Raw genomic sequence first — 57,671 nt, 5'->3', positions numbered from 1 at the left:
TCCGCCGATGACCGCGTGGCGCGACGACCAGACAAAGCGCACTGAGCCACTTAGGCTACCGGCTGACCAACAACGCTTTTTGTTCGACTTCCTTCCATTCGAAATGCGCCGGGTTCGGCGCGACGGCATCAAGCTCTTCCATCTGGTCTACTGGCATGGCGCTTTGACCACATTGGTGGCGAACAGCGTCCATAAATTCCCCATCAAATACAATCCGCTCAACCTTTCGACGGTTTATCTCGAACTGCCCGGCGGCGAGCATGTGATTGTCCCCCTCCGCGATAAGCGCCGCCCAGCGATCACGAAGTTCGAACACGACTATGCCCTGAGAGCGCTTCGAGAGCGCGGGCGCGGCGCGGTCGACGAGCAGATGCTGTTCGAGATGGTGAGCACACAGCGTAGTATCGTACTCGCCGCCGTGACGAAAACCCGAGGGGCTCGACGAACGACCCAACGCCTCGTCGATGCGCTCATCCGCGGCGAGCCGCCTACGGTTCACCTCGAGGCTCGAGAAGCTAACGAACAACTCGCAGCACCAAATCTCGACGGGCCAGTCGTCCCGCTCGCCATCGAGGAACGGTCATGAGCACGCTCTACGGTCATCTCTTCCCGGCTTACCGCGAGTATGCCGAACTGACTGATGAGGCCCGGGTGGACTGGCTTCGGCGCGACCGTTGGATTTCGTTGCCACAGGCTGAAGCCGCGCTCTGTCACCTCGAGGACCTGGTGATCTATCCACCTCGAGGGCGAATGCCCTGCCTGTTATTGTTTGGTTCCACCGGGATGGGCAAGACCGAGATCGTCAGCCGCTTCTCCAAACTGCATGCGCCCCAGTTCGATATAAGGACGGGGCTTAGCAGGATGCCAGTGCTGCTGGTGCAGATGCCGCCGGAGCCGACGGAGGATCAATTTTACACCGAACTGCTGACCGCGCTCAATTGCGTCGAGCTTAGCTCCCTGTCCGTGCGATCGATGCGGGCGGAAGCGAGACACTTGCTTGCCGAAGTCGAAACCAAGGTGCTTGTCCTGGACGAAATCGACAAGATGCTCGCAGGCACGCCGCGCCAGCAGCGGGTGTTCCTCAATACAATTCGCTTTCTGACGAATGACCTCAAAATTCCGATTGTCTGCGCAGGCACCGAGGAGGCGCGCATGGCCGTCCTGACCGATCCGAACCTTGCTGATCGGTTCGGAGCGTTCGAGTTGATGCCATGGTGTAACGATCACGCCCTGCGCCAGCTCCTTGCGAGCTTTTCTGGTCTGCTGCCCCTCAGACGACCTTCGCGGCTCGACACCGTCGAAGCGCGGCAACGTTTACTAGCCCTCACCCAAGGTGTGACCGGCCGAATATTCAGGCTCATTGAGGCGGCTGCCGTCGCGGCGATCCGCGATGGCCAGGAAATGCTCGACGCAGCAAGCTTCGACGCCAAGGACGTAACACTGCCTCTCGTCTCCATGTATGCCTCGGCGGGCAAGCGAAAGACAATCGGCCGAGCGATCCTATGACTTTCGTGGAGCCATTCCCGGATGAGCTTCTCAGTTCGTGGCTGACGCGCATGCGACCCAATCGGAATGCTATGAACGAGCCTTCTCTTCGCGCCTCTCGAAATAGCGCCGGCCACTGGCGTCATCCGGACGTCCACCCGACCAAATCGATGATCACTGAACTTGCCTCAAACACCGGCATTGCGCCGACCCAGATTGCCAAACTCGGCCTCTGCTATCGGTATCCCAGGATCAACCCAGACTTTGTGGCCTGGCGCTACGTTCCATCCGATTATCTTGGTCGGGACTGCGAGCCCGCTCTTTCCCTGCGGATTACCTGGTGCAGCCGTTGCCTCGCCGAGGACTATGCTGGGGGCCGCGCCGCCTATGTCCGCGCCGACTGGGCTATGGCTGCGGGAGGCTTTTGTTCCCGACACAACTGGCCGCTCGTCGACCGATGCGTCACTTGCGGGAGTGTCGATTGGGCGATGAAGCGGTCACCGCAAGGGCCGCCGAGGATGTGCTGCGCCCGCTGCCGTCGGGGTCTCGAACGGGCAAATCCTGGGGCGCTTGAACTGGAGCCAGCGGCGCATTCGCTTTGGAAAATGATCGCAGGTTTCGAAGCCGCGCTGCGCGATGCCCTCACAGGAAAAGTGCCGGACCAATTCCGCTTCAACGACACCTCAGCCTCTCAGCTGCTCGACGAAACCTCCACAATCTGCCTTCTCCTAGCGAGGGCTCGCAGGCGCGCAGGGCTACGTGATGAACTTTTCGATCGCTTTGCCACGCCCGCGCTCACACTCGAAGACGGTTGCCCAGACGAACCGTCCTGTGAAATGCCACTCGCACTTGCTAGCCCGTCCCTGCGCCGTTGTCTGATTGCAATATGCGCCGCAATGCTCGATGCAGATTATGGCGCAACGGGACTCTGTCAGGGCAAGTTGGTTGTCGACATATGGTCGCGGACGATCGGTAGCATGGCGCTCAAGCACTTTATTCAAGATCGCCTCACTTGCTCGTCAACACTAAAAAGAAAGTTGGAAGCAGCCCTCCATCGGAATGAACAATTTGAACGGATGTCTTATTTACGAGACGCCTCGCACACCTATGAAACTCTTTTTCAAGACTCCGCCTAAGTTTATTTCGTGTGATACATACTTTTTGGGAGACGGATTTAAATCAGGAAGGCGAGTGCGGCCAACTCAAGGCATTCCGGTGCGGGCGCTGGAATGACGGCTTGCGCTGAAACCGGTCCCTCGGAATTTTGACAGGTGCCGGTCGGTGACGCGCCCATTGTGGCCATTCGACAGCGATTTTCCAGTACCTGAAACCGGAGGTTCGAATACCGCTGAGTTCTCACCGAAATAACCATCGAGAGTGCCGAATATGAGGCCACTGCGACGCAGGAGACCATTCAACACGAAGGTGCACTCTGCCGAGTACCATCTCGGGGCAGCTGCAAGACCGAGACCGGCGTGATCTTTGCAGTGATCAAGTCTCAACGTGACACGACAATTCGCACTGGTGCAGGGGCGTGGGTCATGGTTTGCGACCTGTGAGTAAATTTTCGCCAAGCCCTAATCTCTTCCCGAGATAGTCGACACTATCTGCCGTCAGGAAGGGCAAGGTGGAAAGATAATCTGTACTGTAAGGCCGGAAGGATGCTCCGGTATGGTCCAGGCCGCGTCGTGCAGGGCCGCGATCGCTGCGACCAGCGCCAGGCCAAGGCCCGAGCCCTCGGTATGGCGGCTGGCATCGAGGCGATAGAACCGCCGGAAGACATTGGCGCGCTCCGATGCCGGGATGCCCTGCCCGGTATCGGACACCTCGGCCACTATGCCGCCATCGTCCACGAAAATCCGCGACGTGATCGTCGTTCCCGCAGGCGTGTGGACGATGGCGTTCTCCACAAGGTTGGTGAAGAGCTGCGCCAGCAGTTCGCCGTCGCCGTTTACGACGATGCCGGGTTCATGGTCAGCAAGGTAGTTATGCGCCGCATCCTCGGCCACGGGGGCGTAAGCCTGCTGGACGCGGTCCATCAGTTCGCTGAGATCGACCCGCGTGAAGCGCCTGCGTCCGACTCCGCCTTCCAGGGCGCCGATCCTCAGCAGCGCTTGGAAGGTCTCGAGGATGCCCGAGGTCTGCTCAAGGGCGTCGTCGATCATCGCCGGTTCGACCTCGGCACTTTCCTGCATCTGTTCCAGCCGCTGGTGAAGGCGACTGAGCGGCGTGCGCAAGTCGTGCGCGATGTCGGTTGAAACCTGCCGCAGCGCCTCCATCGCTGCGGCATTGCGATCGAGCATCCGGTTCAGGTTCTGCGCCAGATCGTCGAACTCCGGGCCTAGGCCGATCATCGGCAGCCGCTCCGCTCGGTCCCCCTCGACGATGCGATCGACCGCGCCGTTTACCCGGTCGAGACGACGCACGAAGAGCCTCCCGGTGAGATATCCGCCCAGCAGTGCGAAGAGCGTGATGCCGATCCCGCTGAGCAGGGTGAAGCGGCCGAGCCGGTGGCGCAGCATCTGCACGTCGTAGTTGTCGCTGGCCACGACCAGCCGCAACCCGTCCGGCAGACGCGCGCCGAGCGTAGTCATGCTTTCCCGGCGCGTGCCTTGCTGGCCCGGCTCGGGCTCTATCACGTTCACCGTGCTCCAGCCCTCCGTCATCGCCGTCGCCGGAAGATCGCCGAACAGGCGGCGGCCTGCGACATCGAGCAGCAGGTAGCGATAGGGTGCCTCGGGACGAACGCCTGCGTGACGGGCCATCGCGTCGGTCAGACCGGATTGCCCGAGTTGCGCGTATTCGCCCTGAAGCACGCTCATCTCCGCCTGCAGGCCGCCGTTCGTCGCTTCGGTGGCATAGCGCCCGATCTGCTCTTCGACGACGATCAGCAGCGCGGCCGCACCGATGGCGAAGACCCCGGCGAGAAGCAGCGCGAAACGGAAGGCCGCGCTGCGGATCGGCCCGGAAGCCCGGCGCTTAGGCCGGTGCTCAGGCGGCATCGATTCGATACCCCGCGCCGCGCAAGGTCTGGATCAGTTCCTTGCCGAAGCCGCGATCCACTTTCGCGCGCAACCGGCTCATGTGGCTCTCGATCACGTTGGTCTTGGGGTCGAAGTGGAACGACCAGACGTTTTCCAGCAGCATGGCCCGCGTGACCACTTCGCCCGCGTGGAGCATCAGGTATTCCAGCAACTTCAGTTCCTGCTGCTGCAGGTCGATACGCTGGCCACCGCGCATCACCGTCCGCTTCACCCGGTCAAGTTCAAGATCGTCTATCCGCAGCAAGGTCTGCAGTTCGACGATCGGCGGCCGCCGCGCGAGCGCATTCACCCGGGCGAGCAGTTCGCTGGCCGCGAAAGGCTTGGCAAGGTAATCGTCGGCCCCGGCTTCCAGGCCCTCGACCCGGTCCTCCACCCCGTTCATCGCGGTCAGGAAAAGCGCCGGACTTCGTACGCCCATCGCCCGCAAGGCCTTGAGCGCCCCTAGCCCGTCGAGCCCCGGCACCATGCGGTCGAGGATCAGCACGGCATGATCGCCGGTCGAACCCAGGAAGATCGCGTCCTGTCCGGTGGAGCAGACATCCACGACATGTCCGGCCGCGCTCAACACGCGCTCGAGGTGCGCCTTGGTCGCGTCGTCGTCCTCGAGAAGCAGGATTTTCATGCCGTGTCCTTTTTCGCTCGCATCGGATGCATCTGCAAGTTGGCAAAAAACAATGTTTCAATCATCTTGGGCAAAGGTTCAGTTGTTTATGTTCGCGTCATAGAGCAGTCCCGCTCTTAAGGATGCCATGATGAAAACTTCCAGCATCATCGTCGCACTTGCCCTGGTGGGTGCCGGATCTTCGGTTGCGTCGGCCAAGCCCGCCGCGCTGAAAGGCGGGGAATACGCCGCCCAGGCCAAGGTCACTCTCGCATCGGCGCGCATCGCCGCGCTGAAGGCACGGCCCGGCACGATCACGGACCAGGAACTGGAGAAGGAAAAGGGCGGCAGCGGCCTGCGCTATTCCTTCGACATCACCAGCCACGGCAAGCCATTCGAAGTGGGCGTCGATGCCAAAACCGGCGCGATCCTCGAGAATGCCGCCGAAGGCAAGAACCCGGACTGATACACCTGCGACGGGGCGGTTGCGCAACCGCCCCGCCCTCTTTGCAAAGACACCCTACCGGTATGGACAGGCATCGTTTTAGGCACTCCGTAGCGATCTTGCTTGCCGTGGCCGTCACCGGTTGCGCGCGCTACACCCCCCTGCCGCTCTCGACCGCCGCCCCGCTTGCGCCGAGCCTCGGCGCCCTCGATGCATCGACGCCGCAAGCTCCCCTGACCGTCGCGCAGGTGATAACGCTGGCGCTCGCCAACAACCCCGACCTCAAGGCAGCGCGCCTGCAACGCGGCATCGCCGCCGGACAGACGGAGCAGGCCGGGCTGCTTGCCAACCCCTCGCTGAGTGCTGCGTTCCTGCCGTTGCTGTCGGGTGCCGGAACGGTTCCCGCCTGGAACCTCGGCCTCGCGCAGGACATCAAGAGCATCCTGACGTACAAGTCGCGCCAGCGCGCGGCCCGTGCCAGCGAGCGGCAAGTGGACGCCAGCGTCGTCTGGCAGGAATGGCAGGTCGCAGGCCAGGCCCGGCAGATCGCCACCGACCTGATCATCGGCGCCCGCAACCGCCAGAACTATCTCGCGGCCTATCAGCTCCTCGCCGAACGCAGCGCCAAGCTGGACAAGGCCCTCGCCAGCCAGACCGTCACGCTGGTGACCGTCGCTCCCGATCGTGTCGCTCTGCAATCCGCCCGCTCCGCGCTGGACGCGCTCGACCAGCAGCAGTTGAACCTGCGACACCAGCTCAATGCTCTGCTGGGCCTGTCCCCGGAAGTGGTTGTCCCCCTCGCCGCCGAGCCTGATCTGCCGCCGTTCGATCCCGCGCAAGTGCGCGGCGAGATCGCCACCCTGCCCGATCGGCGACCGGACCTGCTGGCCCTGCGCATGGGATATGCCGCATCTGACGAGCAACTGCGTCAGGCGATCCAGTCGCAGTTCCCCGACCTCATCCTCGGCGGCAGCGTCGCCAGCGACAATGCCAAGGTCATCAATGGCGGCCCGAACCTGCAGATCGGCCTGCCGATCTTCGATCAGGGCCAGGCCGCCGTCGCGACTGCCCGCGCGACCCGCGCACAGTTGCATGCCGATTACGATGCCCGCCTCTCCGCGGCCATCGGCACGATCGGTTCGCTGCTGCGCGAGTACGAGCAGTTGTCGGCGCAACTGGAGGTCGCCAGGCGCGACCTGCCGAACGCACGCGCCGCCGCCGCTCGCGCCCAGGCCGCGTTCGGCGCATCAAATCTGGACGAGCGCGGCTATGTCGACCTCGTCCTGAACCGCTTCACCAAGGAACAGGAAATCATGACGCTGGAGCTTGCCCTGCTCGATCGCCAGATCGCGATCCAGACGCTTGTTGGCGCCGGGCTGCCGACCGTCGATCTTGAATCGACGACCACGGTGGACGCCCGATGAAAAGGCTTTTCGCTTTCTCGGCCGTGGCGCTGCTGGCGGGCTGCGGCTCGAATGCACCGACCCCGCCCCCCTCGCCCACCGTGCTCGTCACTACGATCCCGGCCAGGCAGGGTTCCCTGCCGGCAACGGTCGTGGCCTACGGATCGGTCGGCCCGGCCCTCAACGGCACCATGACGTTCAGCGAGGCCCAGCCCGGCCAAGTGACCGCACTGGCCGTCGCGCCGGGCATGGCAGTGCATGCGGGCCAGACGCTTGCGACGTTCGTCACCGCGCCCGCATCGCGCAGCGGCTACCTGCAGGCCGTGACCGCCCTTGCCGCGGCACGCAAGCAGGAGGCCAGCACCGCGCAGCTCCTGTCCCAGCAGCTCGCCACGCGTGACCAGCTGACCCAGGCCACCAAGGCCGTCACCGATGCGCAGACCGCGCTCGCCGCCTTGCAGGCGGACGGCGCCGGCCGAGCCAGCCACACCATCGTGGCCCCGTTCGACGGGGTCGTCACGACCGTCGCCGTCGCGCAAGGGGACCGCACGCAGGCCGGAGCCCCGATCCTCACCGTCGCCAAGGCAGGCGGGATCGTCGTCACCGTCGGCGTCGATCCGGCGGCGCGAGCCGGGGTCGCCGTCGGCCAGTCGGCCAGCCTCAAGCGCCTTTCGGGCGGCGCCGACCTGCGCGGCAAGGTGATCCGCGTAGACAGCGCACTGAACGCGACCAGCCGCCTCATCGACGTCGATCTCAGCTTCCCCGCCGGTACGCTGCTGCCGGGCGAATCGATGCAGGTCGCGATCGAGACGGGCGCAGTCCAGGGCTGGGTCGTGCCGCACAAGGCGGTCGTCACCGCCGGAGGTCCATCCCGCGTGTTCCAGATCATCGGCGGCAAGGCCCAGTCGGTGCCCGTTCAGGTCCTGCTCTCGTCCGACAAGGGCGATGTAGTCCAGGGCAAGCTCGACGCCAGCCGCCCGCTGATCGTCGATGGCGCCTATCAGGTCGATGACGGCGGAGCCGTACGCCGGAGCAACCGATGATCGAGAAATTGCTGGGCTCGCAATCGCGGGCCATCGTCCTGGTCGCGCTGGCAATGGCGCTCGCCGGGATCGTCGCCGCCCTCGCACTGCCGATCGGGCTGTTCCCGCAAGTCTCCTTCCCCCGCGTTGTGGTGGACCTCGATGCCGGCAGCCGCCCTGCCGACCAGACCGCGCTGACCGTCACGCGCCCGGTGGAAGAGGCGATCCGCGCCATTCCCGGCGTGCAGAACGTGCGTTCGGAAACGAGCCGGGGCTCCGCGCAGATCTCGGTCGATTTCGGCTGGGGCCGCGACATGATCGCCAGCACCCTGCTGGTCGATACCGCCGTCGGCCGGGTCGTGCCGACCCTGCCTGCGGGCACGCAGTACGACGTGCGCCGCATGGACCCCACGGTCTTCCCGATCATCTCCTACGCGCTGGTCTCCGACAAGGTCGATCCGGTTACCTTGCAGGATTTCGCCAGGTATCAGATCACCCCCCTGCTCTCGTCGATCAGCGGCCTGGCGCGCATCGGCGTGCAGGGCGGTGACACGGCGGAAGTGCAGGTCCTCGCCGACCCGCACCGCCTGGCCGATTACAACCTGTCGATGACCGACCTCTCCACCGCCATCAAGAACGGCAACGTCCTGAGCGCAGTGGGCCAGGTGCAGGATCGCGGCCGCCTCTCGCTGGTGATCGCCGACCGTAGCGTCAGCAGCGCGGCGCAGATCGGCGACATCGTGGTCAAGGCCACGCCCACCGGCGTTGTGCGCGTGCGTGACGTCGCGACCGTGCAGAACGGCGCGCTTCCAGTCTGGCAGCGCATCGTCGAAGACGGCAAACCGGCCGTCCTCTTCAACATCTACGAACAGCCGGACGGCAACGCGGTCAAGATCGCGCAGGAAGTCGAGCAGAAGCTGAACGGCCTCAAGCTGCCCCCAGGCGTCAAGCTGGTGAACTGGTACGACCAGAGCCAGCTCGTCACGCAGTCCGTCTCCAGCGTGCGCGACGCGGTGCTCATCGGCCTCGTCCTCGCCGGTCTCGTCCTCTTGTGGTTCCTGCGCAGTTGGCGGGTGACGCTGGTGGCGGTGATCGTGGTGCCGGCAACGCTGGCCATCACCGTGCTGGTGCTGAGCATGCTGGGGATGAGCTTCAACATCATGACCCTTGGCGGCATCGCAGCGGCGGTCGGCCTGCTGATCGACGACGTCATCGTCATGGTCGAGCATATCGCCCGCCGTGCAGGCGCCCGGGACGCCGACGGCAAGCTCGCCGGAGACGCCGCCGTCATGCCCGCCGCGCGCGAGTTCATGACCCCGCTGACCGGGTCGAGCATGGCGACGCTGATCGTCTTCCTGCCTCTTTCGTTCCTGACCGGCGTGACCGGCGCGTTCTCCAAGGCGCTGTCGGTGACGATGGCGGCGGCGCTGGCGATCTCCTGGGCGATGACCGCATTCGTCGTGCCCATTCTCGCCCGCCGACTGGTGGACTTCAACAAGTGGCATGACCCCGGCGCGGCCGGAGAGGGCCGTCTCGCGCACGTCCACGACGGCGCGCTCGACCGCCTGTCCGCGCGGCCCTGGCTGCTCGCGGTGATCGCGGTGCCGCTGCTCGTCATCGGCTACGTCGGATATTCCAATGTGCCCACCGGCTTCATGCCGAAGGTAGACGAGGGCGGTTTCGTCATGGACTACCGGACTCCGGCGGGCACCTCGCTGGACGAAACCGGCAGGCAGGTTGGCCAGATCGACGCGATGCTGCGCGCCAATCCCGAAGTCGCGACGTTCTCCCGCCGCCTCGGCACCGGCCTTGGCGGAGACCTTGGCCAGAGCTACCACGGCGACTACTTCGTGCGCCTGAAACCGGATCACAGCCGCCCCACCGAGGAAATCGCCGCCGCCGTAGCCGACGAGATCGCCGTCAAGGTGCCCGGCGTGCAGGTCGAGGTCGCGCAGCTGATCGAGGACCTTATCGGCGATCTCACCGCCGTGCCGCAGCCGATCGAGGTCAAGCTCTACGCCTCGGACCCGTCGATCCTCGAAGGGGAAGCGCAGAAGGTCGCCGCGACGATCAGCAAGATCTCCGGCGTCGTCGAGGTCAACGACGGTGTCCAGCTGGCAGGCGATGCGCTCAACGTCCATGTCGATCCGGTTCGCGCCGGGATGGAAGGGGTCGTCCCCGCCGACGTCGAGAGCCAGCTGTCCACCGCGCTGACCGGCGCCGTCGCGACGACGCTGGCCCAGCCCAACAAGGCCGTCGATGTCCGCGTGCGCCTGCCCGACGCCATGACCATGAGCGAAGCGGGTCTTGCCCAGCTGCCGATCCGGGCCACCGATGGCCACGTCTTCCCGCTGTCACGCGTGGCGACGATCGAGCCGGTCACCGGGCAGCCGCAGATCGGGCGCGAGAACCTGGAGCCGATGATCGCCGTCACCGGCCGTATCCAGGGCCGCGGGATCGGCGCGGCAGTCGCCGACGTCACCACCGCCCTCGACAAGCCCGGCGCCCTGAGCCCCGGCGTGCGCTACGAGCTGGGCGGCCTCTACCAGCAGCAGCAGATCGCGTTCTCCGGCCTCATCAAGGTGTTCGCCGCCGCGCTGATCGCCGAACTGGTGTTGCTGCTGGTACTGTACCGCCGCTTCTGGCTGCCGGTCATCATCATCGGCTGTTCGCTGCTCTCGACGACCTCGGTGTTCACGGCGCTGTGGCTGGCGGGCGTCGATCTCAACATCACGGCGCTGATGGGGATGACGATGATCATCGGAATCGGCACCGAGATGGCGATCTTCTACGTCTCGGAGTTCGAGGAACTGGCCCACACCATGCCGCCGGAGCAGGCCACGCGCGAGGCAAGCCGCAACCGCCTGCGTCCCATCACGATGACGACGCTCGCGGCGATCCTGACGCTGCTGCCGCTCGCCTTCGCGATCGGACAGGGATCGGGCATCCAGCAACCGCTGGCCATCGCGATCATCGCCGGTCTGCTGCTGCAGTATCCGCTGGTCCTGCTGGCGATGCCGGTGCTGGTGCGGCTGACCCTGCCGAAGACCGCGTGACCGTTACCCCAGGCGCGACCAGATGGCCCTTCCGGTCCGTTCGAAGCGCGCCTGGGAATACTCGTCCAGCATCTGCGCCCGGGCCTGCCGCCCCAGCGCCGCGAGGGCATCGGGGGCGGACAGGGCTTCGCGCAGCGTCGTGGCGAGCGAAACCGGATCCTCGGGCTCGGCAAGCCATCCGTTGACCTGCGGCCGGACCGAGAAGGCCAATTCGCCCACGCGCGATGCGATTACCGGAAGGCCAGCAGTCAACGCTTCGTGGGCGGCAATGCAGAAGCCCTCCCGCCGCGAAGGCTGGAGGTAGAGGTGCAGGGTTTCAAGGAAGGCCCGAGGTTCGGTGGAGTAACCGGTGAGGCGCAGTCCTTCGATACCGGCTTCGGCAGCCAGTGCCGCCAGTCGCGGGCCTTGCGCACCGTCGCCCGCAATGGCGATCTCGAAGGGAACCGGGGGACGGAACCCCTGCTCTCGCAATCGGACCAGCGCCGCGATCAGCACGTCGTAGCCCTTGGCCGGGTGAAGCCTGCCGAGACTGCCGAGACGCAGGACTTCCCCCGGCTGCCAGGCGCGCGCCTGGGGCATCGCGGGATCGGCGGCATAGATCGGCCATGTCGCCAACCGGTCCGCAGGGACACCGAGGCGCCGGGCGGTGAGTTCCTCGACCACACGCGAATCCGCCACCCACATTGCCGCGCGGGCTTGAAGCAGGCGCAGGAGACGCTCGTTCCAGGGCTTGAGGAAGGCGTTATGCTGCCATGCGATCACGGGAATTCCCAAATGCGGCCCCAGTACCAGCCCGAGGATCGTCGCGCGGCTGAGCGAGGTCCACAGATGGGTCGCCTCCCACCCGCGCAGTTCGCGGGTCAGCCATCGGGCGGCGGCGAGATGGTCGGTCTCTCCGCCTTCGCGCACCGCGACATCGAGGCCCGCCGCCTCCATGGCAGGCAGAGCCCTGCCGTCGCGGCGAGTCAGGGCAAGGACGCGGACTTGTGCACCGGCACCGCGCAGCACCGCAAGGATGGCAGGCACCGGAAGCGCCGCGCCGCCACCCTCCAGCGAGTTGATGACATAGGCGATCCGGGGACCCGTCATCACCGGCCGCTGGTGCGCCATACGAGGACCGCGAGCAATCCGTTGGCCACGACCGCCTGCGCCACCGCCTGGATGCCCGCCCCCATCAACCCGAAGGTCGTCAGCAGCCAGGGAAGGAGCGGCAGGAAGGCGAAGCTCGACAGCAGGTTGGCCCACATCGACCGGGCCGGGTGGCCAAGCGCCGTGAGTGCCGAGGTGCAAGGCGGACCTATGAGCGCAACAGCACGCGCGGCGACCAGCGCGATCATCACGCCCGACGCGGCGCCGAAAGCCGGGCCTGCCATCAGGCGGATGATCTGGGTCGGGAAAATCCCGACGATCAGCACGACGGGAACCGCCGCCAGCACCGCGATGCCGACGACCTTGAGAAGCGTCTGGCGCAGCGCCCTGCCGCCGTATCCACCCGCAACGATGTGAGCCAGTTCGGCGTAGGAAGCATTGCCGAGGATCTGCGCGGGCTGCGCGAGGATGACGGTAGCGCGCTGCGCGACCGCAAAGAGGCCCGCCATGGCCGGTCCCATCACCCATCCGATGACCAGCGGCGCGACGCGGCCGGTCAGGTCTCCGAGGGTCACGTCCGCATTGCTCGCCAGCATGAAGCGCCAGATGCCGGTGTTGTCGTCGGTCACCCGGCCGGGCTCGGGACGCACTATCGCATTGCCCAGGCGCTTCGCCGCCATCCACAGGCCGAGACCCCACATCGCGGCGAATTCCGCCAGAGCCGCGAGCAGCCATGCGAAGAGGAACGATTTCACGCCCCATCCGCACGCGATCACCACCAATGTCCCGATCAGCCTTACCGTAGGCTGCACGAGGTTGTGCAGGCCCAGCAGATCGAAGCGCCCGCACAGTTGCAGGTAGCCTGAAGGCGTCGAGCGCACCGATCCCAGCACGGCGAAGGCGTAGTACGGCGCAAAGGCCATCGCCTTCGGAGACCAGCCGAGATGGGGACCGACGAACGGCACCAGCACCATCGCCGAGATCACTGCGAGGGCGCCCCCGGCCAGTTCGACCTTGGCGCCGAAGCGCAGCAATCGCGACAGGCGGTGAACTTGCCCATCGCGGTCGGCCTCGGCACCATAGCGCACGATCGCCTGCCACGAGGGGAATTCGATCACCCCGCAAACCGTGGTGACATAGGCATGGACGAGGACCAGCACGCCGTAGTCCTTCGGCCCCAGGTAACGCGTCGCCAGCAACAGATAGCCCAGGCTCATGATGCCCGCGCCCGCCTTGCCTCCCAGCACCAGGCCAAGGCTCGCAAAGATGCGGCGGACCCGGCCCGCCGGTCGATCGGTCACCATTCGCCCATCAGGATTTTCGGCGCGACGTGCTGTTGCCCATTCATCATGCGCTTCTAGCGGCTTGCTATCCGACATTACCAGTCTTTGTACTCACGCCGGAACGAGCTTGAGATGGCGGTTATCCCGGCGGCGCCGTTCCGCGAAAGCCGCTACGGCATTCGCGGCACGAATGGAAGACGGGGTGTCCTGGAGATCGAAGCTCTGCGCGAACAGGTCCTGCTGCACGGTACGGTAACGGGTCGCGTGAAGCTCTTCGGCCCGCTCCAGCGCCTGTGGCAATTCTTCGGGCCGGGTGATGACCTCCCCGGCCGTCCAGTGCCGGAAGTTGGGGTCGCCATGCCACTCGTGGCCATGGGTGTTCAGGAAGATGCAGGGCCGCGGCCGCAGCAGGAATTCGTAGACCTGGCTGCTCGCGTCGCCGAGATAGACGTCGGCCGAGAGAGTGTAGCTCATGTCGGTCGATGCCCGGCTGCCGAGATCGACCTTGATGTTGTCGCCGCGCAGGAAACGGGGCGGTATCTCTCCCGCCCGATCGACCGTCAGCCTGTCGATCGTCACTACGTATTGCCGCTGGAACAGCATCACGTGCGGGGCGAACAGCAACCCTTGGTCGGCGCGTCCCAGGAACTGCTCGAAGACGCCGTGGCCGTGGCGATACCATGAAGACAGGTGCGGCGACGGGTGGGGGTTGTAGAGCACGACCTGCTCCACGGTGGGAAGAAAGCTGACCTGCCGGGTTTCGCGGACCAGATCGAACTTGGGGTAGCCGACGATGGTGATCGCCTCGGGGGCCATCCCGGCTTCCTGAACAAGCCGGTCGCGGATCTTGGGGCCTGAGCACAGCACATGGTCGAAGCAGGCGCTGGCCTTGTTGAAACCGATGGCCCTGTCGCCGGCGCCGTGCCGGGTGTGAACGATGCCGAGGTTGGTGAGACCGTATCGCTTCTTGAGGATCAGCGAGGTCTTCTCCGCCACCACCAGTACGTCAAGACCACGGAAAAACGCCAGATTGTCCCGATATATCAGCAGCTTTCCGGCTGGCACCACTTTGCCGAGCAGTGCATCCACCCGCCGCGACAGCGGGGACGGTTCGAGTTCAACATGTTCGATGGTCGAGCCGATATGTGCGCCGCCGATGCGCCGCACCTCGGCCGCCAGCGCCGCGTTCGTCGTGGCGACCACGATCTTCCCGCCGAAGCCGATCTCGACGAGGGCCATTGCGATCGGAAGACTATGGGCGACCTGGTGTATCTGGTCGTGGTTGAACAGGAATCCGATGCGCATAGTCGCTTGACTCCGCGACCTGCGAAGACCCGCACCCCATCCGTCACAATTTTTTCGACGTCACGCGGCCCTGACGCTGCGGCGCAGTTCCCCGTAAGCGGCGAAAAGCCCCTCGAAATGCTGGAGGTTGCTGACGACCTTGCGTTGGCCTTGCGGGATTTGCGGGCTCTCGCAGAATTTCACGATCGCATTCGCCAGCGAGAAACGGTTGCCGGCCTTGAAGGTCAGCCCGCCGCCGTTCAGCGCATGATCGGCAGCGCCCCCCGCATCGGGCACGATCACGGTTGTTCCGCTGGCCCGTGCTTCGGCGCCGACCATGCAGAAGGTCTCGGCCTCGCAGCCGTGGACGACGGCATCGGCGCTCGCCAGGATTGCGGCGAAGGCAAAGCGATCGCGCTCGGGCTCGAACAGGCGGACGTGCGGATTGCCGGCGATAGCGCTGCGGATCGCGCGCTTCTCGCGGCCTTCGCCGAACAGGACCAGGCCCACCGGCACTTGCGCACTCGCCGCGACGACCGCATCCACCACCATCGGCCAGCGCTTTTCCGGCGCCAGCCTGCCCGCCGCCACCAGCAGTCGGGCATTCGGATCAAGGCCGCACAGGGCCAGAAGCCGTGCCCGCAGTTCCGGATCACGTCGCTCGGGCGTGAAAACGCCGGTTTCGACGCCGAGCGGATGAACGCGTACACCGGACACTCCGCCCGCACGAAGCCGGCCCGCAAGGTCGTGGTTGGCGCAGACGGTCATGTCGAACGCCACGCCGAGTTCGCGCAAGTGATCCCAATAGCGCTCGAACCCGCGATCGATACGGGAGCGCGCGAGGAACGGCTCAAACCAGCGATAGGCGTAGGCGGACAGCGGATCGGCGTGCATCACCAGGCTGCGGCGCGCGTTGCCCTGCCAGCGGGCCACCATGGCCGGACTGCGCCAGGGCGACGAGACCTCCACCACATCGGGTTTCTGCGCATCCAGTGCGGCATGCAGCGCGGCCTCGTCGGCGAAGTAGCCGTACTTGCGGTCCAGCGGGAAGCGCGGGGACGGCAACGTGACGATCGATGCGCCGGGGCCGCGCTCGACGATCGCATGTTCCTCGCCCGGGACGATGACGACGATCTCGTGGCCGAGTTGCGGCCCGATCCGCAGCTTCTGCTCGATATAGGTACGCACCCCGCCGCCCTGGGGGCTGTAAAAGGCGCAGACATCGACGATTTTCAAGGCTCAGCCCTTTCGCTTGAGCGGCGCGACGCCCAGGCCGCTGCGATAGTTCATCAAGATGGACAGCAGTGTCGGCCCGGCACCGGTTGTCACTGCAACCCTGGCCGCCTTCGGCTTGCTCCAGCCCAGCTTCGGGTTTCCGGAGAAGCCGATGCCATCGACGGTCCATCCGAACTTGCGATTGCCATCCCTGTCATGCAGCAGCGAGACCGCATATGTGCCCGGTCCCGGAACACGGATGCACAAGCGGACACTTCCTGTCTGCGGAACCGGCACCTCGACCCGTCGGAAAACCTTTCCGGCGTTGAGCAGGACGTTATCGTCCGCCAGGAAGTCTTCGTCGTTGGCGGGATAGACTTCCAGCTTCAGGGAGCCCTGCCGGTCCTTCAGTCCCTCGACATCGACAAGCAGCGACGGCCCCTGCTCATCCCGGCGGCATTGCCCTTCCTTCTTGCCCAGGTCAGGCGAAGAGGGGAGCGCCGCCGCGCCGAGCAGCAGCGCAGTCACAAGCAGCGACGTGGCGCGGATCACCATGCGTCGACGGCTCGGCGCAGCAGGTCGGACATCACCAGACCGAGCCCCAGGACAAGGTGCACCAGCAGGATCGCCGAGGCCATCATCGTCATGAGTGCGGCGATGTCGGTCTCGTGGCCGAGCGTGAAGACGGCAAGCCCTGCGAAGACCACGTCCTTGTTCGGGATGAACGGCAGGCGCGAGATCAGCAGGCGCATCGTCGCCAGCAGCAGCCACCACATCGCCGGGACCGAGGGGAGCACCATGTGCCACAGCACCGCCGAGAGGATCGTCGTGATGACGATGCGCCACAGATGCATGATGGTGATGTACCAGAGCGCATCGCGGTCCAGCGAGAATATCCGGCGCCGGAACGCCATCGCCAGGATCGACGTCGCCAGCACTACCGACAGCGAAAGCATGACCGCGCGGTTCTCGAAACCGATGGTGGACGAGCCGAGGAACGGCCACAGCACCACCAGCAGGACGAGCGTGACCCCGTTGCCCGCCATGGCGGAGAGGATCGACACGTCCTTGATCGCCCCGAACGGCGCCGCAGTCATGGCGCTGCGCTGGCGCGCCCAGGCATAGAAATAGGCCTCCCCCAGATAGCCGAGCAGAAGTTCGTTGCACACCAGCTTGCGCAGCAGCGCCGCGAAACCTTCCACGGGGAGCTGCCACAAGCGGCGATAGATGAACCACTCGCTGCCGGGACCGGCGAGATAGCTGAGCGCGAAGACGATCCAGAAGCCCGGATCGCGAGGGACCATGGACAGGATCCGCACCGTGTCCATGCCGCGCAGCTCGAGGACCACCCCAAGCGCGATCAGGATCGAGAACAGGACCGGCAACAGCGCAGTCCGGCGCTTCCACGATAGCGTATCCTGCGCGCGAAGCAGGACGTTCGGTCGTTCCGCCATTGAAAGAGAAGGGGGCTGAAGCACAAGGAATTCCTTGAGAGTGAACGGGATATCCAGGGGAAGTTCGCGATTATCGCAGCGTTGGCGAGGCCATCAGGACCCGCATATGTCTGGCCGAAGCAATGGCCCGCCGCATGGTCGTCACGTAGGCTCCGGCAGCGATCTCGACAGTAAAGCGGTGCGAATACTCGCGCTGCATCGGGCCGGGCCGCGGAAGCTCGTCCGCATGCGCAATTTCCCGCGCCATCGCGTCGATGTCCCCGACCGGCACCAGCGTGGCGCGCACCCCTCGTCCGGCCAGTTCCTTCATGCTGGAGGAACAGTCGGTGGCGACGATCTGAAGCCCGGCGGCGATCGCTTCCAGGACGACGGCCGGCACGCCCTCGTAGTTCGAGGAAAGCAGAAGGCAGTCGGCGTCCCGCAGATAAGGGTCGGGATCAATCACATGGCCGCGAAAGCGCACCTTTTCCTCGATCGCCAGACCGCGCACGAGCGCTTCGAGTTGCGCCCGTTCCGGCCCGTCGCCCACGATCGTGAGTTCGTCGCCCGGCCTGAAGCCGGCGGCGAAGGCCCGCAGCATGACTTCGAGGTTCTTCTGGGGCACGAGACGCGAAAGCGCCAGGAAGCGATAGCGATGGCGGCTCCTCTGAATGCGGGGGATCGCCAAGAGACGGTCATAGCGCGCCTCGGTGAGCGCCGGATCGTGGATGGTCGTGACACGATGTGCCCCCACTGACATGGATTGGACGATCTCGCCGTGCATGGGTTCGGCCAGCGCCACGAACCGGTCCAGAGTCATCCCCTGCACCCGCAACCACAACTGGTAGACGCGCCGCCGGAAGATCGACTTGTCGCGCCGCACGAGGTCGTTGCTCACCTTGCTCACGATGGGCGGGCAGCGCTCGCCCAGCAGAAGGCGGGCGGCGACGCAGACGATCGCGTATGTGTTGCCGGGGCAGAAGATCACGTCCACCCGCTCGCGGGAAAGATGCAGGAAGAAGCACCAGATCATCCAGAGCGTCTCGAACCGCGCGGTCGGCACGCGGCTCGAGACGATCCGGTAGTCGAGGTGCGCGCTGACGCGCCCCCGATCCGAGCCTTCGTCCCGTCCCAGGACGATGGACACCTGGTGGCCGGTCTGCTGCCAGCGTTCAGCCAGATTGAGAGCCACACGCTCGACCCCACCGGGTTCGAAGCTGTGGATGGGTATTGCGATCCGCAAGGGCTCCGTCATGCCCATGGGACTCCGCGCCCCGACAGGACCCGCACTCCCCGGTGCGGGGATATGCAAATTATTTCAGGAGGTCGGCGTAGCGGCCCGGGACATGGCGACGGGAGAAAGCCCGCAAGGTGGCATCGATGCTGGCGACGATCGAGGCCTTGGTCACGTCCCCGGGGTGGACCGCCAGCCGCAAGGTCCGCAGCGGCTGCAGCGCCGGCCGCGCCAACGCCGCGAAGGCCAGCGAGGACGCCGTGCGCATCGTGCTGCGCGATGCCCAGGTGACTACCGGTCCGCGCGCCAGCGGCTTGTCCTCTTGCCCCGGTCGCCACACGCGCATGTGGTCCTCGGCCAGAGCAAAGCCGCATTCACCCAGCGCCTGCATCGCGCCCGGACCGTAGAGCCAGGCGGGCGCGATGAAACCGGCGGCCGGTTTGCCGATGATGTCCTCGACCAGCGCCTTGCCGTCGCGCATGCGCTGCAGGGCCTCGGCATGGGAAAGGCCCAGGAACTCCCCCTCGCCCGCCGTCATGTGCCGCGCCTTCAGGCTGGCCGCGCCCTTGTGCTCGGCGGTATCGCGGTGGAACCAGCCATGCACGAACATCTCCACCCCGCTGTCCGCCCAGGCACGCAGCCGGGCCTGGAACCCGCGCGCCTCGGCAAGCGGAGCACGGCCCCAGTGATCGGGCACCACCAGCATGGCATAACGCGCCGGGCCGAGCCGCGCCTCGATCAGGTCGGCAAGCCGGTCCACCTGGCTTTCGAAGCAGGGCGCGACGTCGTGGATCGAGGCCAGCAGGCGCTTCTCAGAAACTTGCATCGAAACCTATCCTGATCGAGCGCGGACGCATCGGCGTCTGCTGCAGTCCGTCCGCGACGGAGAAGGGATTGCCAAAGGCGAATGTATTCGCACGGGTATTGAGCAGGTTGTCGAGGTCCAGCGCCAAGCCCCATTTGCCGAAGCCCAGTCGCGCGCCCGTCGATACGTCGTAGTAGCGCCCCTGCCCCAGCGCGAAAGGCGCGCGGATCGCGAGCTTGGAATGACCGACATAACGTACCGCTGCGTCGAGCGTGATCCGCGCCCATGACAATTCCCGGTCGTACTTGGTCGCCATGCGCCAGCCTTCGTCGGCGATGTTGGGCAAGTCGCGGTCGGTGGCGTCGGCAAAGGCGGCCGCCGGTTTGGACAAATCGCTGGAATTGAGGAAGCCCGCCGCTTCGAACGACAGATGGTCCTGAGCGCGCCATGCCAGCGAAAACGCCACGTTCTTCACACGGCCGGAACCGATGTTGGCGATATAGGGCAGCCCGTCCAGGCCCACGAGATCAGCCTGCACGTCCCGCCACTGCGCCAACGAGAACGCAAGGCTTCCCGAGAGGCGGGCATCCTTCTCCATCCCGAAACGAACGCCCGCCTCGACGGTGCGGATACGGTCGGCCCCGAAACGCTCGGCGCTCTGCGAGTTGGAGGAACCCGTCACTTGCAGCCCGCCGGGACGATAGCCCTGCTGAAAACGGCCATAGACGAGCAGTCCGGGCCGCGCCGTCCACGAAATCGCGGCAGAGGGAAGGAACCGCTTCTGGGTGCGTACGGGCTCGAAATCCTCGGAGGCCATCTGCCCGATGAACTGGCTCGTCTGCCGCACGTAGCTCAGCCGTCCGCCTGCGGTCAGCACGAGCGTTTTCGTGATCGGCACCCCGACTTCCCCGAACCCGGCCAGGTCGAGCGTCGTGTTCGAAAGGCTGGTGAGCAGGTCCGGCGAGCCGGGCGTGCCCATGCTGCGCACGACCCGGTCGTCGTTGTGCACGACGCCGAACCCGGCCAGCCAGGTCCCCGATCCGCCCCAACTGCCCGACAATCTCGTCTCGTGGGACAGGAGGTGCACGGTGATCTCCTCGGTGAACTCGGTCGGCAATGCGGCTCCGCCAGGCGTCGCGTCGAACGTGGAATCGATCGTGTGATCGGCGTAGCCGGTGGAGGACACCAACTGCACCGCGCCCCAGTCCCGCCGCACCGTGAGGTCGGCGAGTCGATAGTCGTTGTCGAACGGTTGCGCGATCGCGGACCGGCGGGTCAGGTCCGGCTCACCCCGCAAGGTGTATTGCCCGTCGCGAGAGGCGATGTCCTGGCTGAGGACCGACAGGTCGACGGTCCACGCCACGTCCGGCTGCCAGCGCAAACCGGCGCGGAAGCCCGTGGTCTTGTTGCGGTTGATGTCGCGCAAGCCCCGCTCGACATCGTCGATATAGCCGCCGTCAACGGTTTCGTAGGCAACTGCGCGCAGCGCCAGCTTGCCCCGCGCGAGCACGAGATTGCCGGTCACCGCCCCGTCGCCGCCCGGCGCACCGTCCTGCGTCAGGCGAACGCCTGCGGACACGTCGAAGGTATCGGATTGCAGGTCGGGCGCGTTGGGCACCAGCCGGATGATGCCGCCCAGCGTCCCCGCACCGTAGAGCGTGCCTTGCGGCCCTTCGAGCACTTCGACGCGGGCGATGTCGTAAAGCGCCAGATCGGGATCGGGCGCACTGTAGATCAGACGCGTTTCGCCCAGGTACTGGCTGATCGTCGCCTGACTGGAACCGTTGAAGCTGCTGTCGGCGATCCCGCGAATGAACACCTTGTTGCGGCCCGGCCCCAGGTTCGTGGAGGAAAGCTGGGGCAGCTTGCCGAGGATGAAGCCGGTGCCCTTGCCACCGGCGCGCGCAAGCTCCGTCCGCTCGGGCGCGACGACCGAGATACTGGCAGGGTAGTCGAGCAGCCCAAGGCGCTGCTTGGTCGCGGTGACGACGATGTCGGGGCCGGAACCCTCCGCAGGCGGGGATGGGCGCGGGGGGCGGGGAGTGCTTTTGCGCGGGGCCGGGGCCTGCCGCACCAGCTTCACGGTCCGGGCATCGACGAAGACGAAACCGTAGCCACTGCCCGCAAGCAGCACGGCCAGCGCCTGCTCCGTGTCATAGCGCCCCCTGATCCCGCGCGTACGCAGGGTATCGAGGCGGCTGTCCCCGATCGCGATCGAGATACCCGCCTGCTCCGACAGCACGATCAGTGCGTCCGACAGCCGCCCGGCCGGAACCGAGAACTGCTGCGCGGGCCGCGCCTGAACCGATACGGGAAGCGCCAGAGCAACCGCCGTTGCCAGGCTTGCGCGCGCCCATCTCCTACCGCGTAATCGACCAACCATCGGCAGTTGCCGTCACCTTCAAACCAAGCAGAGTGCCGACGCGCTTTTGGAGGGAGACGTCATCGCCATCAAGCTGAATGACGCCGGAAAAACGACGATGCGAAATATCCGAACCCAGTTCGACGGCAATGCCCCGCGCGCGGGTGATATCCGCCGCGACCTCAACCATCGGTGCATCGTGATAGACCAGCCGTCCGCGTGTCCAGCCGCCGATCTCCGCCGCCGGCTTCGAACCTTCGACGATGTTGCCGCTCCCCGCATCGAGCGTATCCCCGGCATTCAGGCGCAGACGAGTCATACCGTCCTCGAAGCGCACCGCGCCTTCGGCCACTTCGACCCGCAGCACGTCCTTGCCACTGCGCACGTTGAATACGGTGCCCACATCGACGATGCGCTGGTCACCGACCGACAGCGTGAAGGGCCGCGCGGCGTCATGACTAACGGTGAACTGCGCCTCACCGCCCTTGAGCGTGGCGACCCGAGGATCGGACTTGTCCAGCACGATCTCCGTCCCGCCGTTAAGGACGATACGCGTGCCGTCGGACAGCGCGAAAGTCCGGGTCTCTCCAGGTGCGGTACGCACCGAATAATCGCTCGACAGAAGGCCGGAACCGGCCCAGGTGCCCAGCGCTGCGAAAGCGACGGAAGCGGCCATTGCAGGCCACATCCAGCGGCGTGCGGGGCGCAGCTGCGCCATCTCCGGGAACGGATCGACCTCGACTTCAGCGGGCGCTTCGCGGGCGATCTCCACCGCCGGCTCCAGCGCCAGGTCGGCGTCGCAGACGGCTTCGTAGATGTCGTTGTGGCGCGGATCGGCTTCGAGCCAGTCGGCGAAACCGCCCCAGTCCGCGTCCGAACCGTCAGTCAGGCGCAAGTGCCAGGCGATCGCTGCATCGCGCATGGTCTGTTCAGCGAGCGGCTGCATCGGTGCCTCCTGCAGTGTCGAGGACTGTCCCGCCTGCACCGGTCGGCGGCATCGCCTCCGGGTTCAGACGATTGCGGATTTCCAGTACGGCGCCATAGGCGCGCTGGAGATGTTTTTCGACCGCGCTCAGGCTGATGCCGAGATCGCGCGCGATCTCCTTCTGCGACACGCCTTCGATGCGGTATTGCCGGAAGACGTAGGCCGTGCGTTCCGGCAGCTTTGCCAGCCGCGCTTCCACGCGAGCCAGATGATCGCGGGCGAGCAGCGTCGTCTCCTGGTCTGGAGCGAGATCCGCCATCTCGATATCCGTCGCAGCCAGGCCGGACGGCGCACCGAGCCAGTCCGCATCGCGAGCCTGCTGCCGCGCTTCGGTACGGCGGCGGGTATGCGCCATGTTGTTGAGCATCTGGTAGAGATAGGCCCGCGGCGAGCGTACCGGTCCGGTCACACTCGTCTCCACCCGGAGAAACAGGTCCTGCAACAGGTCATCGACGTCCGTCTCGCTGACACGGCGCGCCAGCAGGAACCGGCGCAGTTCGGGCCGCAGCGTCAGGCACAACTGGCGCAGGCCGGCATCGACCGGAACTTCGTGGCCATCGGATGTCATTGCCCGTCCAGCCTTGGCAAATGCAGTCTCCCCTCCAGGGCGGAGCAGACCCTTACGCGAACGAGCCGCCGGTGTCATCATCGCGCCCATTCAGAACATCGACGTCAGGGTAAGCCCGACGTCGCTCGCATGGCGCATTCCCGTTCCGGCGCCGACCGCGCGGCGGCCCTCGCGAGCCTCCAGCATCAGCCAGGTGCGCGCGTCGTCACCCCCGTCGCTCAGGTTCATCCGCAAGGCGGCGCGCACACCGCGTGCCGCCGCCGGTTCGCCGTTGCCCATCCGTATCACATCGAGGTCCATCTGCCGGCCACCCCAGCCGCCCTGCCGGAACCATCCGGTCGAGACCGACCACTGGCCGCGATGATCCCAGGTCACCTGCGCCGATGCGTAGCCCGCCGTCGATTTCGCGGGAAGCACCGCGGGAGACATGCTGCGACGCCCCGCCTTGCCGATATCGGCGCGTAGTCCGACGGTGTCCCCGTCGCCCACGGCGTGCCATGCGCGCAGCCCTGCCTGATGATCGCTGAAATGATCGCCCGACGCGCAGCAGTCCACGTCGCCATCGCGTGAGGATCGCAGGGACAGGTAGTCGAAGCTCCAGCCCGCATCTCCGCCATCGACCGCCAGACTGACGGCCTTCCCGCGATCCACGACGCCGCGATCGTGCCCGCTCCAGCGCACTTGTTCAGGCAGCAGCGAGACCGCGCGGGCACCGTGCATCTTTGCAGAGCGTGCCTCCGCACCGGTCGGCGCAGCCGCCGCCGCCGCCAGCACGCAAAATAGACTCAAGGTTCCGGTTCCGCGCATCCGCGCCGCTTCCCTTCCGTTGCTGTCCGACAAACCCGGGACAATGCTGGGACTCCGTCGCCTGCAGGGAACCGCACATCGAATTTCGAAGGTGCGGGTCACGCCGGACCGCGGGGTCTACTGCGTGAACCTGTGGGAGTATCTCGCGTGAAGCGCCTGCGCATGTTGACCGTCGCCACCCTGGCGGGAATCCTCGCCCTGAACTTGTCCCTGCCTTCCCCCGCCGCCGTCTCGCCCGAGCCGGTGCACGCCCGTCCGCATGTGGCGGGCACGCTTTCGGTCATGACCTACAACGTGAAGGGACTGCCCTTTCCCGCCGCTTACGGCCGCGCGGACAAACTTGCCGAAATCGGGCAGCGGCTCGGATACCTGCGCCGTGCCGGAGTGCAGCCGCACGTCGTCCTGCTTCAGGAAGCCTTCATTCCGGAGGCCAAGGCCATCGCCCGGGCCGCCGGTTATGCCCATGTCGCGCTGGGGCCGCAGATCGCGGACGTGGGGACCGCACCTGTCGATCTCGCCGGGGGCGCTTCCTGGTTCAAGGGAGAAAGCCTCGGCAAATGGGTGGACAGCGGGCTCGTGATCCTGTCCGACTATCCCATCATCCGCACGCGCAAGATGGCGTTTCCCGCCGACATGTGCGCGGGCTTCGACTGCCTTGCCGCCAAGGGCGTGCTGCTTGCGTGGATCAAGGTGCCGGGCCACGACACCCCCGTCGCCATCGCCGACACGCATCTCAACTCGCGCAAGGCGTCCGGTGTCGATGTGAATCGCGCCAACACGGCCTACGGGCTGCAAGTCGCCGCCGCGCGGCAATTCATCCGCGCCAACGTGCCTGCCGACGCGGGCATCATCTTCGGCGGGGATTTCAACCTCGGCCATGACCCCCGCCGTATCGCGGCCGAGGCGGCCCAGGGCGGCATCGTCCCCGGCGCGCGCGAAGCGACGGCGCTGGCGAACGCGATCGATACCACGGGGATGACCTCGCGTGACCGTACCGCGATTCTTTCGCGCGCCAAGGACAAGCAGTATTTCCGCGCAGGCGCCGACGACGGACTGGTCCTGCGCGATCTGGAAGTACCGTTCGGGATCGACAACGGCGGCAACCGATTGTCGGACCATCTGGGTTTCATCGCCAGCTACGCGGTTCGCTGAAGCCTCGCCGATGCCCGTCGAACTGGAAGAATAGTCTGCATCCGAGAGATCATCCCCGGATCCTGATCTCGACGGCGAAGCCGTGCCGATCGTCGAGGATCCGGGCGTCGCCGCCATGGGCCAAGGCGATCGCCCGTACCATCGCCAGCCCAAGCCCGTGGCCCGGCGTCGAGCGCGCCGATTCCGCGCGGGCGAAGCGGTCGAACAGGCGGGCTCTGTGCTGCACCGGCACCCCCGGCCCGTCGTCCGCGACGGTCACCTTCACCCCGTCCGTCACCCGTTCGCCGCTGATCGTGACGTCGGTGCCCACTGGGGTATGCCGCAAGGCGTTGTCGAGCAGGTTCGCAAGGGCCTGATCGAGAAGGCGCCGGTCGCCTTCGGCCTGCATTTCCTGCGCAAGAACCAGATGCAACGACCGCCCGCTATCCTCGAAGTCGGGCCGATAGCTCTCCGCCATCCTTTCGAGCAATGTGGAGAGGTCGAGGTGTTCGCGCGGCAACCGTTCGCTCATGCCCTCGATCTCGGCGATGCGCAGCAGGGCGGCGAAGATCTCCAGCAGTTCGGCTGCCTGTGCGCGGGCACTGTCGAGCCGTTCCGATCGGACCTGCTCATCGCTCTCCTGCGCCGCCTGATCGAGACTTGAACACAGGCGGGTCAGAGGCGTGCGCAAGTCATGGGCGACGTCGCTGGAAACTTGCCGCAGGTTCTCCATCAGCCCCTCGATACGGTCCAGCATCGCGTTGAGCGTGCCCGCGAGCCGGTCGAATTCGCTGCCCGATCCGTCGCGCGGAACGCGCCGGGCAAAGTCGCCCCCGATGATCGCCCGTGCGGTCGCGTCGATACGTTCGAGCCGGTGTTGTGTCAGCCAGCCGATGATCCCGGCGGCAACCGCGCCGACCACCAGCAAGGCCGCAAGGGCCGCCGCGAACAGGGAACCCAGCGTCCGGTCGATCTCATCAAGGCCCGAACGGTCGGCCGCTACCACGAGCGTGCCTCCCGCCACTTTCGTCGTCAGCGCCTGCGCGATGCCGTCTTCGGATGCCCCGGGCTTGCGATAGTGCAGGAACTCCTCGAACCCGGCCTTCGAAGGCACTTGCGCCTGCATCTGTCCCGCAACCCGCGTTCCGGCATCGTCCACCAGCAGGTAGTCGAGGCTCGCGGTGGACCGGGACGCCTCGCGCCGCGCGATGGCGGAGGCGATCGCGGGCAGTCCGCGCCTGTGCGCCTCGGCGAGCAGACCCGCGGTTTCGGCGGAAATGCGGTGATCGAGCTGCTGCTCCAGCGCTTCGTGCGTGACTTCATACGAGATCGCGCCGATCGCCACGATCGCCAGCGCGAAGACGAGGCCGACGATGGCGACAAGCCCGGTCGTCGTCTTCCACGCCTTGCCCAGCATCACAGCTCCCACGTCACCCGGCCCGCATCATGTAGCCCGAGCCGCGCACGGTCTCGATCGCGTCCTCCTCGAACCCGGCGTTGAGCTTGGAGCGCAGGCGGCTCATGTGCGTGTCGACGATGTTGGTCTTGGGATCGAAGTCGAAATCCCACACCCGCTCCAGCAGCATCGTGCGCGTCACCACCCGGCGCGGGTTGCGCATCAGTTCGGCCAGCAGACTGAATTCGCGCGGTTGCAGGGCCACCCGCTTGCCGCCGCGCTCGACCGTGCGGCTGTCGAGGTCCAGCACGATGTCGCCGACGCTGAGCCGCCGCGCCTCGATCCGGGCATGGGTGCGCCGCCCCAGCGCATTGATCCGCGCGCTCAGCTCGGAGAAGGCGAAGGGCTTGACGAGATAGTCGTCCGCGCCCGCCTCCAGCCCGTTCACCCGGTCGGCGATGCTGCCCAGCGCGGTGAGCATAAGCACCGGCGTCGCATCCCCGGTCGCCCGCAGCGCCTTGAGCAGTGACAGCCCGTCGAGCCCCGGCAGCATCCGGTCCACGACGACCACGTCGAACCCGCCACCGGCGGCATGGTACAACCCCTCGGTCCCGTCCGAAGCGAGCATGACGGCGTGGCCCGCCTCCTCCAGCCCCTTGGCGATGAAGCGCAGGGTGTCTTGGTCATCTTCGACGATCAGGATTCGCATCAGGCCAGCCTAGCGCGCCTGTGCCCCGCCGCGCCAGCCACCTCCGAGCGCGCGGAACAGCGTGACCTCGGCCTGCGCCAGCGCCATGTCGCTCTGCACCCGGGCGAGCCGGGCGGTGGCGAGGGTGCGCTCCGCATCGACCTGCAGCAATCCCGCAGCATCGCCGTAGCGCACGCGCGCGGCGGTGCGCCGCGCATAATCCTGCGCCTGGCTCTGCGCTTCGGCAAGGTCGCGGTTGCGGCGCATCTCCGCCTCATAGCTGGCGAGCCCGGTCTCGACCTCGCGCAGAGCCCTGAGCATGGCGACGTCCCAACCGGCCAGCGCTGCCTGTTCGGACGCGCGGGCCTGCGCCATCTTCGCGCGCGCCGGGGCCATGTTGGGGAATGCCCAGCTGATCAGCGGCGAAGCGACCGCATCGAACCCGCCCGCCAGCAGGCCGAGCGCGCCGCCGAGATTGACCCGGGGGTAGAAGTCCGCCCGGGCCACGCCGACGCGGGCACTGGCGGTGGCCAGCTTGCGCTCCGCCTCGCGCACGTCGGGGCGGCGCAGCAGCAGCGCGGTGCCGTCGCCGACGGGCAGCGCCCCTTTCAGACGCGGCGCCGCCTCGCAGGCCAGCGCGAACCCGCGCGCTTCTGCAGGAGGGCGCCCCTGCAACGTGGCGATGCGGTAGAGTGCGTTCATCCGCTGCGCCTCGAAAGGCGCGATAGCCGCGCGCGTCGATGCCGACAGGGCCGCGACTTGCGAGACTTCGAGCGGCGAGACTTCGCCTGCGGCCAGTTGCTCCTTCACCAGCGCCACCGAGCGCTCTTGCGCGGCGGCGACCGACTTGGCCTCGGCCGTCGCGCGGGTCGCGGCACAGAATTCGACATAGGCCTGCACGGTATCGGCAACCACCGCCACCTGGACGCCGTCGAGCGCAGCGGCCTGCGCCTCGGCATCGGCGCGCGCGGCAAGAGCACCCGAGCGCAGGCGGCCGAACAGGTCGATATCCCAGCTCGCGGTGGCGGCGATGTCCCAGTCGCTGGCGGAGACCGAGGCGGCGCTCGGCTGATTGCTGGGGTTGTCCAGCGTCAGCGCGCTTTCCACCGTGGTCGTCGGCAGGCGCGCGGCCCGGGCCTGTCGCAAGGCCGCGCGGGCACCGTCGAGGTTGGCGTAGGCGACGCGCAAGTCGGCGTTGGCGGCAAGGCTGGCCATGACCAGCGCGTCGAGCTGCGGATCGTCGTAGAGGCGCCACCAGTCTTCCGGCACCGGCGCGATCGAGGCGACCGGAACCTCCGCGAAAGCACCGCCCGCAGCTTGCGGAATCACGGTCTTCGGCGGCATCCCCGCGCCCATGCAGGCGGACAAGGCAAGCGCCAGCAGCGGCGCGGCGAGCGAAATGCGGCGCGTCATGCCGGCACCTCCTGAACCTGCGCGGGCGGCGTGCGCTTCTCCTCCCCGTAGCGCGCATATAGCGCGGGCATCAGGAACAGGTTGAGCACGGTAGAGGAGATCAGGCCGCCGAGGATGACGATCGCCATCGGGTGCTCGATCTCGTGCCCCGGCGCATTGCCCGCGACGATCAGCGGCACCAGCGCCAGCCCCGCGCAGGCCGCCGTCATCAGGATCGGCACCAGCCGCTCTTCCGCCCCGCGCAGGACGAGGTCGCGGCCGAACGCCATCCCCTCCTCGCGCTCCAGATGGCGATAGTGCGACAGCAGCATGATCCCGTTGCGCGCGGCGATGCCGATCACGGTGACGAAGCCGACCAGCGAGCCGAGCGAGAGCACCCCGCCCGTCAGCGCCACCGCGACGACCCCGCCGACGAGTGCGAACGGCAGGCTGACGCCCACCAGCGCAGTGATCCGGCGCGAGCGGAACTCGATCCACACCAGCAGCAGCACGCCGATCAGGCACAGCGCCCCCGTGGTCCAGAGCCGCTGGCGCGATTCCTTCAGCGCGGCATATTCGCCCAGCACTTCGGGGTGATAGCCGCTGACGAAAGGCACTTTGGCGACCGCCGCCTCGACCCCGCGCGCCACCGTGCCGAGGTCCGCGCCCGAAACATTGAGCGTCACGTCAAGGCGCCGCTGGCCGTTCTCCCGCTTCACTTCGTTGGGCGCGGGCACCACTTCGATGTCGGCGATGTCGGCGAGGCGCACGGGCGCACCGGCAGGCGACTGGATCATCAGGTCGCGCAGCGCGTGGATATTGCCGCGCACCTCGGGCTCGCCCCATAGCGCGACGTCGAAGGCGCGCTGGTCGCGGTATATCTCGCCGACCTTCTGCTGCGCCACCAGCGTCTGCGCCTGACGGCGCACCTCGCCTGCGGTCAGACCGAACCGCCCCAGATCCTCGGGACGCGGACGGATGCGTAGCTGGGCGACCAGCACCTGGCTCTCCAGCTTGAGGTCCGCGACGCCGGGAATGCCGGAAACCGCATCGCGCACGCGCTGCCCGGCGGCGCGCAATTCCTCCTGCTCCGGGCCGTAGATGCGCACCACCACGGTGGCCCCGGCGCCGGTGAGCACTTCCTTGATGCGCTCGCGCAAGTACGTCAGCACGTCACGGAACAGGCCGGGATAGCCGTCGACCACTTCCTTGATCCTGGCGACCGAGCCGTCGTAGTCGGCTTTCTCGTCAAGGCTGATCCACAGTTCGGTGAAGTTGGGGCCGACGACCTCGTCGGCCTGCTCGGCGCGGCCGATGTGCGCGCCGAAATTGCGCACGCCGGGGATGGAGCGCAGTTCCTTCGACGCGCGGATGGTGATCCGGTCCATCGCCTCGATCGAGGTGCCCGGCTTCTCGACGAAGTGCATCAGGAAGTCGGTCTCGCGAAAGTCGGGCAGGAACTGGTCCTTGAAGGTCATGTAGCCCAGCCCCGAGAGCAGCAGGCCGCCCGCCACCACGCCGATCGCCGCCTTGGGGCGCACCACCGCACGCGGCAGGATGCGGGCGTAGCGGCCCTTGAGCCAGCCGACGAAGCGCGTGTCGCGCTCCTCGGTCAGCGGCGCCCGGGGCAGGAGCAGCAGGCACATCGCCGGGGTCACCGTCAACGCCACCAGCAGCGAGGCCCCGATCGCCAGCACGTAGGCGATCGCCAGCGGCTGGAAGAACGTCCCCGCCAGCCCGCCGAGGAAGAAGATCGGCAGGAACACCAGCATGACGATGAGCGAGGCGAAGACCACCGCCGAGCGCACCTCCAGCGAGGCGGCGAGGACCACCTCGAAGGCCGGCTTCGGATGCGCCGTCTCGCGGTTGAGGCGCAGGCGGCGGGCGATGTTCTCGACGTCGATGATGGCATCGTCCACCACTTCGCCCAGCGCGATGACGAGGCCGGCGATCACCATGACGTTGATCGTCGCCCCGCTCCACAGCAGCACCAGCCCGGCGCCCAGAAGCGACAGGGGAATCGCCGTCAGGCTGATGACCGCCTGCCGCCAGTCGCGCGTGAACAGGAACAGCACCGCCGCCACCAGCGCGCAGCCGATCAGCAGGGCGCGGGTCAGGTTGTCTATCGAGCGTTCGATGAAGGTGGCCGGGCGGAAGATCGTGGTGTCGATCTTCACGTCGGTCAGGCCCGGCTTCAGTTCGGCGATGGCGGCCTCGACCGCGCGGGTCATTTCCAGCGTGTTGGCGGTCGGCTGTTTCTCGACGATCAGCATGATGCCGGGCACGTCGTCGATGATCGCGTTGCCGATCGGCGGCGCATGGCCGTCCACCACGCGAGCGACATCGGACAGGCGGACCGGCGCATCGCCGGACTGCCTGACGATCGCCTGACCCAGCTGGGCCGCGTCCTGCACCATGCCCGCCTGCTGCACGGCGATGCGCTGGTTCGGGGTATCGACGAAGCCGCCCCCGCCCACCAGCACCGCATCGCCCGCAGCGGCGCGCACTTCGGCAAGGGTCACGCCTGAGGCGCGCAGACGGTCGGGATCGACGAGCACCTGCAGCTGCCGGTCGCGCTGGCCCCAGACCGCCACGTTGGCGACGCCGGGCACGGCCATCAGGCGGGGCCGGATCGTCCAGCGCACCAGTTCGGACAGCTTCATCTGGTCGAGCCTGGTGGAAATGAGCCCGATCTTCATCGCCCGGCTGGTCGAGGACAGCGGCGGCATCAGCACCGGCTGTCGGGCCGCCAGCGGCAGGCGCGCCTGCACTTGCGCGATACGCTCGCCGACGATCTGCCGCGCACGCATGACGTCGGTGCCGCGATCGAACAGGATCTGGACTGACGACAGGCCGAGCACCGACTTGGAGCGCAGCGTCATCAGGTCCGGCACCCCGTTCACCGCAGTCTCGATCGGCACGGTGACGAGGCTTTCGACTTCCTCGGTGGAAAGGCCGGGCGCCTCGGTCTGGATCTCGACCATGGGCGGGGCGAATTCGGGGAACACGTCGAGCGGGACATCGCGCCCGGCGCGGATGCCGAGGACCACCAGCAGCGCCGCAAGGGCGAGCACGAGGACGCGCTGGACCAGCGCGAAGCGAACGAGACCGGCCAGCATCAGTGCGCCGCCCCGAACTCGGTGCCGAAGAGTTCCGCAGTGCCGACGGTCACGACCAGCGCCCCGGCCTTGAGCCCGCGCGCGAGCAGCGCCTGGCCGCTGCTTTCCGAGGCGACCTCCACGCGCTGGCGCACGAAAGTATCGGCGCCGGTCTTCTGGTAGACCCATTCGCCGCCGTAGATGTCACGCACGATGGCCGAGGACGGGACTGAAAGGCCCTGCGTGCGCCCGGCCAGAGGCAGTTCGACCGCGACGCGCTGACCGACGCGCAACGCGCGGTCGCCGTTGTTCACGGCATAATAGAGATCGACGGTGCCCGCCACGCTGTCGGCGGAGGGCGGCGCCTGGACCGGGCGTGCACTCCTGCCTTCTCCGTTCCCGCCGAGCGGGCGGATCATGGCCTCGCTCCCGCGCAGCACCGCGCCGACGTCGCTGGCGAAGACCGATGCGCGAACCCAGAGCGTCGATTGGGTGCCGAGCGTCGCGACCGCCGGGCCGAGCAGCCTGCGCTGCTGGCGCGCGGCGCCGAGCGCGGCCTGCGCGGCGGCATGGGCGGCAGCGGCCTCGTCACGGGCGCGCACACTTCCGGCTTCCTCACGCACGAGTGCCTCGGCGCGGGTCAGGGCAATGCGGGCGAGCCGGGCCTGTGCCTCGGTGCGCGCCACTTCGCCGTCGGCCACCGCCTGCTGCGATCCGATCTGCTGCAGGTTGGTGAGCGAATTGGTGGGCACGCCGCCCGCGCTCGTCGGCGGCACGACGATCTCGCCGGTCACCTGCCGCATCTGCGCGGCCGAGCCGCCGCCGACCGTCGTGGTCTCGATCCCCAAGCGCTGCTGCGCCTTGGGCGTCAGGGTGAGTTTCAGGAGTTCGGCTTCGTTCGCGATCAGCTCCGCATGGGCGGGCGGCGTGGACGGCTTGGATGCCGTTTGACCGCAGGCAGACACGGCGAGAGGCAGGATCAGGAGAGCAAGATGGCGCATGCTCAGGGCGCTAGCAGACACACATTGGGCGATTCTGGAGGCAACCATACAAAATCCCAATGTTCGTAAAGAGTCATGAGCACGGGCCAATGATCAAGGGCCAATGATCAAGGCTGGTCGCAGCCAGCCCGCATTCTCAATGCAGATGATCCTGCGCGACTGTGGGTGCGGGCGCGCTCCTGCTTCGCCACGCACGCTTTCGGCGCGTCGATCCCCCGGGAGATATCCGCGCGACGTTGCGATATTCGAGCCTGCCGCCATATCCGGCAAGACGCTCCGCCCCGCGTGCAAGATGGCGCAGCAGTTGCGGATCGAGATCCAGCGCAAGGATCGCGCGCTGGCGCTGGAGCAGCGCCAGACAACCGAGCAGCGTTGCCTCGTCATCGCCCAGATAAGGGCAGTCGAGGGCGGAGATGACCATCCCTGCCCCCTTCGCCGCACGCGCAAGCCGGACGAAATCCCGGCAGTCGTCCGACCCGAGGCGTGCCGGTCGGCAGCCCCGGATCAGGTCGATCGCCAGCTTCTCGATCGGCGACAGTTTAGCGACGTGGATCATCGATCCAGACCGATCATGCTGCGGGCTCAGAAGCGCGCGTTGAGACCGATATTGCCACCTTCCAGCAGAACCAGATGGTCTCCTACCGGCCCGTGTCATGCATTCCTGGAAGGTTGGGCAAGGTTTCTGGAATGGCGGGTGTTGAATGGGGACCTGCGATCCCTGGAAGGCTCGCGAATGGCGGCGATATCCCAAATTACGCCAGGATCAGACTGTTTGATCCGCCTTAGGCCGGCACCGGACCGCTAACAGAATTCTCATCTCGTGCTGGCTGTCCTACGATCATTCACAGACTTCCGGGGCCGCCGATCTATTAGGGAGAATACCTAGATCCCGGGCTTGGACAATGACCCGCCTCACACCCTCAGGTGACCATTGCATCCCCCCTCGCGGGGTTGGCTCTCGCAGATCCTTACCCAACCAAGCCGCAATGCCACGCAGCGTCGCGTCGGGTTCGCTCCTAAGCTTGTCGGCAACAAGTAGAGCAACGCGAGTATCACGTGAAAGGCGCGGCGCCGTCTCAAGGATGACAGGATTTGCGTAGCCTGCATCAACAAGCGTCCTGCATGCCTTCACCAGCGTGCGTTCAGAAAACGAGCGCACCGGGGGCTTGAGCGCCTGAATGTGCCGCAACACCAACGCCCAGGGCAACTGCGGCCGCAGGCGCTCAACGAGCGGCAGCCAACCCCGCCGGCCATCGATCAGATCGTGGAGATGCTTTTCCTTCAGGATGTGACGTAAGTCATCGATTGCTGAGGGATCTCGTGCGCGCATTTTCGGATTTCCCGGCTTAGCGCCGCGGGCGACCGCCGCTTTGAGGCCAGCGCGCGTACGCTCGCGAATAAGCGCACGTTCGAACTCTGCAAAAGCACCAAGCATCTGTGTCATCAGCATGCCTTGCGGGCTGCTGGTGTCGATCGGATCCTCGATCGAGCGAAAATACGCCCCCTTCGCACGAAGCCCTTCAACCATTTCCAGCAAATGCGACAACGATCGTGCGAGGCGATCAATCCGCACAACCACAAGGGTGTCCCCCTGCCCTACCGCTGCGAACGCGCTGGCTAGTTTAGGTCGGCTCCGGCTAGCACCGCTGGCCCGGTCCTCAAATATGGTTGCGCAGCCCACGCGCTGAAGCTCCCCGAGCTGCGCGAACGTGTCCTGTTCGTCCGTCGATACGCGGGCGTAGCCAATAAGGGGCATTGGTCACAATCCATCTAACGAGGTCAACCGGTCGGTTGCCCCCGTAAGGTAGACGCCTAAACTGCCTTTGACCATCACCCCTCAGTAGGACAGGCGTCTACCGCCCCGTTCATTTGAGCCGAGTGTACGGAACTTGAGAGAGGCCCTGCCCCGGCCGGCCGTAGCCTGCGGATACCGCCAGAAAGTGCCCCTGAAAATGCCGGGACTCTGCCGCGCAGCACATTGGCGTCCGGCGGTATTCTTCCCTGAATCCGGCCGTATTCTTGCGGGGCTGGTAGCGAAAATTCAGCGGTGGCGGGGAGTCCGGTCGTATCCTGAAACCGACACTTCCTTATAGAAGACGTCAAACACGCTTATATGATAAGTGCAATTATCGCATATGAACTTTTCGACGATAGCATGAGGCGAAACCAACTGCTGACTTTGGTTTCCTCACGCGCTAAGCGTAAGAGCGATGCAGGAGATCGTCGACCGCCGCGCAAATGACCCAATGTTGCTGCTCGGCCGGCTCGACGGCCGGCTTCATCATAGTACAAGCGCCGACATTTTCCTTGCGCGATCGCGCCTTCACGGCGCCGCGGCGTTAGCAGGTCTCGCCGGCGTGCCGATCGCTGTCGGCGACCTGCAGGATTGGATCGCGGGGCGAAGCGCCCCTCCCCGCGCCTCCGAAGGTCTCAACGATCCGATATCGGTGGCGTCCATTTTCCACCTCGCACTAAGTCGGGACGAGGATGTCAGAGACCCGGTTGGCCGCGCATCCCTCAATGCTCTCCGAACCATCCTCGACGACCGTGCAGAGGCTGAGCGCTATGGTGGAGACGATCTCGCACACTTCGGCCCGCTCTGGCGTCAGGTGAAGTCTGCGGCGGATGCACCCTTCCCCGTCGCCGATCTCCGGTCCATCGCCGAGCGCGTGTTCGCTCTTGCCGAAATGACCGAGCGTCTTCCGGTCGGCGCCTCGGAGGTTGTTGCGATCGACGGACGCTCGTTGGAGCTTCCTCCCCGCTGCCGCGATCGCAACTGGCTCGTCGCGACCGCTCTTCCTCGCATGCTCTACCGCGCTGGCTTCACGAGCCGCATCATCCCCTCACTGGTGCCGCTCCCCAAGTTCATGCCCCCTTCCCCTGCCGCGCTGACCGGGTTCCTCGCTAAGGAGATCGGGCAGATCAGCGCGGCGGGGCTCCGCGAGCTTTCCGCAATTGAGCATGACGTCGCCAAGCTCACCAATTTAGGTGCAACTCAGCGAAGTCGCCTGCCGCTTCTCGGGCGCCTATTGATCGCCTATCCAGGGCTCCAGGCATCCTCCGTTTCGAAGCTGCTGTCTGTGACACCTCAGGGTGCCCGAAAGCTCCTCGCGGCGCTGCCCACCACGCCTGCCGCGCAGCGCCGGCTGCGGGCCGAATAGCGACCGGGACGCCCTCCGTACTGAAACGCCGTCTCGCTTGTTTTGCTCAGCTCGCCGGCAACAGTTCTTCGATCGCTTTCATGAGCTCGGCCTTCGTGGCGCCGGTCCGGGGCACGATCTTGATCGTGATCCCCCCACCTCTGGCACTGGCATAGCGCAGAATCGTCTTTCCGCCTTTGCCCGTGATCTCTCGCTCGCCAGTCTCCTTCTTCTTTGCCTCAACGGTCGCACGAACAAGTCGCTTCGCCACCTCGGGTCCGGTCAGACTGGAACCACCATTCCTACGCTCGGCCTCGATGCGCTCGGCCTCGTCTCGCATTCGCTTCAGAGTTTTCGGTTCGCTGGTCAGCGGTTTGATATCGCGCGCCACTCGAACGGTAATGTCGTGGGTGTCCGAAAATGCCGCCACGATCTCCTCAGGAAGCCTCGCAACATCCAGCAGGCGGCTCAGCCATGACCGCGAGAGGTTGAGATGCTCCGCCATCTGGGACTGGGAGTTCTCGTAAAACTCCGACAGCGCTCGCGCATATTCCTTTGCACGCTCCCAGTCTGAAATGTCCTTTCGCGACCGATTTTCAACGTCCGAAACCCGGAATGCCTCTTCATCCGTGACGGTCTGGATCGTGACGAGATAATCAAATTCTGGATGATGATGTTCGCGGAGCCACTGGACGGTCCACCACCGGCGAACGCCAGCGATGATCTCATAATCGTAGTCAGGATCGTCCTTCAGACGACGCACGATCGCCGGGATGCGCTGCCGCTTCGCCGCGAGAAAGGAGTCGATCAGATCGCGACAGCTCTCTTCGGACAAATGGTCCAGGTCGCGATTGTGCATCCGCCAGGGACGGCAACGAGCCGGGTCCACCCACTCCGTTCGATCGGTAACCGTCTTGCCGCTCGCTATCCGCGCCAGGGTCTGGCTTCGGCTCGCCATGATCCCTTCCGAGGGGCTCGCATTGTCAAGCTCGGCCTCATTATCCAGGCCTTCGGTGAACATCGAGCCGAAGCCCTTATTTCCTTTTGTCATCGGCTCGCTCCTACTCGAATTTCCGGCATCTTGGAGACCCGATTTGTTGGTCTGTTGCCACGTGGCAACAAACCGAAATTCGCCTCGCCTTCGGCTCCCCTTTTCTGAGGGAAAACTGATCCTGGAATTTGGCTCATGATACTGTTTATAAACGCTTTCCTTGCTCGGTTGCCACGTGGCAACAACGCATCATTCTTAGCAGATTTCAGCCCCATAGACGGCGAACAATTGCCCGCTGTTGCCACGTGGCAACTGCTGCTCAAAGCTGCCCCCCTGCCCGGCTCGGCCAGGTCCGCAAAACGTCTTCTTCGATGTCTCGGCAAACCTCATTCAGATGCCTCATGCACCGGTTGTAAACCTCGTGCGAAGTGACGGGCTTTTCCAGTTCAAAGACCGTCTTCATCCGCGAGCTGGCATTGTCGATCTCCGCACTGGTGACCATCACCGAAGAAGACATTGAGCCTCCGAAAACGCTCCGCATCATCGAAAGTATCTCACGATGCATCGACTTGCTGTCGTCGACCCGGCTGCCGACGAGACGGATGAAATTGTAAGCCGGGCGCCCCCTCCCCGCGAGCTGCTCGAGCTGCTTCATCGTGGTCTTCGCCATGTCGATAAACGACACCGTCGATGCGAAGTCGACCAGGCTTGGCGGCACGGGGATCACCATCGCATTGGCTGCTTGAAGGACCGCCATGGAGACCATGCCGAGTGCTGGAGGCGGATCCATGATCACCACATCGTAATCTTCTACCACCGAGTCGATGGCCTCGGCGATCAGGTCGATGATGTTCAGGTTCTGATTGCGCGCGAGGTAGCCGGCGATCTCGTATTCGAGATTGTAGAGCCGCAAATTCGCAGGGATCAGATCGAGCCCATGGAAGTGGGTCTTCCGAATGATCTTTCGCACACCCAGCAATTCCGGGTTATGGAAATGCCCATAGAGCGTGTCGTCCTCCTCCAGATCGACGTCTGGTCGGTAGCCGAACATCATTGTCGATGAAGCTTGGCTGTCGCAGTCGATAAACAGCACACGATAGCCGTTGATCGCGAAGTGCTGAGCCAGGTGCAGCGCGATCGTGGACTTGCCGACACCGCCCTTGAAATTGCAGACCGAGAGAATGGCGGGTGGATCTTCCGGGCTGCGCCACGGACGCGTTCCGAACACCTCACGCATATGATCGAGTTCTTCGAGCGTATATTGGACGCGATGACCGGAAGCCGTCCGCCCACGCTCCGGCAAACGCCCGTCGCGTTCAGCTTCTCGGATCGCCGACGCGGTGCGTCCGACAAGTGATGCAGCCTTGGAGATAGGGAAGGTGGGGGCTCGCTTCTGCCCTGTCTCTGGATCGACCGCGCTGTCGCGGATCCGCTTGAGGATCGTGAGCGCTTTACGGTGAAGCACATCCAGGCCACCTTCCAGAAGGTCATCGGCGGGGACATTTGTGGGATCAGTGGCCATGAGATTCCGCTTTTGTGGGTTTGATGGCCCACAATAGCGACGTTGGCAGTTTCGAGCAACGATTTGGCCATCGAACTTACAACTTTACCGATGATCTCCGAGCCGTTTCGGATTTCAAGGTAATGCCAATGCGCCCTGGTAGAGACGCACCGATGATCTCCGAGTCGGTGCAAGCTTTCCGAAAACTTGCTGCGTCCGGCTGCACCGAGCGATGCCCTGTGGATAAATACCGATGATCTCAGTACCTTCCGATGATCTCGGTGCGTCCTACCAATGATCTCGGTGCCAACAGACCGATGATCTCGGAGCGCATACCTATTACATGAATCCCTGAATCAATCCGATTCGCGAATCGGCTTCAAAATTTCGATTTTTGAAAGTGGGAAGGGGCGATTCGGCAAAAGCGGCACCGAGATCATCGGTCGAATTGCAACTCTCACCCCTGATTTCCCGCCAAAACTGCCAACAGGGTTGATTTCGAAACCCAAACCTGTTGAGACAGCGCCATCACAGACCCCGGAGATTCGGGGAAGGGCGGAACAATGAACGGAGATCAGCATAGGCCGATTGGGCACCAATATGCACTCGCCATGATCGATGGCGGTGCAGAGAATGTCCGGAAGCTTGCCTCCACTGCCGGAACCCAATTGACGCTCGACGCCTTCCTGCGAGTCCACGACGAAGAGCCTGTCCCGGCATTTCTCCATTCCGCGCTTTGCGCCATGTCGCTCCCGACCAAGCGCCCGAAGGACGACACGCTCCCGATTATCCGGGAAGACGGCAAGTACGCGCTGGCAATCAACCCTCGGCCGGTTCTTCAAAATATCGATGGCAAGTCGGTCATGAGAAGCCTGGGTGTTCCATATGGGGCCTATCCCAGGGTTGCGCTCATCTATCTGCTTTCACAGGCGGTAATGAAGCGTTCGCGCGACGTCTATCTCGGCCGCAACTTCACGGAATGGATGCGGCGGCTTGGCTATCAAACGGTGTCCTATGGCCCCCGTGGCACCGCAAATCTGATGCGCGAACAGGTCGACCGCTTGCTGGCGTGCGAGTGGCAGATTCGCTGGGATGGCACCGAAACGGACGACAACGCCTTTGCGGTCCGCGATGTGAAGATCTCAAATGAATATGCTGGTTCACTCGACAAGAACGGCACCTTCGCGCGGGAAATCCGTATGTCGGAGGTCTTCTACAGTCACCTTATCGAGCACGCTGTCCCATTAAACGAAGTAGCGATCCGGGAGCTTAAAGGGACGCCAACGGCGCTCGATCTCTATACCTATCTTGCCTATCGCCTCCCACGGATCGGCTCCGACAAGGGGCAGATCATTTCTTGGGATCAACTGGCAAAGCACCTCGGCAACGAGGCTGACAGCAAGCGCTTTCGTCAAACGGTGCGGGAGACGATGCAGCTCGTCTCGGCGGTTTATCCCAACGCGAACGTCGATCTCTCCGGCAGGAAGGTGGTCCTTCATCCGTCTCCAGCGCCGATGGAGCGTAAATTGGTCGGACCCCATTTGCGACTTGTTGGGGCGCCAGGCGTCGAAACGGCACCGAGATCATCGGTTCGCACCGTTCCGCAGGCAACGAAACCCGCAGCGAAATCAGACGAACCGCTTCACGCATTCCCGCCGGGAACGCTTTCCTATGGCGACCGCGAACAGGCGTTTCGGAGTGTCGGTCTCACTAAGGGCCATCCTTGGTCAGTCGACGATATGGCCAACGCATTCCGCAAGGGATTCGCCGATATCAAGAGGCCCCGGACCGACACCGAATGGATGCGGCTCTGGGAGGCCTTCGTGATCAAATATGCGGATCGGCGGAAGAACCGGCCTGACGATTGACCGATGATGTCCGAGCCGTTCGTCGCCTGCGAACGAGCCCGAGTCGTGCCCGATGAAGCGATCAACGTGAGCGCGCCGACCCTCATCGTTGATAGGTCCGGGTCACAGCGCCATGCGCTGAAAGAGGGAAGGGGGGATGTGGCTACCGAGCAGGAGGTAGTCCTATGCCACTCACGGCCAAACGACCGACCCAGGAACTTGTTGACCTCGTAGGCGCTCTTGGCGGCACCTGGACCGGCTACAGGGCTATGGCCCGTTGCCCGGCACATGGCGACAACGATCCAAGTCTTTCGATCCGCCAAGGTGACCGCGGCATTCTGGTGACGTGCTTCGCGGGTTGCGCACGCGATGATGTTCTGCGGGAATTGCGTCGGGTTCGAACCGGCCAACATTATGCAATACCGGAACAGGATCGACCGCAAGGCAGCGCCAATGTCTCGCGCATCTGGGAGCAGGCCGTTGGCGTCAAAGGGACGCTGGCCGAGCGCTATCTTGAGCGACGCAACTTGTTGCCAGCGCCTGCCGACGTGCGCTTCCATTCGCGCTGCCCATACCTCCCGAAGCCGAAAACCGTTTATCGACCGGCTTTGCTGATTGCTGTTCGCGAGATCCGGCAGCTCGTCGCGATCCAGCGCAACTTTCTCGACCCTGCGACAGCGAAGTGCCTCCGAAAAGTCATGCTCGGCGTGCCTGGGACAGGCGCATGGCGGGGCCGGGCAGGGGGCGAGACGCTGGCGATCGCCGAAGGTTTCGAGACTGCCGGCGCCTACACCCGCATCAAGGACATCCCCTGCTGGGCCTCACTTGGCGCCAGGCGGCTCGATCAACTGGTCATTCCACCCGGCATTACGACCCTGCTGATCGCAGAGGACAATGATCCAGAAGGGCGTCGCGCCGCGGCGTCCGCCGAAGCGAAATATGCCCGTCCCGGGCTCATCATCCGCCGCGACCCGCCGCCGCCGGCTTTCAAGGATTGGGCAAAGTTCCTCGACGCGCACTGCCGGACCTGATCCCGGGGCGGAGAGAGGGGAGGGGGATCGAGGGTGTGTCGCTGCGACAGATGCAGCCGCGCAGGAGATTCCCAAATGACCGACCTTTTTCAGACCGCCGAGCGCGGCGACCGTGCCGCTGCGCACATCCTTCTATCCCAACTGGCGTCAGGCGAGCCGGTCACCCGTCAACATCTCAATCGGGCGATGGTGCAGGCGTTCGGCGGAACTGATGCCGAAGGACGCTGGACGCAGCGCTCAAGCTTCGAGGTGCTAGAGCACGCACTCGCCCTTCATCTCCGTGGATCATTGGCGCCTCTGGCCAGCCTCGCCGATGTCGCCGCGCGGATTGACCTCGCGCAGCGCCTCCCCACTCAGACCGTGCGGAGCGAAGACCAGATCGAATGGCAGCAATTCTCGACTCCTGTCGACATTGCGGCCGTCGCGATTCTGCTCGCAGATGTCCGGCAGGATGACGTCATTCTCGAGCCCAGCGCCGGCAACGGTTTGCTCGTTGCACAGCTTGGGGCTCATCGATCGCTGCATCTCAACGAGCTCGATCCGATCCGCCGCGATCGCCTGCACGGCGTTTTCCCCGGCGCAACGATCACCGGCCATGATGGGGCGATTCTTGATGCTGCTCTTGGCGACGCACCGCGTCCTTCCCTGATCCTCATGAATCCGCCGTTTTCGCGGTCGCTCGGCCGCGGCGTCGATGATCTTGCGGCCGTTCGGCATCTTCAGGCTGCACTTCGCCGATTGCAGACTGGGGGCCGCCTCGTTGCCATCATGCCCGACTGGTTCGGACCGACCACCCGAATGCGCGACCACTACGAGACCGTCCTTCGCGGATCGACAGTGCAAGCCTCTGTTCGACTTGAAGGCTGCTATCTCAAACACGGCACGTCTATCGACGTGCGAATCTTCGTCATCGACAAGGTCGCCGGCAGGCTCGCACCAGAAGTCATCCAGGGTGGATCAATCGCGGAACTGCTCGACGTTCTCACCGTGACACCTCGCCTGTCCCTTGTCGCAGATCAGCCGGCACCCGCGCCGAAGCGGGGCGGAGGCATCTCGCTCTTCAGAGCGGTCAAAAGCGCCAAGCCCATGCCCCGGGCCTTTCACGCTGCCGTGCGCAACCATGTCTTGCCGGTTGCTTACACCAGGCTCGAAACCCCGGCGCCGCTGCTCGAACAGACCGGCGTCTATCTGCCCTATCGGCCAAGCCGCCTGGTTTTCGACAAAGCCGGCGAACACCCGACTGCGCTCGTCGAATCCGTTGCCATGGGATCAATCCCAGCGCCGATCCCCGATTACGTCCCTTCGCTGCCGGAGCGGACTGTCACAGAGCGTTTGCTCTCGGCCTCCCAGCTCGAAACCGTCGTTTACGCCGGCCATGCCTGGGCTCAGACGATCCCTGGGCGCTTCGCACCGGACAAGGATGGTGTCGGCCTCGTTATCTCGGAGGAGGGCCGCGGCTACCGAAAGGGTTTCTTCCTCGGGGACGGAACCGGGGCAGGCAAGGGTCGCCAAATCGCGGCCGCCATTCTTGACAACTGGCTTCAGGGGCGGCGTCGCAATATCTGGGTCACCAAGAACGCGCCCCTCCTCGAAGATGCTCGCCGTGATTGGACGGCCCTCGGCGGGCTCGCCGGTGACATTCAGCCCATATCGAACTGGAAGATCGACGAACCCATCAGGCTTGACCAGGGCGTCCTTCTGGTCACCTATCCGACCCTTCGATCGATGCGCGGGGAACATAGCCGGCTGAAGCAGATCATCGACTGGGCCGGCGCCGATTTCGACGGCGTCATCGCCTTCGACGAAGCGCACGAGATGGGCGGTGTCGCAGGAGGCGAGGGCGCACTCGGAGCCAAGGAGGGATCGCAACAGGGCATCAGCGGCGTTCGGCTCCAGAACCATCTGCCCGCCGCGCGGATCCTCTACGCCTCTGCGACGGGGGCGTCCGAGGTCAACAACCTTGCCTATGCCGTGCGGCTCGGGCTCTGGGGACCGGAGACGGCGTTCGCCAATCGCGAGCAATTCATCTCCAGCATTCGCCAGGGCGGGATCGCCGCCATGGAATTGGTCGCACGCGATCTCAAGGCGACTGGGCTCTACATGGCGCGAGCGCTGAGCTTCGCCGGTGTCGAATATGAGATCCTGCGGCACGAACTGACGCCCGCGCAGATCGAGATCTACGACACTTACGCCAATGCCTGGTCCATCATCCACCGGAACATGGAAAAAGCCCTGGAACTCACCGGCGTCGTCGATGGTCTCGAGAACACCACTTTGAATAGCGGGGCGAAGGCATCGGCCCGCTCGCGCTTCGAGTCCACCAAGCAGCGTTTCTTCGGCCAGGTGCTGCTTTCGATGAAGCTGCCAACGGTCATCGCCGCGGTCGGCGAGCATCTTATGGCGGGCCAGTCGGTGGTGCTTCAACTGGTGACGACGGCCGAGTCCATCCTCGACCGGCGATTGGGCATGCTCAGCCCGGATGAGCGCGTCGACCTCGAAATCGACCTCAGCCCTCGTGAATATGTCATCGATTATCTCGAGCGCGCTTTCCCTACTCGCCAAATGCGCGTCTTCACCGACGACACAGGCACGCAGCGCTCCGAGCCGATGACGGACGAGACGGGTAATCCCGTCTACAATCCCGAAGCCGAAGCTGCCCGCGCGCTGATGATCGAGCATCTTTGCGCATTGCCGCCGATCATGTCGGCGCTCGACGGCATCCTGGAGCATTTCGGGCATGATCGTGTCGCGGAAGTCACTGGGCGGACAAAACGCCTAATCTCGACGGGCGACGGCCGGCAGAAGCTGGAAACCCGTTCGACCCGTACCAGTCAGGCCGAGGCCGCGGCCTTCATGCAGGGGCTGAAGCGCGTCCTCATTTTCTCGGACGCCGGCGGGACGGGGCGATCCTATCACGCATCAATGGACGTGCCGAACCAGGAGCAACGCGTCCATCTGTTGCTCGAGCCGGGCTGGCGCGCGGACCGCGCCATTCAGGGCCTTGGCCGAACCCATCGGACCCATCAGGCGAGCACGCCACTGTTCCGGCCCGTCACGACCGACTGCAAAGGCGAACTCCGCTTCACCAGCACGATTGCGAGGCGGCTCGACAGCCTCGGCGCACTCACACGGGGTCAGCGCCAGACCGGCGGTCAGAATCTCTTCGACCCGGCTGATAATCTGGAGAGCGAATATGCTTGCGCTGCGCTGGTGACGTGGTTCCACTTGCTGGTCGATGGCAAGCTCAAGAGCATCTCGCATTCGGAATTCGAGGATCGGACCGGTCTCGAGCTCTGCGACAAGGACGGCGTCCTGAAAGAGGAACTGCCGCCCATCCAGCGATGGCTAAATCGCATCCTCGCGCTTCCCATCGGCCTGCAGAACAGCATCTTCGATGAGTTTCTGTCCCTGGTCGAGACACGGGTATCGGCGGCGAGGGAGGCTGGCCGGCTCGATGTCGGTGTCGAGACGATCCTCGTCGATTCCGCCACCTTGATCGACGACACACTGCTCCGGACCGACCCGGTCAGCGGGGCGACGTCGCACTTGCTGACCATCGAGATCGCGCGGCGGCGGACCCCTGTCACCTTGGAGCGCGTGCTGCGTATCGCCGACAGCGATAGCACCGCCGTATTTCTGCTCAACGCCAGGTCGGGGATGGTCGCGCTGCAGACCCGCGCCCGAGCGCTCATGGAGGAGAAGGACGGAACGCCGATCCCGCGCTTCGAGCTGACGAGGCCGACCCGGCGGGAATATATCCGCGAGCATGAGCTCTTCGAGAGCGCCTGGAAAATAGTCGATCGGGACGCCTTCTGCGCGAAATGGCAGGCCGAAGCCGATGAAGCGGCGAACAAGGTCGACACCGAGACGATCCGCCTCGCGACCGGCTTGCTTCTGCCGATCTGGTCGGCGCTGCCCAGCGATCATCTGGTGGTCAACCGCATCGCTGACAAAGCGGGAAATAGCTGGCTCGGCCGCCTCGTTTTCGACGAGCACGTTGTCCAGCTTTTCACCAAGCTCGGCATCGATCGCGCCGAGAACCTGCCGCCCTCGGACATCATCAAATCGGCCCATTCCGGTCGAAGCGTTGATGTTGCCCGCCCATTCCCCATGACGATCCGCCGCGCGATGGTGAACCGAAATCATCGCATCGAGATAGTCGGGGCGCCGTCGGATCAGCTCGCCTGGCTGAAATCCTTGGGCTGCTTCACCGAGATCATTCAGTACCGGACACGGGTGTTCCTTCCGGTGAGCATCGCCGCCGACATCCTTGGGCGCATTCTCGCCGATCCTGGGTGAGCGCGGGTCGCCCTTGGTCAAACGACCGAGGCCGCTCTTGGGAAAGAGGGAAGGGGGAACGGGGTGGTGTCCGGGAATTGCCGGACGCCAAGAGGAGTGACCCCGGTGATCCAGACCATCAAACTCGCCAAGCTGCGGCTCTCGCCGATCAACGTCCGTACCGCACCGGACGAACAGCTTCAGATTGAACCCATGGCCGCCAGTATCGAGGCCAAGGGCGTCCTTCAGAATCTGCTCGTCACGCCCGCCAAAAAGCCGCGCGGCACCTTCGAGGTCTTCGATGGCGGACGCCGTTGGCGCGCGCTTCGCCTGCTCGCCGAGCGCGGTACGATCTCGGAAGCCGATTTCGATGTCCCCGTCATGATCCTTACCGGCGACGATGCCGAATTGTCCGAAACGTCCACGGCGACCAACTTCCATCAGCTCAAGATGACCCCCGCCGAGGAATGCCGCGCCTTTCAGCACTTCATCGGCTCGACCGGCGATCTCGATGCTGTCGCAAAGCGTTTCGGCGTGACACGTCGCTTCGTCGAGGGGCGCCTGCGCCTCGCCTCGCTGGCAGCGCCGATCTTCGACGCCTTGAGCAAAAGCGAGATCACGCTCGACATCGCCAAAGCCTATGCGTCGACCGAAAGCCACGACAAGCAGCTTCTGGTCTGGAACAGCTACCAGAATGGCCACGTAACGGCCGACACCATCCGCCGCGTCATCGCCAATGAGACGCTCAAGGCCAGCGATCCGATCGCGATTCTGGTCGGCGAGGAGCGGTATCGCGCGGCAGGCGGCAAGGTCGATGGCGACCTCTTCACCGACGGCAACGACCGCTGGAACAATCCCGAGATCGCGCACCGTCTCGCCGGCGACATCATGGAGGCCGAAGCGAGACGCATCGGTGAGGAGACGGGCCTTGCCTGGATCAGGCCGATCGCCAGCAACTACGCCCACAACGCCGCCCACGGCCTCTACCGTGCCATCCTGCAGCCGCCCGCGCTCACCGAGGAGCAATCCGCCCGCCTTGGCGAGATCGAGGCGCGCCGCGCCGAGCTCGAGGCCGAAATGCAGGACGAATCCATCTCGCCCGATGCCTACAAGGCCCTGGACCAGGAGGATGACCGACTGATCGCCGAGGCCGAGGCGATCGAGCATCGCGCGCCCGTGCTGCCAGATGAGCTGCGGCCGCATGTCGGCGCGTTTCTGCTTCTGACGCCGCAGGGCGAGATGCGTCTCGACACCCAATTTTATAGCGAGCAGGAGCTCATCGTCGAAGAACCCGACGCGATCGATGATGCGGGCGGCGGAAATCCCGGCGAACCCGACGAGGGCGGGGCGGGCAGGTTTCGCGTCGGCGTGAAGGATTCGCCCGAGCCAGCTCGCCGACCCGAAGCTGTGGCACCTGGCGGCAAGCCGCTCAGCAATCGGCTCTACGACGAGCTTGCCATACAACGCCGCGATATTCTCGCATCCTGTCTGCTCGCTCAGCCGGCGCTCGCGCTCGATTACGCGCTGTTCGTCATGATCGACGCCCGGGTTTTCGCCGGCGGCGGTTCTGCCGACGAGATCGTTCAATATGGCACCACCATCTGCGCTGATGCCCCGCAGGATCCCGTCACGGCGGATTTGCCCGGCTCACGCGCCCGGTCCTACCTGGCCGAAGCGCATGATGGCCTTGATGCCGGATGGTGCGACCACGATCACGAAATCGATCGGTTCGAAGGGTTTCGCGCGCTCGATGACGACAGCAAGGCGCAGTGGCTGGCCTATATCGTTGCCATGTCGATCGAGGCCAAGCCGCGCGGGGCCAGCGGCCAGGTCGCGATCCACAATCGATTGGCCTCGATCCTCGAGATCGACGTTGCGAGCTGGTGGCGTCCGACCGCGGAAAACTTCTTCGATCGGGTCAACAAGGGCAGCATTTTGAGCCTGCTTCATGACGTCGGCGGCGGCGCGCTGACGGCTCGGCACGCCACCCTGAAGAAGGCGGAGATCTCGGAGAGCTGTGAAAAACTCTTCGCCGGGGCGGCCATTGTCGAGCCCGAGACGAAGGACGCTGTGCTCGCATGGGTGCCGGACGCGATGCGCTTTGGTGCTGCGGCCCCGTGCCCGACCGATCGTCTCGGTGGCGAGCCGGATCGCTCTGCGTTGTCGGATGATCACATGGCGGAAGGCGCTTCGGTCGCGGACGATACGGTGATCGAGCCGGTCGAAGCCTGACCCAGCAGGACAGGGGGGCGGTCGGCGCCACTTGCGCGATCGTCCCCTCCCGCACGCTTGCCTCTCCCGAACCCCATCGTCATCCCGCTGGAGCATCAGCCATGCCTGCGAAAGCCCGTCCGAGCCGCGACGTCGCGGCCGAAATCACCAACCTCATCATCAGAAAGCTGGAAGAAGGCGTCCCGCCCTGGACTCGGCCCTGGCGGGTTGCCGGCGCCGGTGGCCGTCCGCTCCGACACTGCGGCACGCCCTATACCGGGATCAACACGGTCTATCTTTGGGCGATCGCAGACGCGAACGGCTATCGCTCGCGCTACTGGATGACGTATCGCCAGGCCGAAGCGCTCGGCGGCCATGTTCGCCGGGGGGAGCACGGCTCGCTCTCGGTCTATTATTCGAGCTTCAAAAAGACCGAGTCGGACCGGGTGACCGGTGCCGAGAGCGAACGCAGCATTCGTTTCCTTCGCCATTATCTCGTGTTCAACGCCGATCAGATCGATGGGCTGCCCGCCTATTTCTATCCGGACGACGCGACCCCTGCGCCGATCGATCCATCTGCGCGGCAAGCTGCCATCGACGAGTTCTTCGATCATGTGCCGGCAGATGTTCGACATGGCGGCGATCGCGCCTTCTTCCACCCGACATTTGATTTCATCCAGATGCCGCACCGGCGGTCATTCACAACGATGGATCATTACGCCTCGGTGAGGGCACACGAGACCGTTCATTGGTCAGGCGGCAGCTCGCGCCTTGCCCGGACCTTCGGCAAGCGGTTCGGCGACAAAGCTTATAGTTTCGAGGAGCTTGTGGCTGAGATCGGAAGCGGCCTGATTTGCGCGCATTTGGATCTGCCGAACGAACTGCACGACAATCATGCGAGCTACGTCGCCCACTGGCTCGGCATTTTGCGCGCGGACAAGACCGCAATCATTCACGCCGCCTCGAAAGCTGAGCAGGCCTTCAACTACCTTCTGGCGTTTGGCGACAGCGACGACACGGCGTCATCGGCCGAGGGGGTCAGGCAGATCCTCGAGGCGGCCTGACCGCCGCTAATCCGAATTTTCCCCGACATCACAGGAGATACCGATGGGCTGGCTCACCATGTCCCGTTTCCACATGGGCGGACACAAGACCGCCAAGGATTATCTGGACGCGCAATTCACCTATAGCCGCGAGGCGGACGGGACGATCAAGGGACTGAAGGTGCTCGCCTCATCCTGCCCCCAGAATCGCACCTATTATGCTGCGGCTCAGGTGATGATCGACGGCGTCGGCAAGGAGGTTTTCGCGATCGTCTGCAAGGTGATGTGGAATCCCAAAAGCAAGTCCGGCGAGCATTTCGGCTACAAGGATATGGACGAATCTGTCGGCCCCTATGAGGATAGCTGTCCCCGCCACATTCTCGACCTTCTGACCCCGACCGACCGGGAGCACGCCCTCGACTGGCGCGCGCGGTGCCGTGCCAACCTGGCCCGCCGATCGCGCAAGATCGAGGACGGCGACCGGATCAAACTGGCCCAGGCGCTGACCTTCTCCGATGGTCATGTGGGTGACGAATTTATCGTCGTGAAGCGCGGCCGCCGCCTGAGTTTCCGCGATCCCGCGACTCGCTGCGGCTATGCGATCAGCCGGTTCATGGAGCGCGACTGGACGATCCTGCCGGTCACTAAGGTTCACAAGACGATCTTTGCATGAGTGCGTCAGCCAGTATCATTCCCGCAGCAGGGAGAAGCCATCATGTTTGCCGCGTGTCTTGAATTGTCGCCCAAGCGTCTGCAGCTTTGCAGCCGCGAGAACGCCAATCGCGTCGCAGGTCGCCTATTCGACGAGCGGCCGGGTAGGCTGTCGATCGTCCGCACTGGCGATCCGCTGCAACCATTCCGGGTCTGCACGACGCCGGCGGCCGATGATCATGTCGAGGTGGAGATGACATTTTGATCCGGATCGCGGCGGCCATCATCCTCGCGGGCGGAGCCGCTCTCACATCGCCCTCATGGTCTCAGAGTTTCGACGCGAAGGCGCGGGCGCTCGATGGCGATACCGTGGCCGTCGATTTCCGGTTGCTTGGGGTCGACGCATTCGAGCGCGGGCAGCTCTGTCGGCGCGCCTCGGGATGTTGGCAGTGTGGGAAGGCCGCACAGGATTTCGCCGCGAACGCCCTGCGCTCCAAGGCCGCGACGATCCGGCTCGTGTCTTCGTCTTCTTATGGCCGCCCCGTTGCGGTCGTTACAGTCGACGGCGCGGATTTGGGAGAGCGTCTTATCCGCGCGGGTCTCGCGACACCGCAGGCGATTTATCTCAGAGACGATCCCGCTCGCCTGCGCGCATATAATGCGGCCTTCGCTTCGGCCAGGAGGCAAAGGGCAGGGGCCTTTGCCGGAGACTGGATCGAACCGTCGCGCTGGCGGCACGGGAACCGCCTGAGCTGCGAGCGCTGATGGTCAGGCCGACAAAGTCGGGTCGGCCCACCAAGATGGTCCCTGCTCGAAATTTCCGTCCATCCTGACCAACGGCCCATCGGGCGCGTCGGCCACATAGGGGTTCACGAGCGGCATCACCGTCTCCTTCAGGCGCTTCTGTTCGCCTGCGATGCGCCCGCGCCGCTCCAGCAGATCCTCCAGCCATTCAAGATCGTCGAGCATCGACACCACGCCGCGGCCGGCGAGGCAGAAATAGATGCAGCGCTGAAAATCGTCGGCACCATCATTGCCCAGGATCTCCGCCAGCTTCAGCTTGCCCGCCGAAACCCCTTCATGCACCCAGCTTACCGCCTCGCGCAGCTCCCGCACCGAATAGTAGGCGTCCTCGACATGAATGCCGATCGCCGCATTGGCGATCATCCGACGGGTCGGCCGGTTCTCCATATCCAGCGCCGCATCCCGCAGCGTTATGTCGAGATCGAACAGGTGTCGGATGCTGGGCGTCGTCATGGCAAATCTCCTACTCATTAGAACGTAACGTGAACATGCGCGACCGTCAATTGTCCGCGTGCTTCCGTTGCGAGCGGAGCGCGCATCATGCCCATCAACGTCATCGTCGGCCTTCCGCACCTGAACGATGGGCCGATCCTTCAGCGGGCACGCGCGCTTGGCCGGACCGCGCTCATCTCGGCGAACGCGCTTTCACGTTGGTCCGAAAAGCGCGGCTGGCGGGAATGGACCGGATGGCGCCTGGGGCAACTCCAGAATGCACGGGGTTTGTCCGGCCTCTGCCTGGACTCCGCAGGCTTCGTCGCGACTGCGCGCTATGGTGGCTTCCCGTGGTCCCTGTCGGACTATGTATCGCTCGCGGCGGCCTATCCATTCCAATGGTGGGCAAGTGCCGATTACTGCGTCGAGGCTGAGATCGCGCGAGATCGCGACGAAGTCTTCGACCGCCTGTCGCGCACCATCCGCGCCAATCGCGACTGCCGCATCCTGGGCGAGGATGCCGGAATAGCCGACAGACTGATGCCTGTGATCCAGGGCCGGCGACCATCCGACTATGAGCGCTGTGTCGATGCGCTCTGGGGTTCGCTCCGCCCCGGCGCATTGATCGGTGTCGGAAGCATGTGCCGGCGCGATATTCACGGACCGGAAGGCCTGATCGCGGTCATCGACCATCTCGATCAGATTCTTCCGGCCGGTGTTCTGCTCCACGCATTCGGCGTCAAGGGCACGGCACTGCCCTTCCTTCTGCCTTTCGCACACCGGGTCGCGTCGATCGACAGCCAGGCCTATGGCGTCGGTGCGCGTCGGGCAGCCCTGAAGGCGGGGATCTCCAAGACCGATCGCGTCGTGGCCGATTACATGGAGCAATGGCTCGCCGGTCAGTACCACCGACTAACCGAGCGGCCGCGCCGCCTTCCGCAGCAACGGCCTGCTGACGCAGATCCTCCGCCGATCGATCCCTGGGAGGCCGCAATCGCGCAGGCCCGTACCGAAATCCGCGATCTCATCGAGTCCGGCGATCTTGATCATGATGAGATGTTCGAGCCGTGGCTCGAGCAATGGGCGGCCGACATCTTCCATGACCAGACGGCGGAGCGGTGAAAGGGGAGGGGGAGTGGAAGGGTGAGCATCAGGCTCACCGAAAGGGTGCGCGTCGCGAGCAAGCGCGTGCACCGCCATTCTCACTAGGAGAACCGCCTTGACCGCATCGCACCCTGTCGGGACCGCCATGGTCCCGCTCGCCCGGATTGCCGTGGGCTATAATCCGCGCCGCTATTTCGACCGGAAGAAGCATGACGAACTCGTCGCCTCCCTGCGTTTGCGAGGCATGCTGCAGCCGATGCTGGTTCGGCCCGCTGCCGACCTGCCGGAGCATTTCACGATCGTCGCGGGCGGTCGCCGCTACCGGGCCGCAATGGAAGCCTTCGGCGAAAACGCCGAGGTGCCGGTCCTGATCCGGGAGATGACCGACCAGGAGGCGCTCGACGCGGCGATTGCCGAAAACGACGATCGCGATGATCCTTCCGAGACCGAGCAGGCGGACGCGGCCGTTCGCTATCTCGCGGCGTGCCAAGGCGACCGGGCTGAAGCTGCACGGCGGCTTGGCTGGTCCCGCGCAAAGCTGGACCGCCGGCTCGCGCTCGCCGACCTTTCCGAGACCGTCAAAACCGCGCTCGACGAGCGCCGGATCAAGGTCGGACACGCCGAATTGCTCGCCGCCGTTCCCGCCGACAAGCAGGACAAGGCGCTCGAGACGATCATCGCGGCCGGCCTTGACATCGCAAAGACCCGCGATCTTCTCATGAAGGTCACGCAGCGCCTCGCCGATGCCCTGTTCGACAAAACGGAATGCACCACCTGTCCGTTCAATTCAGGGACGCAGCGCGCCCTGTTCGACACCCATGTCGACGATGGCCACTGCACCAACGCTACCTGCTTCCAGCTAAAGACCGAGGCGGTCGAAGCTGCACGCCGTGATGCGGAGGCGGCCGCCGAGGCCGAGGACGCCGCCGCAGCGATCGAACACGATGACGGCGATGATGACGCTCTCGCCGACGATGGCGACGAAAACGAGGACGGCGGTGAGATCGGCGGTCTGACCGATGACGCAGCGCCTTCAGCACCTCTGGTCGGTCGCGGAACCGTCGTGCGCAAGGTTTCCACCAGCACCGGGCCCAGTGTTACCGCAAAGTCCATCGCAGGCCGCACGACCGACCTGCGGGAGGCGACATGGCGCACGGCGCTCGCCCGCGGGCTGGCCGACGATCCTTTGAACGCCCAGGCGGCGATCCTCGTGGCAGCGCTGACCGGCACGCTTTCGCACATCAAGTCAGGCACTTTGACCTCGCGCGCTGCACTGCTGGTCGACGCCGCGTTCCCCGATCGCGGTTTCAAGGAAAAGATCGCAGAGATCCGCGAGCTATCGGAGGTTCAGGCCACCACGGTGCTGGCTGCGATCGGGGCAGCATATGCCCGGGACGTCCAGTCGTTCGCGCACGTCGCCGATCTCGCCGGCGCCTTCGGCATCGACATCCGGACAGTCTGGCAGGTCGATCGCGCTTTTCTCGAACGATACACGAAGGACGAGCTCAAGTTCATTGCCGCCGAGAGCGGCCTGGTCGCGCACATGGGCGAGAAGGCATTCGCAAAGTTGCTCGGCGCCAAGAAGGGCGACCTGATCTCCGGCATGTTGAATGCTGTCGGGTTCGATTGGGCTGGCCGGGTGCCAAGCGCGATGGCCCTCGATGGCCGCTATGCGCCGCCCAATTCGCTTCCGCCCGCCAAGGCCGACGAGGTTGTCACCGAACTGGCCGCCTGACCTCGCCCAACTTTCCAATCAAGGAATCCCACAATGCTGATCACCAATCTTCTGCCCATGCTGGGCAGCTATTCGCTCGCCTTCGATCTTGTCGCCGGCGATGACGGTGTCGTTACCCTCATCATCATTCCCCGCGTCGCCGAAGGCAAAACGCACAAGGCCGAGGCCGGCGAGCTGCGTCCGATCTCGATCACAGCGACGGCCGCCGAGATCGATGCAGAGCTTGCGAAGGGCGCCGAGGGGGCGCTCGGTGGGCTGATTGCCACACGCATGGCGCTTGCCGATCAGATCGCGACCCAGCGGGACGCGGCCGAGGCCGCGCGCGCGGCGTCTGCGGAGGCGGCGAAGGCAAAGGCGGCATCGGCACCCGCCAAGCCGGTAGTCGCAGCGAGCACGCCGGCCGCGCCAGCGGCGGGCGCCCTGCCGGCCGATGCAAAATCGGAGGAGCCCGCCAGCCTCTGGTGATCGGAAGCAACCGACACCCTTTGCAATTCCAACAAGGACATTCCGATGCAGATCGACCATCTTGCCCGCGTCTACCGCTATGACGGTATCGACCTCCCGCAGCCGCCGCACCTTGCCAATGACCCGCAGGGGCTGCGCGCCTACCACGCCACCCTCTACCCGGCGATCCTCAATGCCGACCTGGTCGATGCCGGGGTTACTGGCGGTGTCCACGTCACCGAATATCGCCGAGCTGTCGGCACCAAGGGCTGACATGGCGCGCGTTCAAATGGCGGCCATCCCCGCCGCACCGCGCTGCACGCTGCTCCATTGGATCGAGAACGACCATGGCAACACTTCCGAACTCTCCCGGCCTGCCTGCAGCAAACAAGCCCAGGCCCTCCATGCGAAGATCATCCTCGACGCGGGCACGCGCGAGGATGGTCCTGCCGATCCTATCCCGCCACCCACAGGACTCTCCCTTCCTCCGCTCGGCTGATCTGGCAGGACGGACCGTCCATATCTCCCCTGATATTCCGGTGATGTTCGATCGACCTTTGGCGGCCCACCATAAGCTCGTCGGCAGTTGGGTCGCCTCGAAAGAGCAGGAGACAGTGCACCGCACGCGCCCTGAGGCGCGCCGACATATCGAACGGGTCTTCCAGACCGAGGTCCTCGAAAGCTTGCGGAGCTGCACGATCGCGGACCTGCGCGTCGTCGTGCTCAACGGCGAATCCTGCGGGGCGCCGGCGGTCGCGATCGTCTGCGACAGTGTCGGGCAGCTCGATCTCGGATGGATCGAGGACAGCAAGCGGCCGATCCCGTGGCGCGCGGCTGCGTATCGGGTGCTCGAGCGCACGCTCGGAAGTGCTCTCCCGATCTTCTGCTACGATGACCTCTTCGACAACATCTCGATGTACTATTGGGACGGCGAGACCGAGGACGCCGCTGCGCGCGAGGCCCTCGTTGCGCTCCATGGGGCTGACGACAGCGAGATCGCGGCCCAGACCATGCCGTCCGAAATGAACGCCAGGCGGCCAGAATGGATGCTCGCCGCGAGGGCAGCGCCCACGTCGAAGTTACCGACTGCCCTTCGTCGGGCTCTGCGCGAATTGCGGGATGCCCACGCGGCGCTCACCAATTTGCCTGACGAACATCACGCCTGGCGCCTCGAGATGGATGTTCTCTACGAATATGTCCCCGGTATCGAGGAATGTTCGCCGCTTCCGCCGCTGACACTCGTTCCCGTCGAACAGTTCGCGGTCGAGGTCGACGACGTCGGGCGTCACGGCATGGAATATGGTTTCATGGACGTGACGGGCCTTTGCCCAATGACGCACTCCACCGCGATCGATGTCTGGCATGCGTCACTCGCCGCCGGCGCGCGGCTGCTGCGGGCCGCCAAACATCTCATCGAACTCTATCCTCCCGAATAACGAGGCCGACATGACTGACCATTGCGTGCAGTTCGAGCGAACCGCAGGCGGCATGATGCTGACCAACGCCATCCTGCTCTACAGAAGCGACGGGGCTCGCGGCCTCGGCTCGCATCTTACCCCTGGCGAAGATGCCGAGGCATTCGCCAGCATCCATCAGATCGAGCACGACGCTATCGGCGCGCCGACCATCGCCGCTGGAACGCCTTTGACCCGGGCGCATCTGCGGCATTGGTCGCAGGCGCTCGGCCGCGTCGCCCCGCCGCAAATTCTCCCCGAAACGGTGCTTGTCGCCCATCCCGACCTGCTGGTCTGGTGGGTGCCCGCACAGGTGAGGACGGCCTATTTCGACCTCTCGGCGAAACTGGCTGGACTGCGTGCGCTTGGCGGCCGCGCGATCGTCCCGGTTGCCTATCCGGCACACGTCCTTGTCGCCACACGGCGCCGGCTTGGAGTCTTTGCGCTTGAGCGGAACGAGCGGCCCGCGGCCGAAACCGCCTTGCTTCATTCGCCGATCCTCAACGTCTTCCTCAACGGTTCCCTCTGCTGGGGTAACATTCCGAAGCCGACATCGCTGGATGTGTCCGCCATTCCCGAGTTCGAGCGCGCGCTTTTCGACTCCTGGTCGACCCATCCGAATCCGGGTCAGGAGCTGACGATCACGGGGAAGGGCGGTCTCGTGCGTCTCTGGGACACCCTCGCAGCGACCCGCGCGACCCGCTTCCCGGTCAAACGCTTGAGGCCGTTCCTCGGAGATCGTCGCCAGACCGCCCCGCGAGGCGCCGCCAAGGCCGACCCAGTGACGCTCGGCGACCTCATCTACGGAAGGTCCGGCCGATGACTGCCCTCGCCGAAGACCCGACCGCCGCCGCGGTACTGGCGGAGGCGCCTTGCTATCCCGTGCCGCCGGATGGGCGATCACCCGCGATCGAGGCCGTTCGCGAAGCCCGAGCAGGCAGCTGCCTCGCAATCGGCCGCGATGGTGTCTGCCTGATCTTGCGCCGGGCCTGGCTGGCTCTGGATCTGCCCGTGACACCGCCGATCCCGGCCTACCTGCCCTACGGGAGCATTGGAGTTCGCCGCGCGGACCTGCGTTGCGGCTTGATACCGGCGGAGCTGCTGCGGCAAGTCCTCGAGCACTTTCGCGCCGCGCTGCCCAACGAGGCCGCCGCCTTCATCCTCTGGGATGAGGCTAATCGGCGATTCTGGGTCGACTTCCCCCAGATCGACCGCGCGACGCCGTCACACCTCACTTATCGTCCGCCTGCGCTGCCGCCGCACCATCACCTCATCTGCGACATTCACAGCCATGGGCACGGCGCGGCCTTCTTCAGCGCAACCGACGACGCGGACGACGCGCACGCGACCAAGATCGCCCTGGTTGTCGGACGTCTGGGTCATACGGACGGCCCCGCATTTGCCTCGCGACTGTGCGCCGGAGGGATGTTCCTCCCGCTGCCGCGAAGCCCTTTTTTCAGGAGACGATCATGACCTCTGAGACGCCCCTTCGCCACTATCTGCCTGCGGCGCTCGGCAACCGCGCGATCAAAATCGTGCTTGTGGGATGCGGCGGCAACGGCGCGCAGATGCTGATGGGGCTCGCCTCGCTGGATACGGCGCTGCGGGCGATTTCGTCGCGTTCGCTCGATGTAACCGTCGTCGACGACGATATCGTCAGCGAGGCCAATCTTGGCCGGCAGCCCTTCTTCAGGTGCGACATCGGCAACTCGAAGGCCCGGACGTTAACCGAGCGGATCAATCTCGCCCACGGTCTGGCCTGGACGGCGGTGCATGGCCGGGCACCCGAGGCCGCGAAGCTCGACGGCACCGACATCGTCATCACTTGTGTCGATACCGCATCGGCGCGCCGGAGCGTCGGTGCGGCCATCGCCTCGGCCAGGAATGCGCCGGCCTATTGGCTGGATCTCGGCAACCGCGCTGGCGACGGGCAATATATCATCGGTTGCCCGAACGCTGAGCCCGAGGCCGGGCACCAGATCCTCCCGACAGTCCTCGAATATTTCCCCGAGGTCGCGAACGAGAGCCTGCCTGACGACGACGCGCCGTCGTGCTCGATGGCCGAAGCCCTCGAGCGCCAGTCGCTTTTCGTGAACCGGGTGGTGGCGAGCCACGCGCTGGCCCTTCTCTTCGATCTCGTTGGCCGCGGATCGATCGGCCACGCGGGCGCGTTCATCA

50 protein-coding genes and 1 pseudogene (2 of these 51 cut by a window edge) are annotated in these 57,671 nt (G+C 65.1%); 26 read left to right on the top strand and 25 right to left on the bottom strand.

The window, feature by feature from the left end:
* The 4 genes and pseudogenes from LL253_RS15285 to LL253_RS15275 form a co-directional block, all read left to right on the top strand.
* A protein-coding gene (locus tag LL253_RS15285; RefSeq protein ID WP_167381846.1) for a Mu transposase C-terminal domain-containing protein crosses the window boundary here: on the top strand, positions 1-586 show its 3' portion. The gene continues 1,073 nt to the left of window position 1, outside the view; the window shows 586 of its 1,659 coding nt (coding positions 1,074-1,659); its start codon lies off the left edge, out of view; the stop codon is at positions 584-586.
* Complete coding sequence (locus LL253_RS15280; protein ID WP_207080788.1) at positions 583-1,506, top strand: TniB family NTP-binding protein; 924 nt, start codon at positions 583-585, stop codon at positions 1,504-1,506. Before LL253_RS15285 ends, LL253_RS15280 begins: the two co-directional genes overlap by 4 nt.
* Positions 1,503-1,922: pseudogene (locus LL253_RS20005) on the top strand (TniQ family protein); the annotation flags it as partial. The gene LL253_RS15280 and the pseudogene LL253_RS20005, both read left to right, overlap by 4 nt.
* A 168-nt stretch (positions 1,923-2,090) precedes the next feature.
* A complete protein-coding gene (locus LL253_RS15275; RefSeq protein ID WP_228227689.1) occupies positions 2,091-2,621 on the top strand; it encodes a hypothetical protein in 531 nt (176 codons plus the stop codon).
* A 477-nt stretch (positions 2,622-3,098) separates the two neighbouring features.
* Here the strand turns inward: LL253_RS15275 and LL253_RS15270 are convergent, their stop codons facing one another.
* Complete coding sequence (locus tag LL253_RS15270; protein ID WP_207080786.1) at positions 3,099-4,487, bottom strand: sensor histidine kinase; 1,389 nt, start codon at positions 4,485-4,487, stop codon at positions 3,099-3,101.
* A complete protein-coding gene (locus LL253_RS15265; RefSeq protein WP_008828764.1) occupies positions 4,477-5,151 on the bottom strand; it encodes a winged helix-turn-helix domain-containing protein in 675 nt (224 codons plus the stop codon). Before LL253_RS15265 ends, LL253_RS15270 begins: the two co-directional genes overlap by 11 nt.
* A 130-nt stretch (positions 5,152-5,281) precedes the next feature.
* Here LL253_RS15265 and LL253_RS15260 point away from each other — a divergent pair, with 130 nt between their 5' ends.
* The 4 genes from LL253_RS15260 to LL253_RS15245 all read left to right on the top strand — a co-directional run bounded on the left by LL253_RS15260 (position 5,282) and on the right by LL253_RS15245 (position 11,056).
* A complete protein-coding gene (locus LL253_RS15260; protein WP_008828763.1) occupies positions 5,282-5,596 on the top strand; it encodes a PepSY domain-containing protein in 315 nt (104 codons plus the stop codon).
* 62 nt (positions 5,597-5,658) lie between these two features.
* Entirely contained in the window at positions 5,659-6,999 is a 1,341-nt protein-coding gene (locus LL253_RS15255; RefSeq protein ID WP_407696116.1) for a TolC family protein, read from the top strand.
* On the top strand, positions 6,996-8,021 hold the full coding sequence (locus LL253_RS15250; RefSeq protein ID WP_228222237.1) for an efflux RND transporter periplasmic adaptor subunit: 1,026 nt from the start codon (positions 6,996-6,998) through the stop codon (positions 8,019-8,021). Before LL253_RS15255 ends, LL253_RS15250 begins: the two co-directional genes overlap by 4 nt.
* The gene (locus tag LL253_RS15245) at positions 8,018-11,056 is read left to right on the top strand and encodes an efflux RND transporter permease subunit (protein WP_207080784.1); all 3,039 of its coding nucleotides are present in this window, start codon (positions 8,018-8,020) and stop codon (positions 11,054-11,056) included. The genes LL253_RS15250 and LL253_RS15245 overlap by 4 nt, the downstream gene beginning before the upstream one ends.
* 3 nt (positions 11,057-11,059) lie before the next feature.
* On the opposite strand, the gene LL253_RS15240 is transcribed toward LL253_RS15245, so the two are convergent.
* The 12 genes from LL253_RS15240 to LL253_RS15185 form a co-directional block, all read right to left on the bottom strand.
* The gene (locus LL253_RS15240) at positions 11,060-12,145 is read right to left on the bottom strand and encodes a glycosyltransferase (protein WP_207081222.1); all 1,086 of its coding nucleotides are present in this window, start codon (positions 12,143-12,145) and stop codon (positions 11,060-11,062) included.
* Entirely contained in the window at positions 12,145-13,524 is a 1,380-nt protein-coding gene (locus LL253_RS15235; protein ID WP_228222236.1) for a lipopolysaccharide biosynthesis protein, read from the bottom strand. Before LL253_RS15235 ends, LL253_RS15240 begins: the two co-directional genes overlap by 1 nt.
* A 15-nt stretch (positions 13,525-13,539) precedes the next feature.
* The gene (locus tag LL253_RS15230; protein ID WP_207080782.1) at positions 13,540-14,733 is read right to left on the bottom strand and encodes a hypothetical protein; all 1,194 of its coding nucleotides are present in this window, start codon (positions 14,731-14,733) and stop codon (positions 13,540-13,542) included.
* 60 nt (positions 14,734-14,793) lie between these two features.
* A complete protein-coding gene (locus LL253_RS15225) occupies positions 14,794-15,948 on the bottom strand; it encodes a glycosyltransferase (RefSeq protein ID WP_207080781.1) in 1,155 nt (384 codons plus the stop codon).
* 3 nt (positions 15,949-15,951) lie between these two features.
* Entirely contained in the window at positions 15,952-16,482 is a 531-nt protein-coding gene (locus tag LL253_RS15220) for a DUF2141 domain-containing protein (RefSeq protein WP_207080780.1), read from the bottom strand.
* Entirely contained in the window at positions 16,476-17,405 is a 930-nt protein-coding gene (locus tag LL253_RS15215; RefSeq protein WP_228227688.1) for a hypothetical protein, read from the bottom strand. Before LL253_RS15215 ends, LL253_RS15220 begins: the two co-directional genes overlap by 7 nt.
* Before the next feature lie 46 nt (positions 17,406-17,451).
* Positions 17,452-18,621 carry a glycosyltransferase gene (locus LL253_RS15210; RefSeq protein WP_008828753.1) on the bottom strand — a complete coding sequence of 390 codons (1,170 nt, stop codon included), beginning with the start codon at positions 18,619-18,621 and terminating at the stop codon, positions 17,452-17,454.
* 52 nt (positions 18,622-18,673) lie between these two features.
* Positions 18,674-19,420 carry a DUF2334 domain-containing protein gene (locus LL253_RS15205; RefSeq protein ID WP_207080778.1) on the bottom strand — a complete coding sequence of 249 codons (747 nt, stop codon included), beginning with the start codon at positions 19,418-19,420 and terminating at the stop codon, positions 18,674-18,676.
* On the bottom strand, positions 19,407-21,782 hold the full coding sequence (locus LL253_RS15200) for a TonB-dependent receptor domain-containing protein (RefSeq protein ID WP_228222235.1): 2,376 nt from the start codon (positions 21,780-21,782) through the stop codon (positions 19,407-19,409). The genes LL253_RS15205 and LL253_RS15200 overlap by 14 nt, the downstream gene beginning before the upstream one ends.
* Positions 21,760-22,707, bottom strand: coding sequence for a FecR family protein (locus LL253_RS15195; protein WP_207080777.1), 948 nt, complete (start codon positions 22,705-22,707; stop codon positions 21,760-21,762). Before LL253_RS15195 ends, LL253_RS15200 begins: the two co-directional genes overlap by 23 nt.
* A complete protein-coding gene (locus LL253_RS15190; protein WP_207080776.1) occupies positions 22,691-23,314 on the bottom strand; it encodes an RNA polymerase sigma factor in 624 nt (207 codons plus the stop codon). The genes LL253_RS15195 and LL253_RS15190 overlap by 17 nt, the downstream gene beginning before the upstream one ends.
* A 90-nt stretch (positions 23,315-23,404) precedes the next feature.
* Positions 23,405-24,103 carry a hypothetical protein gene (locus LL253_RS15185; protein ID WP_228222234.1) on the bottom strand — a complete coding sequence of 233 codons (699 nt, stop codon included), beginning with the start codon at positions 24,101-24,103 and terminating at the stop codon, positions 23,405-23,407.
* 165 nt (positions 24,104-24,268) lie between these two features.
* On the opposite strand from LL253_RS15185, the gene LL253_RS15180 reads away from it, so the two are divergent.
* Positions 24,269-25,273, top strand: coding sequence for an endonuclease/exonuclease/phosphatase family protein (locus LL253_RS15180; protein ID WP_207080774.1), 1,005 nt, complete (start codon positions 24,269-24,271; stop codon positions 25,271-25,273).
* Between the two features lie 49 nt (positions 25,274-25,322).
* Here LL253_RS15180 and LL253_RS15175 read toward each other — a convergent pair whose 3' ends face one another.
* The 7 genes from LL253_RS15175 to LL253_RS15145 form a co-directional block, all read right to left on the bottom strand.
* Positions 25,323-26,669: a HAMP domain-containing sensor histidine kinase gene (locus tag LL253_RS15175; RefSeq protein WP_207080773.1), complete on the bottom strand. Its 1,347-nt coding sequence runs from the start codon at positions 26,667-26,669 to the stop codon at positions 25,323-25,325.
* A 13-nt stretch (positions 26,670-26,682) separates the two neighbouring features.
* The gene (locus tag LL253_RS15170; RefSeq protein ID WP_207080772.1) at positions 26,683-27,357 is read right to left on the bottom strand and encodes a response regulator transcription factor; all 675 of its coding nucleotides are present in this window, start codon (positions 27,355-27,357) and stop codon (positions 26,683-26,685) included.
* A gap of 9 nt (positions 27,358-27,366) precedes the next feature.
* Positions 27,367-28,749: an efflux transporter outer membrane subunit gene (locus LL253_RS15165; RefSeq protein ID WP_207080771.1), complete on the bottom strand. Its 1,383-nt coding sequence runs from the start codon at positions 28,747-28,749 to the stop codon at positions 27,367-27,369.
* The gene (locus LL253_RS15160; RefSeq protein WP_207080770.1) at positions 28,746-31,847 is read right to left on the bottom strand and encodes an efflux RND transporter permease subunit; all 3,102 of its coding nucleotides are present in this window, start codon (positions 31,845-31,847) and stop codon (positions 28,746-28,748) included. Before LL253_RS15160 ends, LL253_RS15165 begins: the two co-directional genes overlap by 4 nt.
* The gene (locus LL253_RS15155) at positions 31,847-32,827 is read right to left on the bottom strand and encodes an efflux RND transporter periplasmic adaptor subunit (RefSeq protein ID WP_207080769.1); all 981 of its coding nucleotides are present in this window, start codon (positions 32,825-32,827) and stop codon (positions 31,847-31,849) included. Before LL253_RS15155 ends, LL253_RS15160 begins: the two co-directional genes overlap by 1 nt.
* A gap of 136 nt (positions 32,828-32,963) precedes the next feature.
* Complete coding sequence (locus LL253_RS15150) at positions 32,964-33,383, bottom strand: hypothetical protein (protein ID WP_008830048.1); 420 nt, start codon at positions 33,381-33,383, stop codon at positions 32,964-32,966.
* Positions 33,384-33,665: 282 nt separating this feature from the next.
* Positions 33,666-34,583: a recombinase family protein gene (locus LL253_RS15145; protein ID WP_086491625.1), complete on the bottom strand. Its 918-nt coding sequence runs from the start codon at positions 34,581-34,583 to the stop codon at positions 33,666-33,668.
* Positions 34,584-35,037: 454 nt separating this feature from the next.
* Between LL253_RS15145 and LL253_RS15140 the strand changes: the two genes are divergently transcribed.
* Complete coding sequence (locus LL253_RS15140; protein WP_051743944.1) at positions 35,038-35,988, top strand: hypothetical protein; 951 nt, start codon at positions 35,038-35,040, stop codon at positions 35,986-35,988.
* A gap of 46 nt (positions 35,989-36,034) precedes the next feature.
* Here LL253_RS15140 and LL253_RS15135 read toward each other — a convergent pair whose 3' ends face one another.
* The 3 genes from LL253_RS15135 to LL253_RS15125 form a co-directional block, all read right to left on the bottom strand.
* Entirely contained in the window at positions 36,035-37,018 is a 984-nt protein-coding gene (locus LL253_RS15135) for a ParB/RepB/Spo0J family partition protein (RefSeq protein WP_030092784.1), read from the bottom strand.
* 259 nt (positions 37,019-37,277) lie between these two features.
* Complete coding sequence (locus LL253_RS15130; RefSeq protein WP_062787893.1) at positions 37,278-38,480, bottom strand: AAA family ATPase; 1,203 nt, start codon at positions 38,478-38,480, stop codon at positions 37,278-37,280.
* A 335-nt stretch (positions 38,481-38,815) separates the two neighbouring features.
* Entirely contained in the window at positions 38,816-39,040 is a 225-nt protein-coding gene (locus tag LL253_RS15125) for a hypothetical protein (RefSeq protein ID WP_126000574.1), read from the bottom strand.
* Here LL253_RS15125 and LL253_RS15120 point away from each other — a divergent pair.
* From LL253_RS15120 to LL253_RS15085, 8 genes are all read left to right on the top strand, one after another.
* Positions 39,023-40,327, top strand: coding sequence for a replication protein RepA (locus LL253_RS15120; protein ID WP_062787891.1), 1,305 nt, complete (start codon positions 39,023-39,025; stop codon positions 40,325-40,327). The genes LL253_RS15125 and LL253_RS15120 overlap by 18 nt on opposite strands.
* Positions 40,328-40,491: 164 nt before the next feature.
* Complete coding sequence (locus LL253_RS15115) at positions 40,492-41,337, top strand: DUF7146 domain-containing protein (protein ID WP_030092781.1); 846 nt, start codon at positions 40,492-40,494, stop codon at positions 41,335-41,337.
* Positions 41,338-41,412: 75 nt separating this feature from the next.
* The gene (locus LL253_RS15110; protein ID WP_228227687.1) at positions 41,413-45,636 is read left to right on the top strand and encodes a strawberry notch family protein; all 4,224 of its coding nucleotides are present in this window, start codon (positions 41,413-41,415) and stop codon (positions 45,634-45,636) included.
* Positions 45,637-45,741: 105 nt separating this feature from the next.
* The gene (locus LL253_RS15105) at positions 45,742-47,847 is read left to right on the top strand and encodes a ParB/RepB/Spo0J family partition protein (protein WP_037505400.1); all 2,106 of its coding nucleotides are present in this window, start codon (positions 45,742-45,744) and stop codon (positions 47,845-47,847) included.
* 101 nt (positions 47,848-47,948) lie between these two features.
* Entirely contained in the window at positions 47,949-48,890 is a 942-nt protein-coding gene (locus LL253_RS15100) for an ArdC family protein (RefSeq protein WP_030090556.1), read from the top strand.
* Between the two features lie 43 nt (positions 48,891-48,933).
* Positions 48,934-49,542 carry a DUF6927 domain-containing protein gene (locus LL253_RS15095; RefSeq protein ID WP_062787886.1) on the top strand — a complete coding sequence of 203 codons (609 nt, stop codon included), beginning with the start codon at positions 48,934-48,936 and terminating at the stop codon, positions 49,540-49,542.
* 42 nt (positions 49,543-49,584) lie between these two features.
* The gene (locus LL253_RS15090) at positions 49,585-49,785 is read left to right on the top strand and encodes a hypothetical protein (protein ID WP_030090560.1); all 201 of its coding nucleotides are present in this window, start codon (positions 49,585-49,587) and stop codon (positions 49,783-49,785) included.
* Entirely contained in the window at positions 49,785-50,285 is a 501-nt protein-coding gene (locus LL253_RS15085; RefSeq protein WP_407696117.1) for a thermonuclease family protein, read from the top strand. The genes LL253_RS15090 and LL253_RS15085 overlap by 1 nt, the downstream gene beginning before the upstream one ends.
* 3 nt (positions 50,286-50,288) lie before the next feature.
* Here the strand turns inward: LL253_RS15085 and LL253_RS15080 are convergent, their stop codons facing one another.
* Complete coding sequence (locus LL253_RS15080) at positions 50,289-50,777, bottom strand: hypothetical protein (protein ID WP_030090562.1); 489 nt, start codon at positions 50,775-50,777, stop codon at positions 50,289-50,291.
* An 87-nt stretch (positions 50,778-50,864) separates the two neighbouring features.
* Here LL253_RS15080 and LL253_RS15075 point away from each other — a divergent pair, with 87 nt between their 5' ends.
* The 8 genes from LL253_RS15075 to LL253_RS15040 all read left to right on the top strand — a co-directional run.
* The gene (locus LL253_RS15075; protein ID WP_062787883.1) at positions 50,865-51,878 is read left to right on the top strand and encodes a deazapurine DNA modification protein DpdA family protein; all 1,014 of its coding nucleotides are present in this window, start codon (positions 50,865-50,867) and stop codon (positions 51,876-51,878) included.
* A gap of 127 nt (positions 51,879-52,005) precedes the next feature.
* Positions 52,006-53,595: a PRTRC system ParB family protein gene (locus tag LL253_RS15070; RefSeq protein WP_062787881.1), complete on the top strand. Its 1,590-nt coding sequence runs from the start codon at positions 52,006-52,008 to the stop codon at positions 53,593-53,595.
* A gap of 33 nt (positions 53,596-53,628) precedes the next feature.
* Positions 53,629-54,060 (top strand): PRTRC system protein E, encoded by a 432-nt coding sequence (locus LL253_RS15065; protein ID WP_030090565.1) that lies wholly within the window; start codon positions 53,629-53,631, stop codon positions 54,058-54,060.
* Between the two features lie 45 nt (positions 54,061-54,105).
* On the top strand, positions 54,106-54,312 hold the full coding sequence (locus LL253_RS15060) for a PRTRC system protein C (RefSeq protein WP_030090566.1): 207 nt from the start codon (positions 54,106-54,108) through the stop codon (positions 54,310-54,312).
* A 167-nt stretch (positions 54,313-54,479) separates the two neighbouring features.
* Entirely contained in the window at positions 54,480-55,475 is a 996-nt protein-coding gene (locus LL253_RS15055; RefSeq protein WP_228227686.1) for a hypothetical protein, read from the top strand.
* A gap of 52 nt (positions 55,476-55,527) precedes the next feature.
* On the top strand, positions 55,528-56,316 hold the full coding sequence (locus tag LL253_RS15050; RefSeq protein WP_323133419.1) for a PRTRC system protein B: 789 nt from the start codon (positions 55,528-55,530) through the stop codon (positions 56,314-56,316).
* The gene (locus tag LL253_RS15045; protein WP_030090569.1) at positions 56,313-56,966 is read left to right on the top strand and encodes a PRTRC system protein A; all 654 of its coding nucleotides are present in this window, start codon (positions 56,313-56,315) and stop codon (positions 56,964-56,966) included. The genes LL253_RS15050 and LL253_RS15045 overlap by 4 nt, the downstream gene beginning before the upstream one ends.
* Positions 56,963-57,671, top strand: the 5' portion of a protein-coding gene (locus LL253_RS15040; protein ID WP_030090570.1) for a PRTRC system ThiF family protein. The gene runs 50 nt beyond the window's last position; only the first 709 of its 759 coding nucleotides appear in the window; it begins with the start codon at positions 56,963-56,965; the stop codon falls past the right edge of the window. Before LL253_RS15045 ends, LL253_RS15040 begins: the two co-directional genes overlap by 4 nt.

The organism is Sphingobium soli, from assembly GCF_020782245.1.
Taxonomy (GTDB): Bacteria; Pseudomonadota; Alphaproteobacteria; order Sphingomonadales; family Sphingomonadaceae; genus Sphingobium; species Sphingobium soli.
This window is presented reverse-complemented; position numbering and strand designations above follow the sequence as displayed.

What these genes read in the sequence shown, in the direction of transcription:
- LL253_RS15250 (WP_228222237.1), top strand. Translation starts at nt 6,996, where the DNA reads ATGAAAAGGCTTTTCGCTTTCTCGGCCGTGGCGCTGCTGGCGGGCTGC.
- LL253_RS15190 (WP_207080776.1), bottom strand. Translation starts at nt 23,314, where the DNA reads ATGACATCCGATGGCCACGAAGTTCCGGTCGATGCCGGCCTGCGCCAG.
- LL253_RS15275 (WP_228227689.1), top strand. Translation starts at nt 2,091, where the DNA reads ATGATCGCAGGTTTCGAAGCCGCGCTGCGCGATGCCCTCACAGGAAAA.
- LL253_RS15055 (WP_228227686.1), top strand. Translation starts at nt 54,480, where the DNA reads ATGGTCCTGCCGATCCTATCCCGCCACCCACAGGACTCTCCCTTCCTC.
- LL253_RS15210 (WP_008828753.1), bottom strand. Translation starts at nt 18,621, where the DNA reads ATGGGCATGACGGAGCCCTTGCGGATCGCAATACCCATCCACAGCTTC.
- LL253_RS15245 (WP_207080784.1), top strand. Translation starts at nt 8,018, where the DNA reads ATGATCGAGAAATTGCTGGGCTCGCAATCGCGGGCCATCGTCCTGGTC.
- LL253_RS15135 (WP_030092784.1), bottom strand. Translation starts at nt 37,018, where the DNA reads ATGACAAAAGGAAATAAGGGCTTCGGCTCGATGTTCACCGAAGGCCTG.
- LL253_RS15120 (WP_062787891.1), top strand. Translation starts at nt 39,023, where the DNA reads ATGAACGGAGATCAGCATAGGCCGATTGGGCACCAATATGCACTCGCC.
- LL253_RS15265 (WP_008828764.1), bottom strand. Translation starts at nt 5,151, where the DNA reads ATGAAAATCCTGCTTCTCGAGGACGACGACGCGACCAAGGCGCACCTC.
- LL253_RS15260 (WP_008828763.1), top strand. Translation starts at nt 5,282, where the DNA reads ATGAAAACTTCCAGCATCATCGTCGCACTTGCCCTGGTGGGTGCCGGA.
- LL253_RS15110 (WP_228227687.1), top strand. Translation starts at nt 41,413, where the DNA reads ATGACCGACCTTTTTCAGACCGCCGAGCGCGGCGACCGTGCCGCTGCG.
- LL253_RS15270 (WP_207080786.1), bottom strand. Translation starts at nt 4,487, where the DNA reads ATGCCGCCTGAGCACCGGCCTAAGCGCCGGGCTTCCGGGCCGATCCGC.
- LL253_RS15230 (WP_207080782.1), bottom strand. Translation starts at nt 14,733, where the DNA reads ATGCGCATCGGATTCCTGTTCAACCACGACCAGATACACCAGGTCGCC.
- LL253_RS15095 (WP_062787886.1), top strand. Translation starts at nt 48,934, where the DNA reads ATGGGCTGGCTCACCATGTCCCGTTTCCACATGGGCGGACACAAGACC.
- LL253_RS15220 (WP_207080780.1), bottom strand. Translation starts at nt 16,482, where the DNA reads ATGGTGATCCGCGCCACGTCGCTGCTTGTGACTGCGCTGCTGCTCGGC.
- LL253_RS15150 (WP_008830048.1), bottom strand. Translation starts at nt 33,383, where the DNA reads ATGATCCACGTCGCTAAACTGTCGCCGATCGAGAAGCTGGCGATCGAC.
- LL253_RS15235 (WP_228222236.1), bottom strand. Translation starts at nt 13,524, where the DNA reads ATGTCGGATAGCAAGCCGCTAGAAGCGCATGATGAATGGGCAACAGCA.
- LL253_RS15100 (WP_030090556.1), top strand. Translation starts at nt 47,949, where the DNA reads ATGCCTGCGAAAGCCCGTCCGAGCCGCGACGTCGCGGCCGAAATCACC.
- LL253_RS15115 (WP_030092781.1), top strand. Translation starts at nt 40,492, where the DNA reads ATGCCACTCACGGCCAAACGACCGACCCAGGAACTTGTTGACCTCGTA.
- LL253_RS15200 (WP_228222235.1), bottom strand. Translation starts at nt 21,782, where the DNA reads ATGGTTGGTCGATTACGCGGTAGGAGATGGGCGCGCGCAAGCCTGGCA.
- LL253_RS15045 (WP_030090569.1), top strand. Translation starts at nt 56,313, where the DNA reads ATGACTGCCCTCGCCGAAGACCCGACCGCCGCCGCGGTACTGGCGGAG.
- LL253_RS15280 (WP_207080788.1), top strand. Translation starts at nt 583, where the DNA reads ATGAGCACGCTCTACGGTCATCTCTTCCCGGCTTACCGCGAGTATGCC.
- LL253_RS15255 (WP_407696116.1), top strand. Translation starts at nt 5,659, where the DNA reads ATGGACAGGCATCGTTTTAGGCACTCCGTAGCGATCTTGCTTGCCGTG.
- LL253_RS15145 (WP_086491625.1), bottom strand. Translation starts at nt 34,583, where the DNA reads ATGCCCCTTATTGGCTACGCCCGCGTATCGACGGACGAACAGGACACG.
- LL253_RS15130 (WP_062787893.1), bottom strand. Translation starts at nt 38,480, where the DNA reads ATGGCCACTGATCCCACAAATGTCCCCGCCGATGACCTTCTGGAAGGT.
- LL253_RS15065 (WP_030090565.1), top strand. Translation starts at nt 53,629, where the DNA reads ATGCTGATCACCAATCTTCTGCCCATGCTGGGCAGCTATTCGCTCGCC.
- LL253_RS15060 (WP_030090566.1), top strand. Translation starts at nt 54,106, where the DNA reads ATGCAGATCGACCATCTTGCCCGCGTCTACCGCTATGACGGTATCGAC.
- LL253_RS15090 (WP_030090560.1), top strand. Translation starts at nt 49,585, where the DNA reads ATGTTTGCCGCGTGTCTTGAATTGTCGCCCAAGCGTCTGCAGCTTTGC.
- LL253_RS15175 (WP_207080773.1), bottom strand. Translation starts at nt 26,669, where the DNA reads ATGCTGGGCAAGGCGTGGAAGACGACGACCGGGCTTGTCGCCATCGTC.
- LL253_RS15205 (WP_207080778.1), bottom strand. Translation starts at nt 19,420, where the DNA reads ATGCAAGTTTCTGAGAAGCGCCTGCTGGCCTCGATCCACGACGTCGCG.
- LL253_RS15125 (WP_126000574.1), bottom strand. Translation starts at nt 39,040, where the DNA reads ATGCTGATCTCCGTTCATTGTTCCGCCCTTCCCCGAATCTCCGGGGTC.
- LL253_RS15195 (WP_207080777.1), bottom strand. Translation starts at nt 22,707, where the DNA reads ATGCAGCCGCTCGCTGAACAGACCATGCGCGATGCAGCGATCGCCTGG.
- LL253_RS15050 (WP_323133419.1), top strand. Translation starts at nt 55,528, where the DNA reads ATGATGCTGACCAACGCCATCCTGCTCTACAGAAGCGACGGGGCTCGC.
- LL253_RS15140 (WP_051743944.1), top strand. Translation starts at nt 35,038, where the DNA reads ATGCAGGAGATCGTCGACCGCCGCGCAAATGACCCAATGTTGCTGCTC.
- LL253_RS15170 (WP_207080772.1), bottom strand. Translation starts at nt 27,357, where the DNA reads ATGCGAATCCTGATCGTCGAAGATGACCAAGACACCCTGCGCTTCATC.
- LL253_RS15240 (WP_207081222.1), bottom strand. Translation starts at nt 12,145, where the DNA reads ATGACGGGTCCCCGGATCGCCTATGTCATCAACTCGCTGGAGGGTGGC.
- LL253_RS15160 (WP_207080770.1), bottom strand. Translation starts at nt 31,847, where the DNA reads ATGCTGGCCGGTCTCGTTCGCTTCGCGCTGGTCCAGCGCGTCCTCGTG.
- LL253_RS15080 (WP_030090562.1), bottom strand. Translation starts at nt 50,777, where the DNA reads ATGACGACGCCCAGCATCCGACACCTGTTCGATCTCGACATAACGCTG.
- LL253_RS15155 (WP_207080769.1), bottom strand. Translation starts at nt 32,827, where the DNA reads ATGCGCCATCTTGCTCTCCTGATCCTGCCTCTCGCCGTGTCTGCCTGC.
- LL253_RS15070 (WP_062787881.1), top strand. Translation starts at nt 52,006, where the DNA reads ATGGTCCCGCTCGCCCGGATTGCCGTGGGCTATAATCCGCGCCGCTAT.
- LL253_RS15165 (WP_207080771.1), bottom strand. Translation starts at nt 28,749, where the DNA reads ATGACGCGCCGCATTTCGCTCGCCGCGCCGCTGCTGGCGCTTGCCTTG.
- LL253_RS15075 (WP_062787883.1), top strand. Translation starts at nt 50,865, where the DNA reads ATGCCCATCAACGTCATCGTCGGCCTTCCGCACCTGAACGATGGGCCG.